Here is a 55759-nt window from a genome sequence, read left to right as displayed (position 1 = left end):
GCCAGATAGCGACTGTGAAACAGCAGGCTGCTCTGCTCGGCATCAAAGGTCAGCGGGCAGGGGAACAGCAGGTCGTATTCGCCGCCGTGTTCGGGGCGCGGATAGCTGAAGGTTGCCTGCTCGAGGCGAATGCGCTGGCCGATCAGCCAACTGCCGAGGCGATGCCAGATCACCAGCAGGCTCTCGGTGAGAAAGTGATCCGGATCCCACCACTGCGCGTCGTCCAGGCTCAAACGCACCCACTGATCTTCGCGGCGCAGAGTCAGGCGTGGGGCGTCGGGGAACAGGCTGTAAAACAACAAACCGCGCTGCAGAGCCTTCTCCAGGTTGCGGCAGTGAATCGAGGCGTGGCACATCATGGCGAAGCTGCCGGGCTTGCTCGGGGCGTTACCGAAACCCAGATATTCGTCGTCCAGCGCCAGCCACAGCCCTTGAATCAGCCGGGTGAACTGCTCAGGGGCAATCCGCGCGCGGGGCTCGTCGAGCAACTCCGGACTGATCCCCAGTTGCTGCAACAGGCCTGAATAATCCAGGCCGCGCCGGCGTGCGCCGCCAAGAGCGGCACGGGCGAAATGGCTGGCGATGGTACGTTCGCGCATAAGCGGCAATCCTTGTTCAGGCACCGATCGTAATGGCGGGCCGGCAACGCCACAAGGCGGATTTCCGCCAAATTGCAGGACGCTGGACGCTCAGTTGGCGGAAATCCGCCACGCCTCAAGTCACTGATTGGTGACAGGAAAATCCTGCAGCCCCTGATATCAAAAGGCTTGCTGCCATTCGCACCAATCTGGCACGGCGTTTGCGATACAAGCGACAGAAGCGTGCACTTCTTCCGCTCGGAAGAATGCCGTTCCAACAACAAATCCCTCCAGTGCAGGAGGGTTCGCAATTAAGGTTCGGCGCTCGACAGATGGATGTTGCCGCTGGACGCTTGAGGAAACCTGCAATGACGACTCGTCAGCCACTGTACAAATCCCTGTATTTCCAGGTGATCGTTGCGATCGCCATCGGCATCCTGCTTGGTCACTTCTATCCGCAGACCGGTGTGGCCCTCAAGCCACTGGGTGACGGCTTCATCAAGCTGATCAAAATGGTCATCGCCCCGATCATCTTCTGTACTGTTGTCAGCGGCATCGCCGGCATGCAGAACATGAAGTCGGTAGGCAAGACCGGCGGCTACGCGCTGCTGTACTTCGAAATCGTTTCCACCATTGCCCTGCTGATCGGTCTGGTCGTGGTCAACGTTGTGCAACCGGGCGCCGGCATGCACATCGACGTCACCACCCTCGACGCCTCGAAAATCGCCACCTACGTGACGGCCAGTAAAGACCAGAGCATTGTCGGTTTCCTCCTCAATGTGATCCCGAACACCATCGTCGGCGCGTTCGCCACCGGTGACATCCTGCAAGTGCTGATGTTCTCGGTGATCTTCGGCTACGCCCTGCATCGCCTCGGTTCGTACGGTCGTCCGTTGCTGGACATGATCGATCGCTTCGCCCACGTGATGTTCAACATCATCAACATGATCATGAAACTGGCGCCGCTGGGTGCGTTCGGTGCCATGGCGTTCACCATCGGTGCCTACGGTGTCGGCTCGCTGGTGCAACTGGGCCAGTTGATGATCTGCTTCTACATCACCTGCGTCCTGTTCGTCGTGCTGGTGCTGGGTGCGATCTGCCGGGCTCACGGTTTCAGCGTGTTCAAACTGGTGCGTTACATCCGTGAAGAACTGTTGATCGTACTGGGTACGTCCTCGTCGGAATCGGCACTGCCACGCATGCTGATCAAGATGGAGCGTCTGGGCGCGAAGAAATCGGTTGTTGGTCTGGTGATCCCGACCGGTTACTCGTTCAACCTCGACGGTACTTCGATCTACCTGACCATGGCCGCCGTGTTCATCGCTCAGGCGACCGACACGCACATGGACATCACCCACCAGATCACTCTGCTGCTGGTGCTGCTGCTGTCCTCCAAAGGCGCGGCGGGTGTGACCGGTTCGGGCTTCATCGTCCTGGCCGCGACGCTGTCGGCGGTAGGTCACCTGCCGGTTGCCGGTCTGGCGCTGATCCTCGGTATCGACCGTTTCATGTCCGAAGCCCGCGCACTGACCAACCTGGTCGGTAACGCTGTAGCGACCATCGTCGTGGCCAAGTGGGTCAAGGAGCTGGACACCGATCAGCTGCAGACCGAGCTGGCTTCCGGCGGTCGCGGTATCTCCGACGAGCGTGAAGAAGACGACCTGGGTGTGGCTGAAGGCCCGACCCCGAGCAATGTGAAGTAAGCATCGCTTGCACAGAAAAACCCGCTTCGGCGGGTTTTTTCTTGCCCGGAATTTGAGCGCAACGGTCACACCTGCTGACATTTGCGGTGATTGCCGCATCGACGATGGCTGCCTAGGCTGAGTGCATCGCCCAAGGAGTTTGCCCATGTCCGCACCGCTGGCCTCACTGAAGATTCTCGATTTCTCGACCTTGCTGCCGGGGCCGTTCGCCTCGTTGCTCCTGGCGGACATGGGCGCCGAGGTGCTGCGCATCGAATCGCCAACCCGCATGGATCTGCTGCGGGTGCTGCCGCCGCACGATGGCGGGGTATCGGCCAGCCACTCCTACCTGAACCGCAACAAGCGCAGTCTGGCGCTCGATCTGAAACAGCCCGAAGCGCTGCAGATCATCAAGCAACTGCTGGGCGAATACGACATCGTGCTCGAGCAGTTTCGCCCTGGGGTGATGGAACGTCTGGGCCTTGGTTATGAAGTGTTGAAGGCGATCAACCCAAAGCTGATTTATGTGTCGATCAGCGGTTACGGCCAGAGCGGGCCGTACAAGGAGCGCGCCGGGCATGACATCAACTATCTGGCCCTGGCCGGGCTGGCCAGTTACACCGGGCGCGCCGACAGCGGGCCGTTGCCGCTGGGCATGCAGGTGGCGGACGTGGCGGGCGGCTCGCTACATGGAGTGATCGGCTTGCTGGCAGCGGTGATTGCCCGCCAGCAAACCGGGCAGGGCACCCATCTGGATGTGAGCATGACCGATTGCGCGTTCAGCCTGAACGCCATGGCCGGCGCGGGGTATCTGGCCTGCGGCGTGGAACCGGGTTGGGAAGACCAGATGCTCAATGGCGGCAGCTTCTATGACTACTACCGTACGCGGGATGGGCGCTGGATGTCGGTGGGCAGTCTGGAACCGGCCTTCATGCAGCAACTGTGCACGACGCTGGGCCGGCCGGAGCTGGCGGCGCAAGGGTTATCGCCCAGACCTGAGCAGCAACAGGCCTTGAAAGAGGCGTTGCGGATCGAGTTCGAGCGCCATGATTTTGCTGAGTTGTGTGAGTTGTTTGCCGGGGTCGATGCCTGCGTCGAGCCGGTATTGAATCTGGGCGAGGCGTTGCGCCATCCGCAAATGCAGGCGCGGGAGTTGGTAACGCAAGTGCCGCGCGGTGATGGCACGACGCAGGCGCAGATGGCTTGTCCGCTGAAATTCTCAGAAGCGTTGCCTGCACCAAGGCATGTCGGCGCGGGGTTGGGGCAGCATACGGATGAGGTGTTGGCGGAGTTGGGGTTGAGTGCTGAGCGGATTGCTGAGCTGCGTTTGGCCAAGGTGATTCTTTAGTGCCTGTGCCGCCGCCTTCGCGAGCAGGCTCGCTCCCACATTGAAATGCATTCCCCTGTGGGAGAATTGCTGAGCTGCGTTTGGCCAAGGTGATTCTTTAGTGCCTGTGCCGCCGCCTTCGCGAGCAGGCTCGCTCCCACATTGAAATGCATTCCCCTGTGGGAGAATTGCTGAGCTGCGTTTGGCCAAGGTGATTCTTTAGTGCCTGTGCCGCCGCCTTCGCGAGCAGGCTCGCTCCCACAATGAAATGCATTCCCCTGTGGGAGAATTGCTGAGCTGCGTTTGGCCAAGGTGATTCTTTAGTGCCTGTGCCGCCGCCTTCGCGAGCAGGCTCGCTCCCACATTGAAATGCATTCCCCTGTGGGAGAATTGCTGAGCTGCGTTTGGCCAAGGTGATTCTTTAGTGCCTGTGCCGCCGCCTTCGCGAGCAGGCTCGCTCCCACATTGAAATGCATTCCCCTGTGGGAGCGAGCCTGCTCGCGAAGGGGCCGCCCGATGCTCTACAAATCGGTCATTCCACTCGCAGCTCACCACTGAACACCAATGTCGTGCGGCATCGTCGGCAGAAGTAGCGCCGTCCTTTCCCGACCAGGCCATGGCGCTGGGCGGTAAACGGGAAGTCACTGTCGGGGCACGGGCATTTGTAGATATAGCGGGTCACGCTGCGCCGCTTGATTTCATAGGTGTGGCAACGGTCCGGCGGCAGTTCATAGACGCCGCGCATGATCAGTTGCCACTCCTCGCCATGGGGCTGGATGCGATCGCCGAACAGTTGATGCGCGATCAGGTGGGCGACTTCGTGGGCCACGGTCTGCTTGAGGAAGTGTTCGGTGTTTTCCCGGTACAGCTGCGGGTTGAAGCGCAGCAGGTTCTCGTGCAGATGCGCGACACCGGCTTTCTGCCCGCGCAGTTTGAGGCTGACCACGGGGCGTTTGAAGGAACGTTTGAAAAAGGATTCAGCGAGTTGGTAACAATCTTCGACGCGGGTATTGAGTTGCTCGGGCATGCTTGATGGATCTCCAGAGACGCCGAGTATGCCGCAACCCCGGCGACTTGCGAATCGCCGACCTGCCGAATGGTCGTCGCCCCAACGAGAAGGCCGCCTTGCGGCGGCCTGTATTGGCAGATGTTGTTTTTCTCAGGGAGGAAACAGGTCAGTTGGTATAGACCGGGCCGACACCCAGGCCCCAGACAATCACGGTAAACGCCATGATCGCCACCAGCACCACCAGGCCGACGGCGAGTACCGAGCTGGAAAACAGGAAACCTTCATCCGAAGGAATGTTCATGAACGTCGGCAGGCCGACATACAGCAGGTATACGGTGTAGCAGATGGCCGCCGTGCCGACGATCATTCCCAGCCACATGTGCGGATACAAAGCGGCCAGTCCACCAACGAATAGCGGTGTTGCGGTGTAAGTGGCAAATGCCACGCACCGGGCCAGGCTCGGGTTGGCGTCATAAGTGCGCGCCATCCAGTGCACGAAGGCGCCCATCACCGCGACCCCGCCGAGCATCGCCAGGTACGACATGATTGTCATCCACAAGGCGCTTTCGAACGTCAGCATCACCGGCGCGCGATTGCCGATCACCCAGCCGACCTGGGTCGTGCCGATGAACGCCGAGACCGCAGGGATCGCCGCCAGAATCAGCGTGTGCGTCAGGTACATGTGGCTGATGCTTTCCTCTTGGTCGCCACGAATCTCCTTCCATTCCTGATCGGGGTGGGTAAACAGTCCCACTACGTGATGGATCATGCCATTCACTCCTCTTGTCATTGCCATCGCCCCCCAACGGAGCGCCTACGGGCCAAGGTGGCCGAGCAAATACAGGTCTAAAGACGTGTGCGACCTTAAGTCGCAGTATAGAAAGGACTCCGGCGCACCGGTATGCCGGGCTTAGAGCAAATCGCGCTGTAAACCAAGGGCGTAATCGCGGTTGCGTGTGTAGGCGCGGGCGAAGGCTGCGATCTTTTCATCGTGTTTTTACAAGCAGAAGAGCGCAGCCTTCGGCGGCTCCTACATTCAAAGCAGCATTTCAGGTTACGGACGGTCGGGATCCGTGCTTCGCGCTACTGGCGTTTTTGCGTAAAATGCCGGCCTTTCGTCACACCTCACGGATTTCGCGTCATGGGCACTCTTACGGTTAACCAGAACAAACTGCAAAAGCGCCTGCGCCGCCTGGCCGGCGAAGCGGTCGCCGATTTCAACATGATCGAAGACGGCGACAAGGTCATGGTCTGCCTGTCCGGGGGCAAGGACAGCTACACCATGCTCGACGTGCTGATGCACCTGCAGAAGGTTGCACCGATCAAGTTCGACATCGTCGCGGTGAACATGGACCAGAAACAGCCGGGCTTTCCCGAGCACGTGCTGCCGGCCTACCTGAAAGAACTGGGCATCGAGTATCACATCGTCGAGAAGGACACTTACTCGGTGGTCAAGGAACTGGTGCCGGAAGGCAAGACCACCTGTTCGCTGTGCTCGCGCCTGCGTCGCGGCACCCTGTACACCTTTGCTGACGAAATCGGCGCGACGAAAATGGCCCTCGGTCATCACCGCGACGACATCGTCGAAACCTTCTTCCTCAACATGTTCTTCAACGGCACCCTGAAAGCGATGCCACCGAAACTGCGCGCCGACGATGGCCGCAACGTGGTGATTCGTCCGCTGGCTTACTGCAACGAGAAGGACATTCAGGCTTACTCGGACCTCAAGCAATTCCCGATCATCCCGTGCAACCTCTGCGGCTCGCAGGAAAACCTGCAGCGCCAGGTGGTCAAGGAAATGCTCCAGGACTGGGACCGCAAGACCCCGGGCCGTACCGAATCGATTTTCCGCAGCCTGCAAAACGTGGTGCCATCGCAACTGGCCGACCGCAATCTGTTCGACTTCACCAGCCTGAAGATCGACGAAACCGCGGCTTCGCGTTTCGTCAATGTCGTCAATCTGTAAAACCCGATCCAGATGTGGGAGCGAGCCTGCTCGCGAAAGCGGTGTGTCATTCAGCCCCTGTGTTGACTGATCCAACCCCTTCGCGAGCAGGCTCGCTCCCACAGGGATCTGTTCGTTTCATTCAATAGGAGAGGGCATGCGCGATTACAAGTGGCTGCACGAATACTGTCTGAACCGTTTCGGTTCAGCGGCTGAACTGGAAGCCCATCTGCCCGTTCCCAAGACCCCCGCACAACTGCGCAAGATCCGCGACGACCGCTACCTCTCGACCATGGCCCTGCGGGTTTTTCGCGCCGGGCTCAAGCACAGCCTGGTCGATGCCAAGTGGCCGGCGTTCGAAGAAGTGTTCTTCAAGTTCGATCCGGAAAAAGTCGTGCTGATGAGCGCCGAACACCTGGAGCGGCTGATGCAGGACGCGCGGATCATCCGTCATCTCGGCAAGTTGAAAAGCGTGCCGCGCAATGCGCAGTTCATTCTCGATGTGGAAAAGGACAAGGGCAGCTTCGGCGCGCTGATCGCCGACTGGCCGGTGACCGATATCGTCGGCCTGTGGACCTACCTGAAAAAGCACGGCCACCAACTCGGCGGGCTGTCGGCGCCGCGCTTTTTGCGCATGGTCGGCAAGGACACGTTCGTGCCCAGCTACGACGTAGTCGCAGCGTTGAATGCACAGAAGATCGTCGACAAAGTGCCGACCAGCCAGCGTGATCTGGCAACGGTGCAGAACGCGTTCAACCAATGGCACGAACAGAGTGGCGGACGGCCAATGAGCCAGATTTCGATGATGCTCGCCTATACCGTCAACCATTAAGACTGCGTCGCTGCATTCGCGAGCAGGCTCGCTCCCACAGGGAATGCATTCCAAATGTGGAGGCCTGCTCGCGAAAGCGCTTGGTCAGGCGACGCTGATCTCGCCTTCGCCCGCCAATTTGCGATTCAACTGATAGCGCCAGCGCACATACAACAGCGCCGAGCAGAACACCGCCAGGCTCGCGGCCATTTCCAGCAGGCCGAACAGCTGCCGGTTGGGGTCGTACGCCGCCAGTGCGCCCTTGATGAAATACAGGTTCACCACAAAACACATCCACGAATGGCCACGGGCGCTGCCCATGATCATCGCCGGGGCGAGCACCAGCCACGGGATCAGCTCGACCAGCAGAATCACCCAAGGCCGTGCGCCATGCAGGTCGGCGAACAGCAGATAATAAGCGGCCAGCAAGCCGGCGAGGGCGAAAAAGCTCAGCAGGCTGAGCACGCGCATCGCCTTGACCCGTGGCTCAAGCCACGCCACCGAGGGCAGGACTTTCGGCTTCTTCGCCATCAGCCCACCAGTTTCTGCGCGGTTTTCGCCAGACGCAGACCGAGTGCGCGACACAGTGCCACTTCGTGCTGATCGAGGCCATTCTTGCCGTCGGCACCGGCGTGATGGCTGGCGCCATAAGGTGTGCCGCCACCCTCGGTTTCGAGCAGGGCCGATTCGCTGTAGGGCAGGCCGGTGATCAACATGCCGTGATGCAACAACGGCAACATCATCGACAGCAGCGTGGTTTCCTGACCGCCGTGCAGGCTGGCGGTGGAGGTGAACACGCCGGCCGGTTTGCCGACCAGCGCGCCGGTCAGCCAGAGGTTGCTGGTGCCGTCGAGAAAGTACTTGAGCGGCGCGGCCATGTTGCCGAAACGAGTCGGACTGCCCAAGGCGAGGCCGGCGCAGTTCTTCAGATCATCGAGGCTGGCATAGAGCGCGCCTTCAGCGGGAATCTCCGCCGCCACCGCTTCGCACTCGGTGGAAATCGCCGGCACTGTGCGCAGACGCGCTTCCATTCCGGCCTGCTCGATGCCACGGGCGATTTGCCGGGCCATCTCGTTGGTCGAACCGTTGCGGCTGTAATAGAGGACCAGAATGTACGGCGCGCTCATGGCAACAACTCCAGCACGTTTTCCGGCGGGCGACCGATGACGGCCTTGTCGCCGACTTCCAGAATCGGCCGCTCCATGAGTTTCGGGTGCGCGGCGATGGCGTCGATCAGTTGCTGCTCGCTGAGGCTTGCGTCGGCCAGGTCCAGGGTTTTGTATTGCTCTTCGCCGGTGCGCAGCAGCTGCCGCGCGCTGATCCCGAGTTTGCCGAGCAGGGCTTTGATCTGCGCGGCGCTGAGCGGGGTTTCCAGGTAGCGCACGACAGTCGGATGCACGCCGCGGGCTTCGAGCAGTTCCAGTGCGCCGCGGGATTTCGAGCAGCGCGGATTGTGATAAAGCGTCAGATCGGTCATGGCGGGTCGCTTCTGGCGTAAAGTGGCGGCTATTCTAACTGTGCAGCGCGCAATCCAGAACCGTCAGAGGCGATGGGTCGCAGGCGCTTTCGAATTTTCACAAGGAACACGACATGACACGGCGATTGGCAGCGGCATTGACGATTCTCGGGGCGTTGATGCTGGGGGGCTGCGGCAATGATTACGGCATCGACCAGAACGGCCAGAAGGTTGCGTCCGAACGTCTGGACAAACAATGGGTGGTGCTTAACTACTGGGCCGAGTGGTGTGGCCCGTGCCGCACGGAAATTCCCGAGCTGAATCATTTGGCTGATGAGCTCAATAGCAGGAACGTCGGTGTGTTCGGGGTCAATTTCGACAACGTGCAGGGCGCAGAGTTGAAAGAGGCGAGCGAAAAACTCGGCATCAAGTTCACCGTGCTCGCGCAGGATCCGGCCGAGCTGTTCGACCTGCCGCGCAGTGAAGCGCTGCCGGTGACGTTCATCATCGATGACAAGGGCAAAGTGCGTGAACAGTTGCTGGGCGAGCAGACGGCGGCGGGAGTGATGGCGAAGCTGGAGGCTTTACAGTCCAGCAAATAAGTCGTCGACCCAAAGAAAAGATCGCAGCCTTCGTCAGCTCCTACAGGGTGTAAGCGGTCCTTGCAGAGCTGCCGAAGGCTGCGATCTTTTTTATGGTTGAAAGATCAACCCTCTTCCAGCCACCAGCGCAATGGCTTGCCCTGAGCCGGCCAGAAGCGCACCTGCTCGATCGGCGAAATGTCCCAGCGCTCGACTTTTTCCAGCGCCTGCAGGAATCGCTGTTCCTGTTCCATCAACGCCGGGGCGCAGAGCTTGCGGGTCTTGCCGATCTTGCCAAAGCTCAGCTTGTCGCCGTCCTGCGTGTACGGCGCGAACCAATGGTTGCAGCCGCCGTTGCCGTAGGCGCGGCCGTCATCGCCGAGGGTCACGGTCAGGTGGCTGTAATCCATCAATGGCCGCTCGCCGATCCATTCCAGAATGTAGCTGCGGTTGTGCTGCAGTTGCACCGGCTCTGCGGCGCAACCGACCAGGCCGACACCGATCAGTGCGGTCAGGGCGAGGCGTTTCATCATGCAGGCTCCTGGCATTTCGGGCACAGGTGCTTGTCGCCGACGGCTTTCCAGCCCAGCTCGGCGATGCGCGCGGTGGCGGCGGGTTTCTCGGCGGTCTTGCCGAGTTTGGCATCCACGGCGAATTCGAAACTCAGCTCTTTCGCGCAGCTGTCGCAGTTGACCTGCCAGGTGTGAATGGCCAGTTCGCCGAACACCGGGCCTGTGGTCATTGCGGTCCATTGGCCCGGCGGATTGATCAGGTGGCGGACGGTGTCGACGGTCAGGCGCATGGACAAATCCTTGCTGCCTTTGAGGGTGACCAAAAGCGCATCGCCGATGCGGATCGAGCCACCGTTGCCGGTCACCTGATAGCGGCCCGGGACGAGGGCGCGGCATTCGGTGAGGGTGTGTTGCGGGTTCATCAGGGTGTAGCGGAAATCGTGTTCGACCATGGGTCCTCCAAATATGCGCGACATGCTAGCACGGGCTCGATTGCAGAATGATGCACGCGTGCGACCTTCGATCCGGTTCAATTGAGAGCACAGTCATGGCAAACTGCCGGCCCCCGAATCTGAAGGAACGGAACATGGCGCTGATCGAATGTTATGAATGCAAGCGGAGCATCAGTTCCGAAGCGCTGGTGTGCATTCACTGCGGCGCCCCGATGGCCGAACACGCCGCCATGCAGGCGCAATCGACGGCGGCCTCGGTGCAAGCTTCGACGATTTCCTTCGGCAGCCTGCCACGCAACAACGCAGTGCCAGAGGCGGTTGCGCCGCCAGTGTCCGAGCCTTTACCCAAAGTGATGCCGGCAGCAGCAGGGCGCCGACGTCGTCAGCAGGCTGCGGAACAGGCACGCCAGGAACAACAACCGCTCAACGCCGATGGCAGCCGCCCGGTGGAGGGCTGGCTGAAAATCATGGTGTTTCTGTTACCGGCGTTTTTTGTCTGGTTCCTGCTGCGCAGCGGCCATTCGAGCAAGCAGCGCCTGCTCGGTTTCGGCTGGCTGGGCTTGCTGATCCTGGCGTCTTCGCTGTCCAAGTAAAATGGTTCAACCCTCGACCTGGTTTTGCGGCGCACCTGCCGCCCAGGTCGCGATGTTGTGCAGGGTGGTCGCGGCAATCGCGCCCAGCGCCTCGCGGGTCAGAAACGCCTGATGCGCGGTGATGATCACGTTGGGAAACGTCAGCAGACGCGCCAGCACATCGTCCTGCAACGGCAGGTCGGAGCGATCCTCGAAAAACAGCTGCGCCTCTTCCTCATAAACATCCAGCCCCAGATAACCGAGTTGGCCGTCCTTCAGCGCGTCGATCAGTGCCGGCGTGTCCACCAGCCCGCCACGCCCGGTGTTGATCAGCATCGCCCCGGCCTGCATGTGCGCCAGTGAGTCGCGATTGATCAGGTGCTTGCTCTGCTCGTTGAGCGGGCAATGCAGGCTGATGATCCGCGACTGCGCGAGCAACTCCGGCAGGCTCAGATAACGTGCGCCCAGCGCCAGCACTTCGGGATTGGGATACGGATCGTAGGCCAGCAATTCACAGCCGAAGCCGTGCATGATTTTCGCGAACGTTGCGCCGATCTGCCCGGTGCCGACGATGCCGACGGTCTTGCCGACCAGATCGAAACCGGTCAGGCCATGCAGACTGAAATCGCCTTCGCGGGTGCGGTTGTAGGCACGGTGCAAACGACGATTGAGGGCGAGGATCAGTGCCACCGCATGTTCGGCCACGGCGTGCGGCGAGTAGGCCGGCACACGCACGACGGCCAGGCCGAGGCGTTTCGCCGCCGGCAGGTCGACATGGTTGTAACCGGCCGAACGCAGGGCAATCAGCCGCGTGCCACCGGCAGCGAGGCGTTCCAGCACCGGGGCGCTGAGGTCGTCATTGATGAACGCGCAGACCACTTCGTGCTGCTCGGCCAACGCCGTCGTATCGAGGCTCAGTCGCGCCGCTTGAAAGTGCAGTTCGAGCCCGGCCGGGCAGTCGGCGGCGAGGAAACTGTCGCGGTCGTAGGTCTGGCTGCTGAAAATGATCGTGCGCATGAATCCTCCTGGAACATCGACGCGGGCCGCAATGCCCGCGACAACTGTAGCGCCTTGCGCGCGCCGTGCCTTGCCGTGGATCAGGCGCTGATGCGTGCCTGCGCGGCGAGTCGATTGATCGAGCGCTCCAGTTCGTCCAGCGCGGCGGCGGCTTTCGGATCGTCCTGCTTGAGCAGGGTTTCGCTGCGCTGGCAGGCGGCGCGCAGTTGTGGCACGCCGCAATAACGGGTCGCGCCGTGCAAGCGGTGCACGCGTTCGAGCAGGGCATTCTGGTCGTGACTGTCACGCGCGGCGCGAATCGCTTCGCGGTCGGCTTCCAGCGACGCCAGCAGCATGGCGAGCATGTCCGCCGCCAGATCCGCCTTGCCCGCCGCCAGGCGCAAACCTTCTTCATGATCGAGCACCGGCAGCTCCTGCTGACTTGCCGCGCTGTCGCCGCTGCGCTCCGGCGCCTGATTGCGCAGGGCCAGTCCGGTCCACTTCAACACCACCTGCGCCAATTGCCGCTCGCTGATCGGTTTGGTCAGGTAGTCATCCATGCCGCTTTGCAGCAGCGCGCGTTTTTCGTTGGCCATGGCGTGGGCGGTGAGGGCGACGATCGGCAGCGGTGTGCAATGTCGTTCGCTTTCCCACTGGCGAATGGTTTCGGTGGTCTGGCGACCGTCCATGCCTGGCATCTGCACGTCCATCAACACCAGATCGAAGGATTCGGTTTGCACCGCTTTGACTGCCGCGTAACCGCTTTCCACTGCGAGTACGCGGGCGCCCATGTCTTCGAGCAGGGTTTGCACCAGCAGTAAATTCGCCGGGTTGTCGTCGACACACAGTACGCGCGGCGCACGACTCGACAGCGGTTCGCCCGGTTCGCTGCGGGTCTGGCGCGGATTGACCAGATCGGCCAAGGCCCGGCGCAGTTTGCGGGTACACGCCGGTTTGGCTTGAAGCTGGCTGTGCGGGTTGGGTACAGACAGGTGAAACAGCGTCTGTTCGGTGGTCGGGCACAGCACCAGCACTTTGCAGCCCAGATGTTCGAGGTCCCAGATGTGCTGGTTCAAGCGTTCCGGGAGCATGTCGTTGCTGGTGATGCCGATCACCGCCAGATCAATCGCCTGATCGGTCTGATGCGCGCCGGTAACGCCATTGCTCAGGCTTTCCAGGGTATTGAACGGGGTGACTTCGAGGCCGCAGTCTTCCAGTTGATGCTGCAAGGCCTGACGCGCCAGTTCGTGGTTCTCCAGCACCGCCACGCGGCGCCCGAGCAGCGGCGCGGCGGGCAGGTCTTCGGCGTCGTCGCGAGTCTTGGGCAGGCTCAGGCTGATCCAGAATTCCGAACCTTCGCCCGGCGTGCTGTCGACGCCGATCTCGCCGCCCATCTGTTCGATCAGACGCTTGGAAATCACCAGTCCCAGCCCGGTGCCGCCGGGTTGGCGCGACAGTGAATTGTCGGCCTGACTGAAGGCCTGGAACAGCGCGCGGACATCCTGACTCGACAGACCGATACCGGTGTCCTGAATGCTGATGCGCAGTTGCACGCTGTCTTCGTGTTCGTCTTCGAGCATCGCCCGGGCGACGATGGTGCCTTCGCGGGTGAACTTGATCGCGTTGCTGACAAGATTGGTGAGAATCTGCTTCAGGCGCAGCGGATCGCCGACCAGCGACAGCGGCGTATCGCGATAGACCAGGCTGACCAGCTCGAGCTGCTTGGCGTGCGCGGCCGGGGCGAGGATGGTCAGGGTGTCCTGCAACAGATCACGCAGGTTGAACGGAATGTGATCGAGCACCAGTTTGCCGGCCTCGATTTTCGAGAAGTCGAGAATTTCGTTGATGATTCCCAACAGGCTGTCGGCGGACTTTTCGATGGTGCCCAGATAGTCGAGCTGGCGCGGGGTCAGTTCGCTTTTCTGCAACAGGTGAGTGAAGCCGAGAATGCCGTTGAGCGGCGTGCGGATCTCGTGGCTCATGTTGGCGAGAAATTCGGATTTGATGCGGCTGGCTTCCAGCGCCTCTTTGCGCGCCAGGTCCAGTTCGATGTTCTGGATCTCGATGGTTTCCAGATTCTGCCGAACGTCCTCGGTGGCCTGATCGACGCTGTGCTGCAATTCTTCGCGAGCATTCTGCAGGGTGCCGGCCATGCGGTTGATGCCCGAGGCCAGTTCGTCCAGTTCCTGGCTGCCGAGGGGCGGCAAGCGGGTTTCCAGATGACCGTCCTTGAGCTGCGCGACCGCTTGTTTGATCTGGCTCAGCGGACGGTTGATGGTGCGGCCCATGCGCAATGCGAGGAGGGCGGCGCCGGCAAGTCCGGCGGCGATCAGCAGCAGGCTGGCGAACAGGCTGCGATAGCCGCGCAGCAACATGCCGTTGTGCGACAGCTCCAGCTCGACCCAGCCGAGCAGCCGTTCGGATTCTTCGGGAATGATTTCACCGGCGAGGTTGCGGTGCTTGCCGAACACCGGCATCAGGTAGCGCGTCGCGTCATTGCCGCTGCGTCGTTGCAGCAGCGCGCTGTCACCGCTCGGCGCCTGATTGAGCATGGTCGGGCCGGCGTGGGCCAATGGCGAGCGGTCCGCCGCGAGGAAAGTCACCGCGCGCACGTCGGGTTGTTCAAGGGATTGGGTAGCAATGCGTTCGAGCAGATCGGCGTCGCCGTGACCCATTGCCGGCGCCACCAGCGGCGCCAGTTGCTCGGCGATCATTTCGCCGCGCTGCATCAATTGGCTCTGCAGGTCGGTCTGCTGCGTCCAGGTGAAATAGCCACCCAGCACCAGCGCCATCAGGCTGGTCGGCAACAAGGTCAGCAACAGCACGCGACCTTTGATTCCCAGTTTCTTGAGCACGCCTATCTCCCGCATCCCGCTGATCTGTTGACACATGCGTGCATCCGGCACGCGACATGGGCGCAGTGTAGCGATTTGCAGGCGGGCAATCTTGCGGAAAATGCAGCGCCGCCCAGGCACTCGTTCGTCTGACAGGCCAAGCTTGTGTTGCCCGCTGTCGGACAATCTTGAATAATCCGCCAACTGAGAATTACTTGCAGATACTCATGACTCCTGTTTCCGTTGGCCAGCCACGCATCCTTTCCATTGAAGACGATCCGGTTCTCGGTGCGTATGTGCACGAGCATCTGGGCCGCAGCGGTTTTCAGGTGACCTGGTGCCAGAACGGCCAGGAAGGTCTGAACATCGCCCAGCGCCAGCCTTTCGACGTGGTGCTGATGGATATTCTGCTGCCGGGGCTCGATGGTCTGCAGTTGTTGACGCAATTGCGTCAGAGCCATTCGACGCCGGTGTTGCTGATGTCGGCGCTGGGTGCCGAGGCCGATCGCATCAGCGGTTTCCGCCTCGGCGCCGATGACTATTTGCCCAAGCCGTTCAGCATGGCCGAGTTGCATGTGCGCATCGAAGCGATCCTGCGCCGCGTGGCGCTGGATCAGCGCCCGCCTGCGGTTACCGCTGCGGTGGTCAGCGGCACCCTGCGTTTCGATGACGAACAGTGCGACGTGTTTTTCCGCGAGCAAACGGCCGGCTTGACCCGCAGCGAATTCCGTCTGCTGGAAACCCTGCACCGCAACAACGAGGAAGTGCTGAGCAAGGCCTTCCTTTATCAGCACGTCCTGCAACGCGGCTTTGCGGCGCACGACCGCAGCCTCGACATGCACATCAGCCAGATCCGCCGCAAACTCAAAGCCATCAGTTACACCGAACGTGAAGTGCGCACGGTGTGGGGCAAGGGCTATGTCTTGAGCGGCGCCGATGAAACTGTCTGAGCTGCCGGGTCGGCATTCACTGTTCTGGAAACTGGCGTGCCTGCTGGTGGCGTTCTGTCTGCTGATGATCTGGCTGAGCTGGTCGTGGGGCCGCTACATGGAGGAGCGCAATCAGTTCCTCTCCAGTGACGCGCGCAGCACGCTCAGCCGTTATGCCGCGCAAGCCGAACAGGCGTGGCAGCGCGGCGGGCGCAATGGCGTCGATGACTGGTTGCAGAGCATGGAATTGCGCGAGGCCAGTTGGGTCGGCGTGATCGGCGCTGATTTGCAGTCGCTGAGCAGCGAACCCTTGAAGGCGGCGGAGGTGCAGCACCTGACCTTCCTGCGCGGCCTCGACTGGCCGATCCACAAGAAGGGCCGACCTTGGCTGAGGGTACCGTTTCCCCAGGATCCGGCCGCCGGCATCCTCGTCATCGAGCTGCCTGAACGTTTTGTGCCAGGCAAGTACCGGGTGTTCTGGCGGGTGATCACTAACGGCGTGATTCCCGGGCTGTTCACCCTGTTGCTCTGCGTCGGCCTGTATCGCCTGTTGGTCGTGCCGCTGAACAACCTGCGCGAACAGGCCAACGCCTGGCGCGCCGATCAATTGAATGTGCGCCTGTCGAGCGGCATTACCCAGCGCCCGGATGAACTCGGTGAGCTGGCGCGGGCCTTCGATTCCATGTCCGAGCGCCTGCAAACTACGGTCGCCTTGCAGCAGCAGCTATTGCGCGACTTGTCCCACGAACTGCGCACGCCGCTGAGCCGCCTGCGCGTGGCCAGCGAAAGCGAACAGGGCTTGCTGCAACTGCGCGAACGCATCGGCCGCGAAGTCGATGGCATGCAACGTTTGGTCGAAGACACCCTGCAACTGGCCTGGCTCGACACCGACCGCTCGCCGTTGCCGGATGAAGCGATCCAGATTCAGGCGCTGTGGGAAATGCTCACCGACAACGCCTGTTATGAAAGCGGCTGGCCGAGTCTGCAACTGCAATGCTCGGTCGAAGCATCGTGCTGGGTGCGCGGTAATCTCAACACCCTCGCTCAAGCGCTGGAGAACATTTTGCGCAACGCCATTCGTCACTCGCCCGAGGGCGGGATTGTGCGGCTCGATGCACGGCGCGATGGCGAGTATTGGCATTTGTGGCTGGAGGATCAGGGCGGCGGCGTGGCTGACGAAGATCTGCAGCGGATCTTTTCGCCGTTCATTCGATTGGACGGATCGAGACCCGGGGACGGTGGCTTTGGTCTGGGCTTGAGCATTGCGCGCAACGCGGTGCAGCGCCAGGGCGGGTTGCTCTGGGCGGAAAATACCGGGGCTGGGCTGCGGTTGAATTTGCGCTTGCTGGCGGATGATGGCGTCGCCCATGCGGACGCCTTCGCGAGCAGGCTCGCTCCCACAATGGAGCTCGGTTCGCCGCAGGCTGTGTGATCTACCGTTAATAGTGTCATCACTGCTGACACTAAATCCTGTGGGAGCGAGCCTGCTCGCGAATTCCAAGCATCACCACGAGAACTGAGTGTTGCGCAAATAAAAGTCGCACCACTGGCGCGACTTTTATTTGCTTATTCCCATAAACCATAAGCACCGCACTTTGCGTGATATGGCCTGCGCGGGTTTGCCGGTATGATAGGCGCCCCCGCACGTCTGGATTGCGAATACGCCATGACCCTGCAGTACCCAACCATCGCCGATTGCGTCGGCAACACGCCGCTGGTGCGTTTGCAGCGCCTGCCCGGCGCCACCAGCAACACCCTTTTGCTCAAGCTCGAAGGGAACAACCCGGCGGGTTCGGTCAAGGACCGCCCGGCGTTGTCGATGATCACTCGCGCCGAGTTGCGCGGGCAGATCAATCCCGGCGATACGCTGATCGAGGCGACCTCCGGCAACACCGGTATCGCTCTAGCGATGGCCGCTGCGATCAAGGGTTACAAGATGATCCTGATCATGCCGGACAACTCCAGCGCCGAGCGTAAAGCGGCGATGACCGCGTATGGCGCCGAGCTGATCCTGGTGACTCAGGAAGAGGGCATGGAAGGCGCCCGCGATCTGGCCCAGCGTATGGAAGCCGAAGGCCGTGGCAAGGTGCTCGACCAGTTCGCCAATGGCGACAACCCGGAAGCGCACTACACCACCACCGGTCCGGAAATCTGGCGTCAGACCCAGGGCAGCATCACCCATTTCGTCAGTTCGATGGGCACCACCGGGACCATCATGGGCGTTTCGCGCTACCTCAAAGAGCAGAGCGACAGCGTACAGATCGTCGGCCTGCAACCGATGGAAGGCTCGGCCATTCCCGGCATCCGCCGCTGGCCGCAGGAATACCTGCCGAAGATTTATCAGGCTGACCGCGTCGACCGCATCGTCGACATGGCGCAAAGCGAAGCCGAAGACGTTACCCGGCGCCTGGCCCGCGAAGAAGGCATCTTCTGCGGCGTGTCCTCGGGCGGTGCGGTGGCAGCGATGCTGCGCTTGTCCAGAGAAGTTGAAAACGCGGTGATCGTCGCGATCATCTGCGACCGTGGCGACCGTTACCTGTCGACCGGCATTTTCGACGCGCCGAACTGATGGCCAAACACGAGAGAGGCCTGCGCTTCCAGCCTGCCGGCGGGAGCAAGGCGCCACAGATCCCGACCGGCAAGAAGCAGCGCTTGAACATCGAGCGCCTGGCCAATGACGGTCGCGGTATCGCGTTTTTCGAAGGCAAAACCTGGTTCGTCCTCGGCGCCCTTGCCGGTGAAGAGGTCGAAGCACGGGTGCTCGGCGCCCACGGCAAAGTGGTCGAAGCGCGCACCGAACGCGTGTTCACTGCCAGCCAATTGCGTCGTCCGGCAGCATGCCCGCACTTTGGCCGCTGTGGCGGTTGCAGCGTCCAGCACTTGCCCCACGCTGAACAACTCGCCCTGAAACAGCGCATGCTCGCCGAGCAATTGTCGCGCGTTGCCGGTGTCGAACCCGAAGAGTGGGCAGCGCCGCTGACCGGCCCGGAATTCGGTTACCGTCGGCGCGCGCGGATCGCCGTGCGCTGGGACATGAAGGCAAAAAAACTCGAAGTGGGTTTCCGCGCTGCCGGCAGTCAGGACATCGTCGCGATCAGCGAATGCCCGGTGCTGGTACAGCCCTTGCAGCCGATCATGACCCGCTTGCCGGAGATGCTGCGGCGCCTGAGCAAACCGCAGGCGCTGGGCCATGTCGAGCTGTTCAGCGGCTCATCACTGGCGGTATTGCTGCGGCACATGGCGCCGTTGTCCGAAGCGGATCTGAGCATCCTCAAGGATTTCTGCCAGTTCCACGAGGCGCAGTTGTGGCTGCATGGCGAGGGTGAACCGCAACCGGTCGAGGCCGGTCAGAGCCTCGGTTACCGCCTGGAACAGTGGGATCTCGAGCTGGCTTATCGGCCGGGAGATTTCGTTCAGGTCAACGCCGGGGTCAACGAAGCGATGATCGCGCAGGCACTGGACTGGCTGAAACCGACGGCTGACGAACGCGTGCTTGACCTGTTTTGTGGGTTGGGAAATTTTGCGCTGCCGCTGGCCAAAAGCGCCCGTGAAGTGGTGGCGGTGGAGGGCGTGCAGACCATGGTCGAGCGGGCCGCTGCCAACGCCGTCAGTAACAATTTGCATAACACAAAGTTTTTTCAAGCCGATTTATCCCAGCCTTTGAGCGATGCCCAGTGGATCGGAAACGGCTTTTCTGCGGTACTCTTGGACCCACCGCGTGACGGTGCTTTCGAGGTGGTGCGCAAGCTCGCGACCCTGGGTGCCAAACGGTTGGTATACGTGTCGTGCAACCCGGCCACGCTGGCGCGCGACACGCAGGAATTGATCAAGCAGGGCTACCGGTTAAAACGTGCCGGGATTCTCGATATGTTTCCTCAGACGGCACATGTCGAGGCCATGGCGTTATTTGAAGCGAGCCAGGACGGCTCGTCTGAATCCGTCTGATCTGTCCGCGCAGCGCTCGCCTGAGCCCCGCGAGCGCGAACGGACACTGAGGGTCAGCGATTTGACGCATTGAATCTGCGTCGTAGGGAAGGTAAAGCAGCATGGTACAGGTGAGAGCACACCAGCCGATCAACACCGACGGCAGTATCAATCTCGAGGCCTGGCTCGATCACGCGGTCAGTGTCGATCTGGCACTGGATCGCGAGGCCTTGAAAGAAGCCTGCGAGTTCGCTCGCGAGGCCGAACAGCAGTCCAATGCGAAGAAGAACCTGTGGGCCGAAGGCTCCGGCAGTTTCAGTACTGGCCTTGAGATCGCCGAGATTCTCGCCGACCTCAAGCTCGACCAGGACTCGCTGGTCGCCGCCGTGTTGTATCGCGGCGTGCGCGAAGGCCAGATCGAGCTGGCCGCAGTCGGCCAGCGCTTCGGTCCGGTAGTGGCCAAGCTGATCGATGGCGTGCAGCGCATGGCGGCCATCAGCGCCAGCCTCAGCCCACGGCAGTCGATGGTCATGGGCACGCAAGGGCAGGTCGAGAACCTGCGCAAGATGCTCGTGGCCATGGTCGATGATGTACGCGTTGCACTGATCAAACTGGCCGAACGCACCTGCGCCATTCGTGCGGTGAAAACCGCCGACGATGAAAAGCGCAACCGCGTCGCTCGCGAAGTCTTCGACATCTATGCGCCGCTGGCCCATCGCCTCGGCATCGGTCACATCAAATGGGAACTGGAGGACTTGTCCTTCCGTTATCTGGAACCCGATCAATACAAGCAGATTGCCAAGTTGCTCCACGAGCGGCGGCTGGACCGCGAGCGCTTCATCAGCGACGTGATGACCCAGCTCAAGGACGAACTGCAGGCCACTGGTGTCGATGCCGACATCAGCGGCCGGGCGAAACACATCTACTCGATCTGGCGCAAAATGCAGCGCAAGGGTCTGGAATTCAGCCAGATCTACGACGTTCGCGCGGTGCGCGTGCTGGTGCCGGAAATGCGCGACTGCTACACCGCGCTGGGTATCGTCCACACCCTGTGGCGGCACATCCCGAAAGAATTCGACGACTACATCGCCAACCCGAAAGAGAACGGCTACCGCTCGCTGCACACGGCGGTGATCGGCCCGGAGGGCAAGGTCCTCGAGGTGCAGATCCGCACCCATTCGATGCACGAAGAGGCCGAACTCGGCGTTTGCGCGCACTGGCGCTACAAGGGCACCGACGTCAAATCCGGCTCGAACCATTACGAAGAGAAAATCTCCTGGCTGCGTCAGGTCCTCGAATGGCACGAAGAGCTCGGTGATATCGGCGGTCTGGCCGAGCAACTGCGCGTCGACATCGAGCCCGATCGGGTTTACATCTTCACTCCCGACGGTCACGCCATCGACTTGCCAAAAGGCGCGACGCCGCTGGATTTCGCCTATCGCGTGCACACCGAAATCGGCCACAACTGCCGGGGCGCGAAGATCAACGGGCGTATCGTGCCGCTGAACTACAGCCTGCAAACCGGCGAGCAGGTCGAGATCATCACCAGCAAGCACGGCACGCCGAGCCGCGACTGGCTGAACCCGAACCTCGGTTACGTCACCACCTCGCGGGCGCGGGCGAAGATCGTCCACTGGTTCAAGTTGCAGGCTCGCGATCAGAACGTTGCGGCTGGTAAAACCCTGATCGAGCGCGAACTCAATCGCCTCGGCCTGCCGGCGGTGGATTTCGACAAGCTGGCCGAAAAGGCCAACATGAAAACCGCCGAAGACATGTTCGCCGCCCTCGGTGCCGGTGACCTGCGTCAGGCGCATCTGGTCAACCTAGCGCAGCAACTGGTCGAACCGGAGCGCGGCAACGAGCAGCTGGAACTGATCCCGCGCAAGGCCACCGGTTACAAACCAGGCAAGCGCGGCGATATCCAGATCCAGGGCGTCGGCAACCTGATGACGCAAATGGCTGGCTGCTGCCAGCCACTGCCGGGCGATGCGATTGTCGGTTACATCACACAGGGCCGTGGTGTGAGCATTCACCGCCAGGACTGCGCCTCGGTGCTGCAACTGGGCGGGCGCGAGCCGGAGCGGATCATTCAGGTTAGCTGGGGCCCGGTGCCGGTGCTCACCTATCCGGTGGACATCATCATCCGCGCCTACGACCGTTCCGGGCTGCTGCGTGACGTCTCGCAGGTGCTGCTCAACGAGCGCATCAACGTGCTGGCGGTCAACACCCGCTCGAACAAGGAAGACAACACTGCGCTGATGTCGCTGACCATCGAGATCCCCGGTCTGGATGCGCTCGGGCGGCTGTTGGGGCGGATTTCGCAATTGCCGAACATCATCGAAACGCGGCGTAACCGTACCCCGTGATGCCATTGATTGTTCCCTGTGGGAGCGAGCCTGCTCGCGAAGAGGGCGTGTCAGTCGACATCTTTGTTGCAGACACAGCGCTTTCGCGAGCAGGCTCGCTCCCACAATGGTTTTGTGGTGAGACAGAAAAATGATCTACAGCCTCGAAGACCTGCTCCACCTGATGTCCCGCCTGCGTGATCCGCAGTTCGGCTGTCCGTGGGACATCAAGCAGACCTACGCGACCATCGTCCCGCACACGCTCGAAGAAGCCTACGAAGTGGCCGATGCCATCGAGCGCGGCGATCTTGACCATTTGCAGGGCGAGTTGGGCGATCTGTTGTTTCAGGTGGTGTATTACAGCCAGTTGGCCAAGGAAGAAGGGCGATTCGAATTCGCCGGGGTGATCGACAGCATCACGCGCAAACTGATCCGTCGTCATCCCCATGTGTTCCCGACGGGCGATCTGTACGCGCCGCTCGACGTACCGCGCTTGAGCGAAGAGCAGGTCAAGCAGCGCTGGGAAGAGATCAAGGCCGAAGAGCGCGCCGAGAAAGCGTCGGCACCCGAGCAGCTGTCCTTGCTCGACGACGTGCCGGCCACGTTGCCGGCACTGTCGCGCTCAGCCAAGTTGCAGAAGCGCGCCGGGCAGGTCGGTTTCGACTGGCCGGATGCTTTGCCGGTGCTCGACAAGGTGCGCGAAGAGCTTGATGAAGTGCTCGAAGCCATGTCGGAAAATGATCCTGTGGCGGTGGCCGATGAGATCGGCGACTTGCTGTTTTCCGTAGTCAATCTGGCCCGGCATCTGAAGGTCGATCCGGAAACCGCCTTGCGCGGCGCCAACGGCAAGTTTGAAAGACGTTTCCGTTTTATCGAACAGGCATTGCGCGACACCCACCGTCCCATGGAAGATTGCACCCTCGAAGAGTTGGACGCCCTGTGGGGCGAAGCCAAACGCCAGGAAAAGAATGAGCCCAGCTGCGGCTGAGCCGTTGCCCAAGTGAGTAAGCATTGATGAGCCTTTCCCTTCGCGACCAGTTGCTCAAAGCAGGCCTGGTCAACCAAAAGCAGGCCAAGCAGGTCAGCAAAGACAAGCAGAAGCAACAGCGTCTGGCCCACAAAGGCCAGGCCGAGCTGGACGATTCGCAGCAGCGCGCCGCCCAGGAAGCCATGGCCGAGAAGGTCAAGCGCGACCAGGAGCTGAACCGTCAGCAGCAGGAGAAGGCCGAGGCCAAGGCCCGTGCTGCACAGGTCAAGCAGTTGATCGAAGTCTCGCGTCTGCCCAAGCTGACCACCGAGGACTACTACAACTTCGTCGACGACAAGAAGGTCAAGCGCATCTCGGTCAACACGCTGATGCGCAACAAGCTCAGCAGCGGTTCGCTGGCGATCGTGCACCACAACGGCGGCTATGAAGTGATCCCCCGTGAAGCGGCACTGAAGATCCAGGAGCGCGATCCGCAGCGCATCGTCCAGCTCAACGTGCAGACCGAAGAGGTCAACGCCGAGGACGATCCGTACGCGGCCTATCAGATCCCTGACGATCTGATGTGGTAAAACCACGGCTGTAACAACGACGAACCCCGCTCATGGCGGGGTTTGTCGTTTTCAATGCTGTGGTTGCCTCAGGCGGACTTCAGTTCTCGTTGCTGTTCCTGCACTTCCAGTTCGGCCTTGTAATTATGGGCATCTATTTCGTTGTGGAACATGCCGACCAGCAAATCCTGTTGATGCACATCCCAGATACGGATGCCGGCGGCCAGGCCTTCGTGGGACATGTGTGAATCGTCGCGTTCAGTTACTTTTACAGTCATCTGCTAGCTCCAGATCTCAAGTTACTGCACCAAGGCGTGTGCAGGACTCTGTTATAGATTTTGTTAGGCAGCTAAGTAAACCGTCGATTGGCGCAAGGTGTTGTTGCGAATTTCGCAACAAAGCTGCAGGCCGCGTAAACCGCGACATTCGGTCGCAGGGCCGTAAGTTTCATGACATAAGTTTCATCTCCTGACACCCCTCAAACCCACTGTGGGAGCGAGCCTGCTCGCGAATTCGGTGGGTCAGACGACGATAGGGTGACTGGAATATCGCCTTCGCGAGCAGGCTCGCTCCCACAGAGTTTTGCGGTGAACCTGCTATTTTCTGCAGACGAAAAAAAACGCCCCGAACCAGTCGGGGCGTTTTCATGTGTGGCTCAGCAGCGGGGAATTACTTGCCTTCCCAGCGCTTCAGTACCAGCGTGGCGTTGGTGCCGCCGAAGCCGAAGCTGTTGCTCATCACGGTATTGATGGTGGCGTTCTCGCGGGTCTTGGTCAGCACCGGCAGATCGGCCACTTCCGGGTCGAGCTCGTCGATGTTGGCAGAGCCGGCAATGAAGTTGCCTTCCATCATCAGCATGCAGTAGATCGCTTCGTGCACGCCGGCGGCGCCCAGGGAGTGACCGGACAGGCTCTTGGTCGAGCTGATCGCTGGAGCCTTGTCGCCGAACACTTCACGCACACCTTTCATTTCCGCGACGTCGCCGACCGGAGTCGAAGTGCCGTGGGTGTTCAGGTAGTCGATCGGGGTGTCGACAGTGGACAGCGCCTGCTGCATGCAGCGGATCGCGCCTTCGCCGCTCGGGGCAACCATGTCGTAGCCGTCGGAGGTCGCGCCGTAGCCAACGATCTCGGCGTAGATCTTCGCGCCACGGGCCAGAGCGTGTTCCAGCTCTTCGACGACAACCATGCCGCCGCCGCCAGCGATGACGAAACCGTCACGGTCCTTGTCGTACGCGCGGGAAGCTTGTTCCGGGGTATCGTTGCGCTTGCTGGACAGAGCACCCATCGCGTCGAACAGGAACGACTGGCTCCAGTGCTCTTCTTCACCGCCACCGGCGAAGACGATGTCCTGCTTGCCCATCTGGATCTGTTCCATGGCGGTACCGATGCAGTGAGCACTGGTGGCGCAGGCAGAAGCGATGGAGTAGTTCAGGCCCTTGATCTTGAACGGTGTGGCCAGGCAAGCGGAAACGGTGCTGCTCATGGTCCGCGTGACGCGGTATGGGCCGACGCGCTTCACGCCTTTCTCACGGAGGATGTCCAGCGCTTCCATCTGGTTCAGCGTGGAAGCACCGCCTGAGCCGGCGATCAGACCGGTGCGCGGGTTGGACACCTGCTCTTCGGTCAGGCCGGAGTCAGTGATGGCGTCTTTCATGGCCAGGTAGGCGTAAGCCGCTGCATGACCGACGAAGCGATAGATCTTGCGATCGATCAGCTCTTCAAGGTTGAGGTCGATGGAGCCGGAAACCTGGCTACGCAGACCCATTTCAGCATATTCCGGGTTGAACCGGATGCCAGGGCGGCTTGCACGCAGGTTAGCGGAGACGGTCTCTTTGTCATTGCCCAGGCACGAAACGATGCCCAGACCAGTGATAACGACGCGGCGCATGCGAATAACCCTTAGAAGTTGTCAGTGGAGGTGAACACGCCGACGCGCAGGCCTTCGGCGGTGTAGATTTCGCGTCCGTCGACACTGACCGAACCATCGGCGATGGCCATGTTCAGCTTGCCCTTGAGGACGCGTTTGATATGAATGTTGTAAGTGACTTTCTTGGCGGTCGGCAGCACCTGACCGAAGAATTTCACTTCGCCCGAACCCAGCGCACGGCCGCGGCCCGGCAGGCCTTGCCAGCCCAGGAAGAAACCGACCAGTTGCCACATGGCATCCAGACCCAGGCAGCCCGGCATCACCGGATCGCCTTCGAAATGGCAGGCGAAGAACCACAGGTCAGGGTTGATATCCAGCTCGGCGACCAATTCACCTTTGCCGTACTTGCCGCCTTCTTCGCTGATATGGGTGATGCGATCCACCATCAGCATGTTCGGGGCGGGCAGTTGCGCGTTACCTGGGCCGAACAGCTCACCGCGACTGCAGCGCAGCAGGTCTTCCCGAGTAAAGGCGTTTTGTTTGGTCATGCGAGCTCCTCAATAATCCCATGCGGCAGGTGGGGCAGATCTTCCCGACCGTTCAAGGCGTTCATGCCTCGAACCGGCAGCCTACTCATAGACTATTGCGTTGTGGTGAAAGTCACAGCACCAAGGACATGAATGTACACTTGTGCACTGAAATTTTTAATCAAGCCCCTTTTGGGGCTCGTTCGGGTGCCTAAGACTGCCGCACTTTCGCTTTTCACGCCAGTCGCAGATGGTCGAAAGGCCCACACTACGACACCCAGCGCTGCAAAATCTGCTGCAGGTCATTGCGTTTGAACGGCTTGGCCAGGTAATCGTTCATACCCGCCGCCAGACAGGTTTCGCGGTCGCCCTGCAAGGCGTTGGCGGTCAGCGCGATGATCGGCACATCGCGGCGGCCGGGCAGGTCGCGGATCTGCCGCGTGGCCTCGTAGCCGTCGATGATCGGCAGCCGGCAGTCCATCAGAATCACTTCGAACTCGCCGCCCTCGGCGCTGCGCACCGCTTGCGCGCCATCGGTCGCCACGCTGACGGCAAACCCGAGGCTGCGCAGCATCGCTTCGATCACGGTCTGGTTGACCGGGTTGTCTTCGACCAGCAACACATGGCGTCCTTCGCCCTGACCACTGCCGTTCGGGGCGCGCGGCGCGGCCAGCGTTGGCAGCGCTTGTTTATACAGTGCCAGCGGGATTTCCAGGGTGAATACCGAGCCACGACCTTCTTCGCTCTGCGCGCGCAAGGTGCCGCCCATGCGTTCGGCCAGGGTCCGCGCGATCGGCAGACCAAGACCGGTACCACCGTAACGGCGAGAGATCGAGCTGTCAGCTTGCTGAAAAGCGTTGAACATCAGCTCCAGACTCTCCGAGGAGATGCCGATGCCACTGTCGCGTACCGAACAGGTGAACCACAGCAGTTCATGATCCAGCGATTGCCATTGCGCCTCGATGCTGACCCGGCCCTGCTCAGTGAATTTCAAGGCATTGCCGACCAGATTGACCAGAATCTGCCGGATCCGCGTCGGATCGCCCTGAACCTGCAAACCACGCATGTCATCGGGAATGCGCAGATTAAGTGCCAGGCCGCGCTGCACCGCGCTGTGCTGGAACGACTGCGCGCAGGCGCCGATCAACTCGGCGAGGTTGAACGGGATGTGCTCAAGCTCCAGCTCCGAACGCTCGATTCGCGAGAAGTCGAGAATGTCGTCGATGACCTTGAGCAAATGCTCGGTCGACTCCGAAGCAAGAGCGGAATATTCGGTCTGCTCGTCGGTCATCTCGGTGGTTTCGAGCAACTGCAACATGCCCAGCACGCCGTTCATGGGCGTGCGCAATTCATGGCTCATCATCGCCAGAAAATCCGATTTGGCGTTGTTGGCCTTTTCCGCCTCTTCGCGGGTCTGGATCAGTTGCGCCATCGCTTGCTGCTGCTCGCGGCTGGCCTGTTCCAGCGCCTGGGCTAGGTTATTGATGTGTTGCGACAGCGCACCCAGTTCAGTGTCATCGACAATCGGCAGCGGGGTTTTGTAATCGCCTTCCTGAATCGCCTTGACCGCATCGCCAATGTCACGGATCGGCTGCGACAGACTGCCGGCCAGGCGCCGCGCCACGACAAAGGTGAAGAGCAGGGCGAACAGCGCGAGAATCCCGGCCTTGAACAGGATCTCCTGCTGGCGCTGACTGAAAGCGTCATTGGACAGTCCGACGATCACTCGCCCCAGATAATCCTCGCCGGTGGCGCTGTTGCTGACCTTGCCGTCCTGGAAAAAATCATTGTGCAAGGCGATCCGCTGCAAACGCACCGGTGCCTGAAAGACTTCGACCTGATGCGGGCGGCTGTGGCTATCGGCCGGTTGTTCGACGTACACCAGAATCCGGTTGGCGCTGTCCTGCACTTCGAGGAAACGCACATTGGGCGTGGCCAGTGTCGCCTTGAGCAGGCTTTCCAGCACTTCGTTGTTGCCGGAGATCACCCCGTATTCCGTGGCCGGGGCCAGCTGGTTGGCGATCAACTGGCCGGTGTGGTTCAGCTCCTGACGCAAATCCTGGATACGCACGAAGGTAAAGAAGCTGATCAACAGCAATGTCAGCAACAGCGCCGGCCCGAGGCTGATCAGCTGCGTGCGGGTGTTGATGTCCCAACGGCGACGAAAACTCATGGGCGGCGCTCTCCTTCGGCCAAGGCATTGGCGACAGATGCTTCATTCAGCGGTTCGATGCCTAAGGAACGAGCCACCTGCGCATTACTTGAGACTTTGAAACGAGCGGGGTAAAGCGTTCGCGGCCATGCGCTGGTCGGCTGATCAAGCAGATGGTCGAGAATCGCCAGCCAGTCGCTCTGGTCGCTATAGGTACTGGCGAGGCTGCCAGCGCGAACGAATGCAATGTTGGGGCCGATCAGCGCAACCTGACGCGAGTAGCTGCTGAGCAGGAGGTTTTTCGCCGTTTGCGAGTTGTACAGATCGGGGTCATCCAGGCCGAGCAAGACGTCGCTGCTTTTCAGCACCGCTTGCAGCGGACGGCTGTCGTGAATGTTGTCCCAGCGCTGGCTGACAATCTCCAGGTTCAATGGCCGCGCAGCCACGCGCAATTCGTCGAGCAGGAATTCGCCGTGCTCATCGAACAGCACGCCGACCCGCCGCGCCTGCGGCAAGATCCGCCGGATCAGTTGCAATTGCCGGCTCAGCGGTGGGTCGCTCCAGAGCAGACTCAGGCGCGCCGGTTGGGCATCGGCGAAACGCTGGCGCGCCTGCAAGCGGCTGATGCGCAACACCAGCGTCGACGGGCCTTGTGAGTCTTGCAGACGCCAGTCGAGGCTGGGCAGATCGAGCAGGATCAAGCGCAGACTGGCCGGCAGTTTGCCCGGAGCCGGCAAACTGGCCAGCGGCTGGAACCGCACATTGTCGGTCGGGCGCAGTTCACTCAGCGCCTGGACGAAGGCCTGCACGCCGGGGCTTTCCTCGGCGCCGGTCAACAGAATATCCGCCGCCTGCACCGCGACCCCGTGCAGCCACGCGGTCATGAACAGGCAGAGCCCGGCCAGCCAGTGGCCCAGGGTGGGCGTCTTCCGTGACGGGCCGTTGCGCATCCTAGAACTCCAGCTCGGCACTGAAATACATCACCCGGCGTTCATCGTAATTATTGTCGACGAAGGTGTTCGGCTGATGGTCGAGGCGCTGTTGCAGCACGCCGGCCAATTGCAGCTGAGCTTTGCCAATGGCGATGCGTTTGGCGATGCGCGTGTCAACGCGTTCGAAGCGATAGCCGTTGAGCGCGTTGTCACCGTAATAAAAGAGGGCGCTGTTCCAGCCATGCCCCCAGTTGCGCAGCCAACCGGCGGAACCGCTGTGGCGCGAAGTGAACTGCTGGTCCAGCGGATTGCTCGCCTCGGCATCGACGAAGGCATAAGTGAAGCGCAAGCGGTCAGCGCTGCTCACGCGCCAGTCGAGTTGCGTTTCGCTGCCGCGAAAGTGCGAGCTGTTGGCGTTGCTGGCGATGTACTGGTTATTGCGCAGCGGCTCGCTGATCATGCCGGTGATTTCGTCGTAGAACAGCTTCACGTCCACCGCCAGACCGAGTTCGGCGAAATAACCGTTGTACCCCAATTCCCGCGAGCGCATGTGCTCCTGATCGAGATCGCCGGGGCCACGGGTCTTGACGAAATAACGCGCCGACGACTGGCCGTAGGCCGAGGGCCGCAGGTTGTTGACCTGATAGCTCCAGTTGACGTTGTTCTCGAACATGTCCGGCGAGCGGATCGCCTCCGAGTACACCGCGCGCAGGCCATGACGCGGGTTGATCAGGTAGTTGACCGCGAAGCGCGGGGTCAGCGAACTGCCGATCAGTTGCGTGTCTTCGAACATCGCACCGCCCTGCACCAGCCAGTGCTCGGTAGCGCGCCATTCCAGTTGGCCGAAGGCGCGCCAGGTGGTGTCGTCGAGGGTGCCGTTGAAATAGGTCTCGGAATCGGCGCGGTCGTAGCGGTAGTTGAGGCCGCTGACCAGACGCAGGCTGTCGGACAGACTGAGGGTGTCCTGCAGTTCGAGGTCGTAGCGCGATTCGCGGGCGCTCTGGTCGATGTCGCCGCACAGGGTCTGGCTGGCGCCGTTGCGCCACTGTTCGAGCACTTGATTGGCCAGCGCCATTTCCTGCGGCGTGCCGGGCGCCGCGCCGGGGCCGGTGAACTGGGTGATGTTGCGCGCCAGCCGTTCGGTGTAATTCGGGTTGAGCTGCCACAGCTGCGCCAGCTCGGGGCTGAACGACACCTCGGCATCGCAGGCGCGCCAGACCTGCTGGCGATCCCAGTGCTGCGCCGAACCTTGCACATAAAGGCTGTGTTCGGGGTTGATATCGAGGTTCCAGCGCACCGAGCCGGCGTAATCCTTGGCCACTACGTCGGAATTGTTCCCGGCGTCGGTAATCCCCGAGAACACCGGGCGGTAGGTATAAGGCCGCTGATTGCTGCCGTCCTTGGCGTTGAGCTGCCAGTCGAGGCTTTGCCCTTCATTGAGGTCGTGGCTGACCGCCAGGCTCAGACGATTCAAGCGTCGACTGTCGCGATAATCGGCGCCGTTGCGGTCGCTGTCGAAACCGTCGTCTTCCTGGCCGGATAGCGACAGGCGCAGATCACCGCCATCCCAACCGGTGCCTTGACTGGCATAAAAGTCGTTGATGCCACGCTGACCACGGGTGATTTTCAGGCGCGTGCCGTGGCTGTCGGCCGGGTGGCGGGTGATGATGTTGATCACCGCCATCAGCGCGTTGGCGCCGTAGCTGACTGTGTTCGGGCCGCGAAACACCTCGATCCGGTCGATGTCTTCCATCGCTACCGGAATATCGCTCCAGTCCACCGTCGCCAGGCCGGCGCGATACACCGAGCGGCCATCGATCAACACCTGCATGCGCCGTGCTTCGCTGGCGTTGGTACCGTGGTAATTCACCGCCGGTTGATTGCCGTTGATGCTGCCGACCATCATCCCGGGTACCAGTCGCAGCAATTCGCTGATGTCCCGGGCACCGCTGGCGCTGATCAATTCGCTGTCGAGAACGGTCATGCTTCCCGGCACTTCCGCCGGCGTCTGCTTCAGGCGCGTGGCCGTGAGCACCGGCGGCAGCGTCTGGCTGTCGACGAACAGGTCGTCCGCCAGCACCAGCGGGCTGAACAGCAGCGCCAGTAGCACGGGCGAGCGCGGGGTAGGAGGGCCAGAAAACACGACACAGCCTGCAGAGAAAAGAATTGGCGCGCATGTTAACCGAGGGCAGCGACTTTTCCAGTGACGTTACAGGCATTTTCCTAGGTTTTATTGGTCTTCTTCCTACAAATGTCGGTAATTGTTGCTGGGGCTGGCCGCCACCGGGGCGCCCCGTATAATGCCCGGCATCGCCACTGGTATGGAATAACGGATTGCATATGACTGAACAGCGCCCGATTGCGGTCCTGGGAGGCGGAAGTTTTGGTACCGCCGTGGCCAATCTGCTGGCCGAGAACGGCCATCAAGTCCTTCAGTGGATGCGGGACCCAGAGCAGGCCGAGGCCATCCGGGTCAATCGCGAAAACCCGCGTTACCTCAAAGGCATCAAGATTCTGCCGGGCGTGACCGCCGTCACCGACCTGCAAGCCACCCTCGACGCCTGCGATCTGTGCTTCGTCGCGCTGCCATCCAGCGCCTTGCGCACGGTACTCGCCGCCCACGCCGAGCGCTTGAGCGGCAAGATGCTGGTCAGCCTGACCAAAGGCATCGAAGCGCAGACCTTCAAGCTGATGAGCCAGATTCTCGAAGAGATCGCCCCGCAGGCGCGCATCGGCGTGTTGTCCGGGCCGAACCTGGCGCGGGAAATCGCCGAGCACGCGCTGACCGCCACTGTGGTCGCCAGTGAAGACGAAGAACTGTGCAAAGCGGTGCAAGCCGCCCTGCACGGTCGTACCTTCCGCGTTTACGCCAGCGCCGACCGTTTCGGTGTCGAGCTGGGCGGGGCGTTGAAAAACGTTTACGCGATCATCGCCGGCATGGCGGTGGCGCTGGAGATGGGCGAGAACACCAAGAGCATGCTGATCACTCGCGCCTTGGCCGAGATGACCCGCTTTGCGGTGAATCAGGGCGCCAACCCGATGACCTTCCTCGGCCTGGCCGGGGTCGGTGATCTGATCGTCACCTGTTCATCGCCCAAGAGCCGCAACTACCAGGTCGGCTTCGCTCTCGGCCAGGGCTTGAGCCTCGACGAAGCGGTGTCGCGACTTGGCGAGGTCGCCGAAGGGGTCAACACCCTCAAGGTGCTCAAGGCCAAGTCCCAGGAAGTCGGTGTGTACATGCCGCTGGTCGCCGGGCTGCACGCGATCCTGTTCGAAGGACGCACGCTGGAGCAGGTGATCGGTCTACTGATGCGTGCCGAGCCGAAAACCGACGTCGACTTTATTTCCACCAGCGGTTTCAACTGATTCAGCTGTTACACGGACAGGAAGCAAGCCATGAACGATCCGAAAAGCGAAACCCAGTACGAATCCATCCTCCTGCGGGTGTTGTGGATGATCGTTTATCTGCTGGTCTGGCAAGTCGCGCAGTTCATCCTCGGCGCGGTGGTCTTGGTGCAACTGATCTACCGCCTGATCTACGGCGCACCGAGCGCCAGCCTGATGGATTTTGGCGACAGCCTCAGCCAGTTTCTCGCGCAGATCGGCCGCTTCGGCACATTCCACAGTGACCAGAAGCCCTGGCCGTTCGCCGACTGGCCGGCGCCGCGCACCCCGGAAGGGGAAGCGCCACACACCGTCGCCCCAGCCGCGCATCCGGTGCGCGATGAGGAGCCCAAGCTATGAAACTGTGGATATTGCGTCATGGTGAGGCGGTGCCTCACGGCTCGAAAATCGATTCCGAGCGCGAGTTGACCGAGCATGGTCGTAACGAAGTCCTGCGCAGCGCGGCGCATCTGATGGGCCAGCCGCTGACGGCGATCTACGCCAGCCCTTATCTGCGCGCGCAGCAGACCGCGCAGATTGTCCGCGAGGCGCTGGGGTTCGAGCCGGAGATCCGTACGGTCGACTGGCTGACGCCGGAGAGTGATCCGGACAAGGTCGCCGAGCAATTGGTGTCGGTCAGTAATGTTCTGCTGGTCAGCCATAACCCGTTGGTGGGCAATCTGCTCAGCTATCTGCAGCATGGCGCCGGGCATCCGCCGGAGCGGGTGAGTACAGCGGGGCTGGCCGAGCTTGAGCACAGCGAACTGCTGATTGGCTCGATGAAGCTCAATAGCCTCAAACACCCTTAACGCCGGTACCTTGTGGGAGCGGGCTTGCTCGCGAATGCGGTGTGTCATTCACGGTTGATGTGTCTGATACACCGCATTCGCGAGCAAGCCCGCTCCCACATTTGAGCGGCGCAATTCTTAGGAAATTATTTGTTTGAAAATTTCAACCAAGCACTTGCTTGGTTGACTACGCTTGCTCCAGACCAAAAAAACAGGAGCGAGTCGCATGTCTGCCGCCTTCCGTTTGCCGCTGGACGTGTTCTACGAACGGGAAGCCCGGCATCCGCGCCAGCGCTTTCTGGTGCAGCCGATCGGCGGCGGCCAGGTCGAGACGCTGACTTGGGCCGATGTCGGCCATCAGGCCCGCTGCGCCGCGCACTGGCTGCGGGCGCGGGAGCTGCCACCCGGCAGCCACATAGCGCTGGTCTCGAAAAACTGCGCGCACTGGATCATCGCCGACCTGGCGATCTGGATGGCCGGCCATGTGTCCGTGCCGCTGTACCCCAATCTCACCGCCGAGTCCGTGGCGCAGGTGCTGACTCACTCGGAAAGTGCGCTGGCGTTCATTGGCAAGCTCGATGACTGGGCAGGCATGTCACAAGGCGTGCCGGCGGGCCTGCCGACCATCAGCCTGCCACTGCATCCGCCTGGCGAGTTCGATTACAGCTGGGCGGACCTGCAGAGCTGTTCGCCAATCCAGGACGACCCACGTCCCGCCGCCGAACAATTGGCGACGATCATCTATACCTCCGGCACCACCGGCCTGCCCAAAGGCGTGATGCACAGTTTCGCCAATCTTGGTTTCGCCACCAGTCGTGGCACGCAGCTGTTCGGGCTTAACGAGAACGATCGGCTGTTGTCGTATCTGCCGTTGTGCCACGTTGCCGAGCGCATGTTTGTCGAATTGGCCTCGATCTATACCGGCCAGACCGTGTTTTTCGCCGAGAGCCTCGACACCTTCATCACCGATCTGCAGCGCGCGCGGCCGACCGCCATGTTCGGTGTGCCGCGTATCTGGACCAAGTTCCAGATGGGCGTGTACGGCAAGATCCCGGCGCAGCGTCTGGACTTTCTCCTCGGGCTGCCCTTCATCGGCAAGCGGGTCGGGCGCAAAGTGCTGGCCGGGCTCGGCCTGGATGCCTTGCGCGTAGCGTTGTCCGGCGCCGCGCCAGTGCCGCAGACCTTGCTCGCCTGGTATCAGAAACTCGGCCTCGATGTGCTGGAGGTCTACGGCATGACCGAGGGCTGCGGTTACTCGCATATCTGCCTGCCGGGGCAGTACAAGCAGGGTTGGATTGGTCAGCCGTGCCCGGAAGTGGAAGTGCGCATCGATGAGTCCGGCGAAGTGCAGGTGCGCAGCCAGGCCAACATGCTTGGCTATTTCAAGGAGCCGCAGAAGACTGCGGAGACGCTCACCGCAGACGGCTTTCTGCGCACGGGCGACAAGGGTGAGCAGGACAGCGAAGGGCGCCTGCGCCTGACCGGGCGACTGAAGGAAATCTTCAAGACCAGTAAAGGCAAATATGTCGCGCCGGCGCCGATCGAAAACCGCCTGGCCGTGCATTCGCGCATCGAGCAAGTGTGCGTGGTCGGCGATGGCCTGAGTGCGCCGCTGGGGTTGTGCGTGCTGTCGACGGTCAATCAGCAAGAGCCTCGTGCCAGCCTGCACGCGAGCCTGGAAAAACTCCTCGAAGAGGTTAACGCCGCTCTCGACAAACACGAGCGCCTGCGCCGGCTGGTGGTGGTCAAGGACAACTGGGCGGTCGATAACGGCTTCCTCACGCCAACCCTGAAGATCAAACGCAACGTTATCGAGGATCGCTACGGGCCGCGCTTCGAAGAATGGAGCGCGCGCAGCGAGGCGGTGCTGTGGCAGGATTGAGCGTCGATCAAAACAACAAAGGAAGTCTGCGATGAGCTTGTGGCGTACTACTCCCGACATCGAGAAGCTGAATGCGATACAGAAAAACACCATCGGCGAAGTGCTGGACATTCGCTTCGAAGCCTTCGATGAACAATCGCTGACCGCGAGCATGGTCATCGACCATCGCACTCACCAGCCCTACGGTTTGCTGCATGGCGGCGCATCGGTAGTGCTGGCGGAGACCGTCGGCTCGATGGCCAGTTACCTGTGCATCGATGCCAGCAAGTTCTATTGCGTCGGCCTGGAAATCAACGCCAACCATTTGCGCGGCTTGCGTAGCGGGCGGGTGACGGCGGTGGCCACGCCGATTCATATCGGCCGCACCACGCACGTATGGGACATCCGCCTGACCAGCGACGAAGGCAAGGCCAGTTGCGTGTCGCGCCTGACCATGGCGGTGGTGCCGCTGGGAGAACAGCCGCCGCTGCGCGGATGATGACGGCAGCTCTTGGGCACGCAAGCCCGCTCAGAAATTCAATTCCGAGCGGGAGTATTTCCTTTGGCCGGGGGCCGTCTCGCTGACGAAAGTCAATAATTCGGTGGCAGCCGGATCAAAGGCTGTATTGCTTGAAATCGGCGGGCTTTCACGACTGATGCCGGCGCCGATCTGGTTTTTTTCAAGGTCCCAGGAAGTTGTGCCCAGCTCAGCGCTCAGGCCCGGCTTGGCGATCGTGACAAACGTCGAGCGTATGTCGGCGACTGCGCTCACGACTGCACGGCTGATCGCCGTTCGGGTATGTACGTCCAGCGCGTCGTAGCCAGGGATCTGTGACACGGCCAGATTGGCGATTTGCCCCAGAGACAAGAAGAAATGACGGCTGCTGTAGCCGACCACCGCGTTCTCCTGGTTGAAGCTCGGTTCGCGATTGTTCGACGGTAGGGTCGGCGTTCCGCGCAATCCCCTTGCGGCCGAGGCACCGGCAGCACTGGCAGCCGTGACTGCCGAGACGGCAAGAACCGACTGCAACACATTACCGGTTACGTCGCTGCCGAACAGCATTGAGCCACCGAGTCCGGAGGCGCCCGCCGCCAATCCTGCCCCAACCGCGCTGGCCGCTCCCGTGAGCGGATCGACACGGCCCACAGCCGGGTTGCTCGGACCGGCATTGGCGAGATACTGCGCCGATATCTCACGAAACAGCGTACCGAAGGCGCTGCCGATCTGGCCCGCCGCTGCCGGATTGCCGCGTGGATCGAGCATGCCAAGCAGCGAAGGCGCGGCGCCCAAGGCCGCACCTATTACGGCACCGCCGATTTTCGCAGCCAAGGGCCCCCAATCGGCCGGGGAACTGATCTGCATAGAGCTTTGCGCCCAGTTGGCACCGGCATAGCCGCTTATGCCACCTGTTACGGCGCCCGCCAACGCACCTCCGATGCTTACCGCAACTTTGGCCGGCGGCAGGAAACCGACGAAAGCCGCTTGTGCGGCAGTGGCGAAGGCTGCGCTAACGAACTCTCGCGTGGCCGTCGCGCCCGCTGCCCTGGCGGTATCCCATCCTGTCAGCCCCTGGCGGTCGACAAACCTGACGGGATTGCCGCGCACCATCAAATACTGATTCATACCATCGGTGATACCCACCGGATCCGGGCTTATCCAACGCATCAACCAAGGCGCATAGAAGCGTTGGCCATAATAATAAAGGCCGGTGGCATCAAGCTCCTGGCCTGCGTAGCGGCGGGTCTTGTAGCGGGCCTGGAGCTGATCCGGGCCTGCCCACCATGAGGTACCGCCGTAGGGAAAATAGTTCTCCTCGCAAATAGTATTGCCCTGATCGTCGAGGACCAGCATGTTCGAGCCAAGCTGGTTGCTGAACTGATAGCGATATTGATCGGCGACGCTATCCTTTGTGGTCCAGTGCAGGATTTCCACAGCACAGCGTCCTGCCTGCACGGAAATGACGTGCACGGTTTCATCGGGCCGATGGCGTATTTCCAGCGATGGCAGATAGCGTGTTTCATGCAAATGCGCGCGTGCTGGCGATTGTATGAGGCGGATTTTGCGCTTGCGCTGACCCGCGCCGTCGTACACATAGCGTTCGCAGTCGTTCGTAGCATCCTTGCGCATGACCTGATCGACCTGGCGCAATCGTCCGCCAGCACTCCACAGCAAAGGCTGCCCGGGCTGGAGCATTTTCCGGTTGCCGTTGAGATCGAACCCGGCGGCAATCTCCAGCTCATCGGGCAGCGTGCCGCTGACAGTTTGTTCCAGACCGCGATTGCTGTATCTGGAAATCGCCGTGCGCTGCGTCCAGCTCTTGCTTGCGGCACTGTGGACCAGGGCGATGAGGTTGCCGGCTGCATCATACGTGTAGGTCTGGCGGTAGTTTTCGAGCTGCGCCGAATCTGGTGGAGAGCTGAAGACCGGCTCCTGAGGACCATTGACCGTGCAGCTGCGTTGCCAGCCCGTGGCACAGATCAATTGGTAGAGGCTGTCGTAGATAAACGAGGAGACAGGATTGATGGTCTGGTTGCGAAAAAAGCGCGGGGGCTGCGCCATGTCCTCGACACTGAGAATGTTGCCGACCGGATCGTAGCAATAGACCAGGTGTTGCAGGGCAGGGCGCCCGTCTTTTCCGGCAATGATCTGCAGGAGCCGGCCGCTCTGTGGATCGTAGATATTCTGGCTGATCACGCCGTTGGCGGCTGCCTGACGCAAAACCTGATCCCCCGCGCTGTACTGGATGTCGTGCAGTAACAGTCTGGGCTGCGAATCCTGGGCAGCTTTGAGACTGATCTGCTTGAGTTGCCCGCCTACGTCAAAATGGAGCTGCTTCTGATTGCCCGTGGCATCTTGCTGGCTGATGGTTTCATTCAGCGCGTTATAGCCGATATGGGTTGCTGCTCCGCTCCCGTGTTCGTGCAGCAGGTCTCTGTCTGCCAAGGCTTGCGGCCAGTCTGGCTCGTCGAGTTCGCTGAGAAAATGCCGCACCCCCCTGAGCTGTTCACCCTTGAGGGAATATTCAGGAAAAAATTCGCTGCCAGCATTATCGTCATGGCGAACAATCCGGCCGCACTGGTTGCGCGCTGCGCACGACGGCGAGCTGTCGCCGTAACTGAAAAAGCCACTGTTTCTGGCGCTCATGCCCTGTACGTGTTCGACGATACTGACCGGGCGCAGCAGCAAATCGTAGGCGGTCAACGTCTGCGTCATCAGCCCGTCCCAGGCGATGAGGCGTTGTCCTGCTGCGCCCGGCAATGTCAGGCGAAGCGCGCCATCGACGCTGTCGCTGGAAAGCGATACGCCTGTGAGGCTGGAAATCACGGTCAGGTTGGGGCGGGCGTCGGGTTCGCGCTGATGCAGCGCACCCAGGCGTGGATCGCAGGCTTCAGTCAATTGACCTGAAGCGTTGTAACGTTGGCGATAGATACGGGGGTCGATCGGCCCACCGGGCGCTTCACGACAATAGGACACCGTGGCAACGTTCAGTCCTCGTGAATCCATCACGGCGAGTGTCGGCGTATGAGTGTGCATGACGCATCCCGAGTGCTGAACCTGATTCGTTTATCGGACAGGAGCGGCCAGCGGTCAACTGTCAGAAATTACAGGTGAGCGTAGATTGCGACGACCGGTTCAACGTCTGTATGGATAAAACGTCATCGCCACTATTCGTGGCCGTTACGGTCATTGCTGTCGACGCGGGTCTTGCGGACAATCAACGTCACGTTTCCCGCTCATGGATTTGCCCGCATGTCGCAACCGATCTTTTTCGCCCACGCCAACGGCTTTCCTTCGGGGACCTATGGCAAGTTGTTTGCGGCGCTGGCGCCGGAGTATCGGGTCGCGCATCTGGAGCAGCACGCCCATGACCCGCGTTTTCCGGCGGACGACAACTGGTACAACCTCGTCGACGAACTGATCCATCACCTGGAGCAGCAGGAGCAGCCGGTATGGGGCGTCGGCCATTCCTTTGGCGGTCTGCTGCACCTGCACGCGGCGTTGCGTTGTCCCGAGTTGTATCGCGGCGTGGTCATGCTCGATTCGCCGGTGCTGACCCGCACCGATCAGTGGGTGATCCGCGCGGCCAAGCGCTTTGGTTTCATCGACCGGCTCACCCCGGCCGGGCGCACCCTCGGGCGCCGTGAAGAATTCGCCGATCTCGACAGCGCGCGCAGTTATTTTTCTGGCAAAACCCTGTTTCGCGGCTTCGATCCGGAATGCTTCGATGCTTACCTGCAACACGGTTTGCATCAGGTCGAGGACAAGCTGCGTCTGCGTTTTGACCCAGCTACCGAAATCAGCATTTATCGCGGCGTGCCGCACACCAGTCCGGGGCGCACCCGGCATTTGCAGGTGCCACTGGCCATGGTGCGCGGGCACAAGAGCCGCGTGGTCATGCGCCATCACAGCCGTTTCGTCTCGCGCCTGCCGCAGGGCGAGGCGCTGAGCATGCCGGGCGGGCACATGTTTCCGCTGGAGCGTCCGCAAGATACGGCGCGACTGCTCAAGAGCCTGTTCAGCCGCTGGGAGCAGCGGCAGAACAAGGATTGCGCATGAGCGCGACTTGCGAAGAAGTGCGCCTGAACCTGCCGCACATCGAGTTGGCCGCGCATCTGTTCGGCCCCGAGGACGGCTTGCCGGTGATCGCATTGCACGGCTGGCTCGACAACGCCAACAGCTTCGCCCGGTTGGCGCCCAAGCTTGACGGCTTGCGCATCGTTGCCCTGGACATGGCTGGCCACGGCCATTCCGGGCATCGGCCGAGCGGTGCGGGTTATGCCCTGTGGGACTACGCCCATGATGTTTTGCAAGTGGCTGAGCAACTGGGCTGGAAGCGTTTCGGTTTGCTCGGGCACTCGATGGGCGCGATTGTCTCGATGGTCCTCGCCGGTTCGCTGCCGGAGCGCATCAGCCACCTGGCGCTCATCGATGGAGTGATTCCTCCGACAGACAAAGGCGAAAACGCCGCCGAGCGCATGGGCATGGCCCTGCAGGCGCAACTCGATCTGCGGGAAAAGCGCAAGCCGGTCTACACCAATCTCGAGCGTGCCATCGAGGCGCGGATGAAAGGCCTGGTGGCGGTCAGTCGCGAAGCCGCTGAACTGTTGGCCCAGCGCGGGTTGATGCCGGTGCCTGGGGGTTACACTTGGCGCACCGATAATCGCCTGACCCTGCCATCGCCGCTGCGCCTGACGGAAGAACAGGCGATGGCATTTGCCTCGCGCGTGAGTTGCCCGGCTCATCTGGTGGTCGCGGCGGATGGCATGTTGGCGAGGCATTCTGAGCTGCTGGAGCGTCTGCCCTTCAGCCACGAACAGTTGCCGGGCGGGCATCATCTGCACCTGAATGATGAGGCTGGCGCAGGTCTTGTAGCAGACTGTTTCAATCGCTTCTTCGCCATGCCTTGACTTGCTGCGGGCAACTGCCGAGGCTGGGCGGGTTGAAACAGGAGACAAACTTGATGGATTTCTATACCGCTGCGACCCCGACCCGCCCAGCCATGACCGTCCGGTGAGGCTGACTATGCGGTCACTCAGTCTCTTCGCGCTGTGCTGCTTCAGCTCCTTGTCCTTTGCTGCCGATGTGCCGGGCGGCCAGGATCTGCAAATTGTGCCGCGTCTGGCCGACGCGCAGATCGTCGACTATCGCCCGGCCGCCGAGCTGGAGCGCATCTACCCGCTGGGCTCGATCCGCAAGATCAGCGGCCAGTTGCGCTTCGACGGTCAGGTCACCGCGCGCGGCCAGACCACCTCGGTAACCTACGAGTTGCCGCCGGAACATTCCGCCACCGAAGCCTTTACCGCCGCCCGCGAAGCCCTGCAACAGCAGGATGCCGAATTGCTGTTCTGGTGCCAGGCCCGCGATTGCGGCGAAAGCAGCCTGTGGGCCAACGAGGTCTTCGGAAACGCCAAGCTGTATGGCTCTGACGAGCAACAGGCCTATCTGTTGCTCAGGCTGGCGGCGCCGAAGGACAACACGCTGGTGGCGCTCTACAGCATCACTCGCGGCAATCGCAAAGCCTATCTGCATGTCGAGCAATTCGAGGCGGCTGCGCCGTTGGGCGAGTTGCTGCCGACCTCGGCGACCCTGCTGCGCCAATTGAAAAGCACCGGCGAGCTGGATTTTCCGAAACTGGTCGATGAGCCGGATGCGATCTGGCTGCGCCTGATTTCCCGTGGCCTGAATCTCGACACGACCTTGCGGGTCACGGTTTCCGGGCCCAAGGCCGAAGCCTGGCGCCAGGCATTGATCACTCAGGGTGTGCGGGCGGCACGGTTGGAAACCGGCAATCCTGACGGCTCTGGTCTGCGCATCGATTTGTTGCGATAAGCTGTGCCGGGCGAGCACGAACACAGTGTTCGCCTACTCTTTCGCTCACTGACTTTGCCGGGACTTTCCATGCTCAATAACGATCGCCTGCTGGTGCAGATTCTGCTGCTGGTGTTGTTTGGTGCCAGCCTGTGGGTGATGGCGCCGTTCTGGTCGGCGCTGTTCTGGGGCGCGGTACTGGCGTTCGCCAGTTGGCCGCTGATGCGTTTGCTGACCCGCGCGCTCAATGGCCGCGAATCGCTGGCCGCGTTGATCCTGACACTGGGCTGGATGTTGCTGGTGGCGGCGCCGCTGGTGTGGCTGGGTTTCAACCTTGCCGATCATGTGCGCGATGCCACGGCATTCATCAAGGACGTGCAGGTCGACGGTCTGCCGGAAGCGCCGACCTGGCTCGGCAGCGTGCCTCTGGTCGGTGAGCGGCTGGTGGCAATGTGGGACAGCATCGATCAGCAGGGTGCGGCGTTGATGGTCTCGATCAAGCCGTATCTGGGCCAGGTCGGCAACTGGCTGCTGGCACGCAGTGCGCAGATCGGCGGGGGGATTCTCGAGCTGACGCTGAGCCTGGTCTTCGTATTCTTTTTCTACCGTGACGGGCCGCGACTGGCGGCGTTTGTGCACAGTCTGCTGGAGCGCCTGATTGGTGATCGTGCCGGCTATTACATCGAGCTGGTGGCGGGTACTGTGCAGCGGGTGGTCAACGGTGTGATTGGTACAGCGGCAGCCCAGGCGGTGCTGGCGTTGATCGGCTTCCTGATTGCCGGGGTTCCGGGGGCGCTGGTGCTGGGGATCGTTACGTTTCTGCTCAGTCTGATTCCGATGGGGCCACCGCTGGTGTGGGTGCCGGCCACGGCTTGGCTGGCGTGGAAGGGCGAATACGGGATGGCGGTGTTTCTCGGGATCTGGGGGACGTTCATCATCAGTGGCGTGGACAACGTGCTCAAGCCGTATCTGATCAGCCGTGGCGGCAATCTGCCGTTGGTGATTGTGCTGCTCGGGGTGTTTGGCGGGTTGATTGCGTTTGGCTTTATCGGGTTGTTTATTGGGCCTACGTTGTTGGCGGTGGCTTATAGTCTGTTGACGGATTGGAGTAAGAGTCAGGCTCGGGTCTAGGGGGGGGCTTGGCGGCCTTTGGGCCGACCAGGCTCTTGGGGTTTTGGGTGTATATCCGTTTCTGCGGGTGTTGCGGATTACGGTTCCGCCCTTACGGCGGGTCACTTTTGCAGACGCCCAAAAGTAACCAAAACGCTTTGCTCCTGCGTTCGGCCCTCGCAGGCTCGGGTTCCTTCGCTCCGGGATCGATCCGGGCGCAGCGGCTACGGTTTGCTTCGCTGCACCTCCTTCCGCTGTGTCTGGCTACGCCAGACGGTCGCTGCGCTCCCACGCCCGGATCAATCCCTCCACTCAGCCTTCCGACGTCGCCCGTGGATCAAAAGCACTCGAGCTAACGCTCATTGTTGAGTGGGGCGGCTTCGCCGCGGGCAGCTGCGCTGCTTTGCTTTTGTGGGAGCTGGCTTGCCAGCGATAGCGCCCTCACATCCAACCAATATCTAGCGAATAAACTCAGTTTCATTGTGGGAGCGAGCCTGCTCGCGAAGAGGCCGCTACATTCAACCAAGACATTGAATCAACAGATGCTTTCGCGAGCAGGCTCGCTCCCACTGAGAGTCGGCTGAGGCTCAGCCCAGTGGCAACCGGACAATGGCGGTCAGCCCGCCCCCCGGCGTTTCTTCCAGATCCAACCGCCCACCCAATCGTTGCGCGGCTTCGCGGGCAATGGTCATGCCCAGCCCCACGCCGCCGGAGTTGCGGTTGCGCGAGCCTTCCAGTCGGTAAAACGGCTCAAACACCGCTTCACGTTGGTCTTCCGCAATACCGGGTCCGTGGTCAATTACCCGAATCAGCAGTTCTTCGCGCTGTTCCAGCAGCTCAATCCGCGCCTGTCCGGCGTATCGCAGGGCGTTGTCCAGCAGGTTGTTGATGCACGAACGCAGCGCCATCGGTTGCACTGGCAAAGGCGAGCAGTGGCCGCTGACCTGTACATCGGCGCCCTGGTCCTGGGCGTTTTCGCACAGCGATTCGACCAGCGCTTGCACGTCGAGCAGTTGCAAGGCTTCGCTGGTGCGTTGTTCGTGCAGATAGGTGAGGGTGGCGTCGAGCATGCCGATCATGTCGTCCAGATCCTGGCGCATCTGGCTTTGCAGCTTGTCGTCGCTGATGTTTTCCAGGCGTAGTTTCAGCCGTGACAATGGCGTGCGCAGGTCGTGGGAGACGGCGCCGAGCATGCGCGCGCGTTGCTGGACCTGTTCGCGGATGCGCCGTTGCATGAGGTTGAAGGTGTACGCCGCTTGCCGGGCTTCGCGCGGGCCGGATTCGTCGAGGGGATCGCTGTCGAGGTTTTCGCTCAGGCGCTCGGCGGCGTCGCTCAGGCGCTGGATCGGCCGGCTGAGCAGCTTGGCGCCGTACCATGCGGCGATCATCAGCGTGATGAATTGAAAGGTCAGCGGCACGACCGGGCCACCGAACCAGGGGCGTGCCTGCCTCGGTGGGTAAGCGGCGTCGTGCATCGGTGGATGGCCGTCGGTGTTCGTTGAGAACTCGGGCGGCGGTGGGGGCGGAGGAGGGCCGTAGAGCCTGAACCAGGCGAAAGCCAGCAGATGTGCCAGGACAATCGCCACGAACAGCACGCCAAACAGACGACCGAACAGGGTGTCGAAGCGCGCCTTCATCAGCCGATGTCCCGCGCGTCGAACAGGTAACCCTCGCCGCGGACGGTCTTGATCAGTTGTGGGGCTTTCGGGTCGTCGCCGAGTTTTTGCCGCAGGCGCGAGACCAGCAGGTCGATGCTGCGGTCGAAGGCTTCGATCGACCGACCGCGAGCGGCGTCGAGCAATTGCTCGCGGCTGAGCACGCGGCGCGGGCGCTCGATGAAGACCCAGAGCAGGCGGAATTCGGCGTTGGACAACGGCACTACCAGGCCATTGTCGGCGACCACTTGGCGCAACACGCTGTTCAGCCGCCAGTTGTCGAAGCGAATGTTCGCGCGCTGGTCAGTGCGGTCGTCGCGCACGCGGCGCAGGATGGTCTGGATGCGGGCGACCAGTTCGCGCGGTTCGAACGGTTTGGCCATGTAATCGTCGGCGCCCAGTTCCAGGCCGATGATGCGGTCGGTGGGTTCGCAGCGGGCGGTGAGCATCAGGATCGGGATGTCCGATTCGGCACGCAGCCAGCGGCACAGCGACAGGCCGTCTTCGCCGGGCAGCATCAGGTCGAGGACGATGACGTCGAAATGTTCGCCCTGCAGCGCCTGGCGCATCGCCGCACCGTCGGTGACACCGCTGGCGTGAATGTTGAAACGGGCGAGGTAATCGATCATCAGCTCGCGGATCGGCACGTCGTCGTCGACAATCAAAGCGCGGATGCTCCAGCGCTTGTCGTCTTTGCTTTCATCCGTCACGGTTGTCGGGGCGTTGGGCATGGGGCTGTTCACTACCAGGGGTGGTTTCAGCATAGGCGTCCGGCCGGGAGGCGGGAAGTGCTGTTGTAAGGACGTGTTGCGCCGGCGAGGCTAACCCGGGTGCGTGTTGCGGGCGTGTCGGTTGTGTATCGGAGTCGACACAATGGCCGCGCCGGCTAAGCTGATCACGGTCGGCGCGACGATTTACCGATCATCGGGTGCCGCGCCGCCGCCGGTTCCGCTACAATGCGCGCCGTTTTCGACCAGCCTGAGAGCCCATCCATGTCCGCCTGCCAGACTCCTATCATCGTCGCCCTGGATTTCCCCACCCGTGACGCCGCACTGAAGCTGGCCGACCAGTTGGACCCGAAACTGTGCCGGGTAAAAGTGGGCAAGGAACTGTTCACCAGTTGCGCGGCGGAAATCGTCGGCACCCTGCGTGACAAGGGTTTTGAAGTGTTTCTGGATCTGAAATTCCACGACATCCCCAACACCACCGCGATGGCCGTGAAAGCCGCTGCCGAGATGGGCGTGTGGATGGTCAACGTGCACTGCTCCGGTGGCCTGCGCATGATGGCGGCCTGCCGTGAAGAGCTCGACAAGCGCAGCGGCCCGCAGCCGTTGTTGATCGGCGTGACCGTGCTGACCAGTATGGAGCGCGAGGATCTGGCCGGTATCGGTCTGGATATCGAGCCGCAGGAACAAGTGCTGCGTCTGGCGGCACTGGCCGAGAAAGCCGGGATGGACGGTCTGGTGTGTTCGGCGCTGGAGGCATCGGCGCTGAAAACCGCGCACCCGTCGCTGCAACTGGTGACCCCGGGAATCCGCCCGGCGGGCAGCGCGCAGGACGATCAACGCCGCATTCTGACCCCGCGTCAGGCGCTGGATGCCGGTTCCGATTATCTGGTGATCGGCCGCCCGATCAGCCAGGCGGCGGACCCGGCGCAGGCGCTGGCGGCGGTCGTAGCCGAGATCGCCTAAAGCTTATTGAAGATCCAACTGTGGGAGCGAGCCTGCTCGCGAAGAGGGAGTGTCAGTCGGCATCATTACCGACTGATCCAGCGCTTTCGCGAGCAGGCTCTCTCCCACATTGGTCTCAGGCTTGCCTTAAACCTTCAATACCAACTTGCCAAAGTTCTCGCCGTTGAAGAGTTTCATCAGCGTCTCCGGGAACGTCTCCAGCCCTTCAACCACATCTTCCTTGCTCTTGAGTTGCCCGTTGGCCATCCAGCCGGCCATCTCCTGCGCGGCGTTGGCGAACTGCGCGGCGTAGTCCATCACCACAAAGCCTTCCATCCGCGCGCGATTGACCAGCAGTGACAGGTAATTGGCCGGGCCTTTGACCGCCTCTTTATTGTTGTACTGGCTGATCGCGCCGCAGATCACCACGCGCGCCTTCATGTTCAAGCGGCTCAGCACCGCGTCGAGAATGTCGCCGCCGACGTTGTCGAAGTACACGTCCACACCTTTCGGGCATTCGCGTTTGAGTCCTGCCACAACGTCTTCGGCCTTGTAGTCGATGGCGCCGTCAAAGCCCAGTTCGTCGATGAGGAATTTACATTTGTCGGCACCGCCGGCGATTCCGACGACGCGGCAGCCTTTGATTTTGGCAATCTGCCCGGCAACGCTGCCCACCGCGCCTGCCGCCCCGGACAGCACCACAGTGTCACCGGCTTTCGGTGCGCCGACATCGAGCAGGGCAAAGTAGGCGGTCATGCCGGTCATGCCCAATGCGGACAGATAACGCGGCAAAGGCGCGAGTTTCGGGTCGACCTTGTAGAAACCGCGCGGCTCGCCGAGGAAATAATCCTGCACACCGAGGGCGCCATTGACGTAATCGCCGACGGCAAAGCCGGGATTGTTCGAGGCGATGACTTTTCCTACACCCAGTGCGCGCATGACCTCACCGAGACCGACCGGCGGGATGTAGGACTTGCCTTCGTTCATCCAGCCGCGCATGGCCGGGTCGAGGGACAGGTATTCGTTTTTCACCAGGATCTGTCCCGCCTGTGGCTCGCCGACCGGTACTTCCTGATAAGTGAAGGTCTCGCGGGTTGCGGCACCTACCGGGCGTTTGGCGAGCAGGAACTGGCGATTGGTCTGGTTGGTCATGACGGGCACTCGAACGGAATGAAGCTTTGTTGATAGCCGTTCAACGTCGATGTCGCAAGGTTGGCTGATGCGGCGAATGCAGGTCGATCCAGTGCAGTGATGGTCATGGGGCGGGGTTTATCACTGCGGCGCATGCGCCGGTAAACAGCGATTGCATAGTGCTGACGCGATTTCGCTGCCCTTGGCTATGCTGCGACGCCAACATCTCCCAGTTTTTTGCATTCGAGGACATACCCATGAGCATGACGTTTTCCGGGCAGGTGGTTGTAATCACGGGAGCCGCCCATGGCATCGGCCGCGCGACAGCCCTGGCGTTTGCCGCCGAGGGTCTGAAAGTGGTGGTGGCTGACCTGGATGCGGCCGGCGGCGAAGGCACGGTGGCGCTGATTCGTACAGCGGGCGGCGAAGCGTCCTTCGTGCGTTGCGACGTGACGCTGGAAAGCGATGTGAAAAATCTGATGGACGAGGTGATCAATACCTACGGTCGTCTCGACTATGCCTTCAACAACGCCGGGATCGAGATCGAGAAAGGCAAACTCGCCGACGGCTCGCTGGACGAGTTCGACGCGATCATGGGCGTCAATGTCAAAGGCGTCTGGCTGTGCATGAAGTATCAGTTGCCGCTGCTGCTGGCGCAGGGCGGCGGGGCGATCGTCAACACAGCGTCGGTGGCCGGATTGGGCGCGGCGCCGAAAATGAGTATCTACGCAGCGTCGAAACACGCGGTGATCGGCCTGACCAAATCGGCGGCGATCGAATACGCGAAGAAGAAAATCCGCGTCAACGCAGTGTGCCCGGCGGTGATCGATACGGACATGTTCCGTCGTGCCTATGAAGCCGATCCGAAGAAAGGCGAATTCGCCAACGCCATGCACCCGGTGGGACGCATCGGCAAGGTCGAAGAAATCGCCAGCGCGGTGCTGTATCTGTGCAGCGATGGCGCAGCGTTCACCACTGGGCATTCGTTGGCGGTGGATGGCGGCGTGACAGCGTTCTGAAAGTCGCCTTTATACAAAGAACCCGCCTGCGTGCGGGTTTTTTGTGCCTCGCGGTCGGTCCGTGTGAATACCGTTAAACAATGTGTATCAAACCGTTAGAACTGCCGCATTTGGCGGCGTTGTCGCACAGCCTCGGCGGCGCGGCTGTGATTTACTGCTGCCAGCAAAACTGACAGGAGTTTGCGAGCTCATGGAACTGAGAATTGACCGACAGGCAATGGTGCCGGTCGTGCAGCAGGTTGTCGACGGTCTGACGGACTGGATTGTGCAAAGTGGCGTCCCGCCTGCAACGCGGTTGCCCTCTGTGCGGCAAATCGCCCGGGGTAATCTGCTCAGCCAGTCGTGCGTTGTCGAGGCCTGCGAGCGCCTGGTGTCGCAGGGTGTCCTGACCACGCGTCAGGGCTCCGGCTTTATCGTTGCGGCGCCACCGACGCTGCACGGTGCAGATCCGGAACTCGCCGGGTTCGAGGGGCGCCACGCCTGGTGCGGTGAGATCAGTGCTATGAGCGGTCGCTTGAACCTGGGGCAGGGCAGCTTGCCGCCGAGCTGGCGCGAGCCCGACGACCTCAGCTACGCGTTGCGTGAGGTCGCGCGCAGCGATATGGACAGCCTGTTCAATTACAGCTCGCCGCTGGGCCTGCCAGCGCTGCGCGAGCAAATTGTCAGGCGCCTCAAAGTGCTGAATATTGCTGCCTGCAGCAGCCGGCTGATGAGTACCAGCGGTGCCAGCCATGCGCTGGATCTGATTGTCCGCACCCTGTTCAAGGCCGGCGATTGTGTGGTGGTGGAAACGCCCGGTCATGCACCGTTGTTTGACCTCTTGCGCATGCACGGCATACGTATGCTCGAAGTGCGCCGTACATCGAACGGGCCGGATATCGAAATGCTTGAATCGGTACTGCGTCAGTTTCGTCCCGGCGCCCTGTTCATCGGCAGTCATCATCACAATCCCACCGGCAGTTGCCTGACGCCTGCCGTGGCCCAGCGCATCGTGCAGTTGAGCAAGCGCTACGATCTGCAGGTGATTGAGGATGATGTCTACGCTGATCTGCACACCGGCAACGGTACGCGGCTGGCGGCGCTGGATCATGAGGGCCGGGTCATTTACGTGGGCAGCTTTTCCAAAACACTGAGCAGTTCGTTGCGGGTCGGGTTTGTTCTGGCAGACAGCAAACTGCTGGCGCGCCTGGCCGAGGTCAAGATGATCAGCAGCATGGGCTGTTCGAGACTGGCTGAAGCGGTGCTGGCGAGGCTGATGGCGACCGGCGCCTATCGCAAACTGGTGCAACGTCAGCGCCAGCGCTTGAATGCCGATCGCGCGGCGGCCTTGCAGGCCCTGGAAGATGCCGAGTGGGAAGTGTTCGGCAAGCCGGTTGGCGGACTGTTCATCTGGGCGCGGGCACGATTGAAGGATCAAACATTGGTGCGCAGCCAGGCGCAGCGTTGCGGGCTGGAGTTATCGGCAGCGGATGCCTTCAGTCCCAGCGGCGAGGTGGGCGATTGGCATCGCATCAATGTGGCTTGTGCCTGCGACCCACGGGCCCGGCAGTTTCTTCGCAATACCTGCGCGGATCGACCTTCAGCATTCTGAAAACGACGCGGGCGTAGCTTTTTGCCATTATTCCGACGCCAGAGTCTTGTGCTGGTTCGAGCCCGTTGCGAATCTTCGGCAACAGACTTTGGCAGGGGGCTACGCGCAATGATTTCCGCCGTGCAAGGACGTTTTGCCAACCTCGGTATGGCGAAAAAACTGGGTATCGGATTTGTGCTGGTCTTGCTGCTGACGGCATTGGTCGCGGCGATCGGCGTTTGGTCCCTGCAAACCATCAGCCTGCGCTTCGACGGCTTGAAGCAGATGTCCGCACTCAATAGCGGTTTGCTCAAAGTGCGCCTTCTGGAGCAGGAATACGCTTTGCGTGGCAATCCGAAAACCGCCGATGCGGTGCGTGAAGGCGTCGATGGGCTGGTTGTCCTGGCTGGCGAGCTGAAGGCACATTCCCCGGCCAATGTGCCGGTGATGAGCGATGTCGAGCAAGCGCTGGGCGCGTATCGCAAGGCCTTCGATGAGTTCGTCTCGCTGAGCCAGGCCAAGGACCTCGCGCTGGAGATGGCCAGTTGGTCGGTGTCCAGCGTGGCCAATAACCTCGACGTGTTGCAGAGCGGGCTGGCCGATGATGGCGCCTACGCGCTCAAAGACACCGAGGGTAAGGACGGCGCCCAGTTCATCGAACAGGCCAATCAGGTCAGTCAGGTCTCGCGGCTGATGCTGCAGGCGATGAACGAAGCGCGCGTGCGTCTGGATCAGAGTCGCAAGGGCGATGCCGACAATGCCGGTCAAGGCAACATCGAGCAGGCGGCGCAGGCACAGGAGCAGGCCGAGGCGCTGAAAACCACAGTCAAGGACGAGGGCTATTTGACCGTGCTCAATGAAGTCTCGGGACACATCGTCGGGTTCAACGAAAAACTCGCCGAATACACTGGCCTGCTGGCGCAGGAAAAAACTGTTTACGAGCAACTGCATCAGCGCGCCGCGCAAGTGGTGGATCGGGTCAATCAAGCCTCTGTCGCCGAAGATGCTTCGATGCAGGCGGAGCTGAAAAAGAACACGGTGTTGATCATTGGCTCTTCGGCCCTGGCCTTGTTGGTCGGATTACTCGCCGCATGGGTTATCACGCGCCTGATCGTTGCACCGCTGCGTAGTGTGATTCGCGTGGCGCAGCAGATTGCTGCGGGTGATCTGACGGCGAAGGTCGAGGTGACGCGCCGAGATGAAATGGGGCAACTGATGTTGGCGATGCAGCAGATGGCCGCTGGTCTGGGCACCATTGTCAGTGGCTTGCAGGCGGGGATCGAGCGCTTGGCCGGTTCCGCGCAATCGCTGTCGGCGGTGACCGAGCAAACCAATCTGGAGGTCAACAGCCAGAAGGAGGAAACCGAGCAGGTCGCCACCGCCATGAACCAGATGACCGCCACTGTGCATGACGTCGCGCGCAATGCCGAAGAGGCAGCGCTGGCTGCGCAGACGGCGGATGACAAGGTCGAGAGCGGCCAGCAAGTGGTGCGCCAGAGCATGGCGCGGATCGAGCAGTTGGCGGACTCGGCGACATCCGCCAGTTCCAGCATCGAGAGCCTCAGCGCCGAGATTCAGAATATCGGCACGGTGCTGGAGGTGATCAAGAGCGTGGCCGAGCAGACCAATTTGCTGGCGCTGAACGCGGCGATCGAAGCGGCGCGGGCGGGCGAGCAGGGCAGGGGATTCGCGGTGGTCGCCGATGAAGTGCGTGCACTGGCGCGACGCACGCAGCAATCGACCGAGGAGATCGAGCGCTTGGTCAGCGCCTTGCGAGCGGCGGCGCAGTCGTCGGTGCAGCAGATTCGCAGCAGTGGCGAGTTAGTGAAGCTGGCGGTCAGCGATGCGTTGCAGACCGAGAGTGCGCTGGGGAGTATTGCGGCGGCGGTGTCGTTGATTCAGCAGATGAATCAACAGATCGCGGCGGCGGCGGAGGAGCAGAGTTCGGTGGCAGAGGAGATCAATCGCAGTGTTACGCAGATTCGTGCGAGCGCGGATCACTCTTCCGTGGCCATGCGCGGGAATGCGGCTTCGAGTGTTGAGCTGGCGCAGTTGGGCGGCGAGTTGCGCTCGATGGTTGGGCATTTTCGGCTTTGAGTCTTGGCGGCCTTTGGGCCGGCCAGGCTCTCGGCTTCGCCGCGTGGGGATGGCCCTGTTTTGCTTTTGCTTTTCTGTGAGAGCTGGCTTGCCAGCAAAGGCGGCCTGACAGCCGACCGATTTTTACCTGAGAACACGGCTTCCCAATGTGGGAGCGAGCCTGCTCGCGAACGCGGTCTTCAATTCACATCGTCTTTCAAGTCGGCCACAAAAAAGCCACCCATGAAGGTGGCTTCTTTACCAGCATTCGCGCCTCAGTCGTAAATCACTTTCTTCTTCCAGTCCGCATCGGCTTCGACATCCTTCAAACCGGCAGTCAGTTGGTTTTCTTCACCTTCCACCGGGGCAATCTTGTCCATGACCTGAGCATTGGCTCGGGCGAGGAGTTTTTCCAGGTATTGCAGTTGCTCGGCATACATCTGCGGGTCCTGCTGTTTGCGTAGATATTGCACGCCGCGTTCGAAGGCGAGGCGGGCCTGGCCGGGTTGGTTTTGTTGCAGGGACTGTTGGCCGAGGTTGTTGAAGAATTCGATGTGCAGCAGCACAAGGATGTGGCGCACTTCGCGAATCCATTGTTTGGCTTCGTTCGGTGGCAGGAAGCCGTCGTGGGCGGCGCGGGTGATCTGGCCGTGCAGGGCTTCGAGGAGGAAGCGCACGTCTTTGGCTTTGGCCTCGGTCAGGATCGGCGCGGGCGGGTTGTTCACCGGGATCGATTCGCCTTGGGCAACGAGGGCGCTGAGCTCGGTGATGCGGGCCTTGGTGGTTGCACTGGTCTTTTCCAGATTGAGCAGGCGCTGGCAGACGTTGAGTTCCAGGCGGGTCAGCAGCAGCTTGAGCGCCGGGGTCATGAACTGGCCGGGGAAGGTTTCGGTCAGTTCGCCGCAGCGGCGCAAGCGGTCGTTGAGTTCGACTTTAGTGCGGGCCTTCTCCAGTTTGTTGTTTTCCACCACATGGTTCATGTAGCCAATGGCGATCAGAATTGCGATCCCGGCTACGACTAGCAGGGTGATCATGAGTGGTGTCACCGGTAAGACCTCTTTATAGGGTTCGCATGCGAGTGTAGTGGCTGGGCATTTAGGCGCCTAGCGCCGCTCGACGGGTTTGATCGGCTGCTGCAATCTGTATCGGCCGCCGGCTGCATAGATGAATGCTGGCGCTTGATGTGCAGATTGCCATCACTGTGCGGTGACTATAACGTCTTGGCGAGTGGCGGAATATAGGCGTCAGGTTTCGGACGACGGAAAAGCCTTACATGGCTCGTAATCCGGGTCGAAGTCATTGATTTAAATAAATTTATATCAGGGGGTTGACGACCCCTCAATCCATCCATAGAATGCGCGCCACTTGCAGCGTAAAGCACACAGCGAAACGCGGCAGGGAGTGAATGTTGTAGTGTGTCCCCTTCGTCTAGTGGCCTAGGACACCGCCCTTTCACGGCGGTAACAGGGGTTCGAGTCCCCTAGGGGACGCCAATGCGGGAATAGCTCAGTTGGTAGAGCACGACCTTGCCAAGGTCGGGGTCGCGAGTTCGAGTCTCGTTTCCCGCTCCAATTTTAAACAGCAGTGCTTTAGGGCGGTGCTGAGTGAAACCAGAACCAAGTCTTCGGATACGGATCTGGACACCGAAACACACACCATGTGTTCCGGGTAGCGTGTCCCCTTCGTCTAGTGGCCTAGGACACCGCCCTTTCACGGCGGTAACAGGGGTTCGAGTCCCCTAGGGGACGCCATTTGCGGGAATAGCTCAGTTGGTAGAGCACGACCTTGCCAAGGTCGGGGTCGCGAGTTCGAGTCTCGTTTCCCGCTCCAATTTCACAAAAACGCCGATCAGTGATGATCGGCGTTTTTGTTTGTGCGCGTTTTGTGGCGGAAATAAAAAAGGACCTTTTCTCAGGTCCTTTTTATGGTGAGCCCGGTCATCGGTAACCGGGCTCGGGCCGTGCTTACAGCTTCGGCAACTGCCCGACACGCCCCATCATTTCCGTGACGATCTGCAGATCCAGCAGGAATTGGTCGACGGTCTTGAATTCACCATCGGTGTGGCCGGTGTATTTGGCTTCCGGTCGCGCCAGGCCGAATTGCACGCCGTTCGGCAATTCGTGAACCGACGTTGCGCCAGCGGAAGTACCGAATTCCGACTTCATGCCGAGGTTTTCGCTGGCCACGGCGAGCAGCGCCTTGACCCACTCACCTTCGGGGTTGCGATACATCGGTTCTGCCACCGAGTAATCGAACGCCACGGCAACGTGAGTCTTCTTGCTCCAGGCGTCCAGCTTTTCGGCGATCTCAGCCTTGAGCTTCTCCGGAGATTTGCCCTTCGGCACTCGCAGGTTCACCGCCAGTTTGAAGGTTTTGTCATCCTCACCGACGTAGGTCAGCGAAGTGGTCAGCGGCCCCATGAACGAGTCGGAGAAGCCCACGCCGAGTTTTTTGCCCAGGTAGTCCAGGCCCCAGTTGTCATCGGCATAACGCGCGGCGTCGGTGAACTGGTTGTGCTTGAGTGCGACTTTGCCGTCCAGGCTGTTGATGAAACTCAGCATTCGTGCGACCGGGTTGACGCCGGACTCGGGTTCCGAGGAGTGCGCAGAAACACCGGTGACGGTCAGTTTGACGTCCTTGCCATCAACCTTTGCCGCGACTTCGAAATCGCCGCCATTGGCTTTGGCATAGGCGTCGCCAGCTTTTTGCAGACTGGTGGCGAGCTCGGCAGGCTTGGCGGTTACCAGCGTGACCACCGAAGCCGATGGGATCTGGTTGGTCGCTTTGCCGCCGGTCATCGAAACGATTTCCGCGCCGTTGCCTTCGCCTTTGCGTTTGGCAAAGTTGGCCATGACGGTGCCATAACCTTTCTCGGCAATCACCACCGGATAACCGCCGTCCAGCGCCATGTTGTAGTTCGGCGTCGGGTTGCGCTCGAAGTAATAAGGAATAGCGTCGCCGCTGGTTTCCTCGGTGGTGTCGACCAGCAGTTTGAAGTTGCGCGCCAGTGGCAGTTTCTCGTGCTTGATCACTTTCATTGCGTATAGCGCGACGACAATGGCGTTCTTGTCATCCTCGGTGCCGCGGCCGTACATGCGATCACCGATCAGCGTAACTTTGAACGGGTCGAGTTTGGTGCCGTCCTTCAGCACCCAGTTTTCCGGCGTCACTGGCACCACATCGGCGTGCGCGTGGATACCGACGACTTCGTTGCCTTTGCCGTCCAGAGAAATTTCGTAGACACGGTTATCGATGTTGCGAAATTTCAAACCGAAGGATTCAGCGAGCTTTTGGATCTCGCCGGCGATCTTGATGAATTCCGGGTTGTCGTGTTGCTCCACGCCATCCTTACGGAAGGTCGGGATCTCGACGAGTTGGCGCAGGGTTTCGAGTGCAGCCTTGCCGTATTTCACCCGGGTATAAATGCCCAGCAGACGATGAATTTCGTTTTGCTGTTCGGCGTTCAGGGTCTTGTTGTCGAGGAAGGCGCTGATGGACGGGTTGAGATTATCCGTCTTGGCCAGATCACTTTTTGCCAGGCTGCCCAGGAAGCTGCGGAAATCCGTCAAGCTCTTGCCGTCGAAGGATTTCAGGATTGCCGCGCTTTGCTCGGCAGTGATGTTGGCTTGTGCGGCACTGGTAAACGCGGTGAGGCTGGCCATGACGAGCGTGGCAGCGGCCAGTTTTTTCAGGGAAAAGACCATGGAACAGGCATTCCTTTGCAAAGGATTGGGAAATTATTTCTGACGCTTGCGACAGAAACATTTTGTAAACCTAACACTGCAAGCGCTGGGAGAGGGAGTCGTAAACATGATCTGTCGCACAGAAATGCAAAAGAGGCGCACTAATGAAAAAGTCCCGGCAGCTGCCGCCGGGACTTTTTTGGTGTGGCTTACATCGACAGCATCAGGCGTCCGGCAAACAGAATCAGGATGACGCCCATGCTGCGCTCGAACCAGTGTCCGAGGCGCATGAACAGCAGGCGCACTTTGTTGCTGGAGAAAAACAGCGCGACGATGACGAACCACAGCGCGTTGACGAAGCACATCCACAATCCGTAGAACGCCTGGATCTGCAGCGGCGTGCTGGCGCTGATGATCGTGGTGAAAATTGCCAGGAAAAACAGCGTGGCCTTGGGGTTGGTGGCGTTGGTCAGAAAACCGGTGCTGAATGCCTTGAACAATGACTGTTCAACCAGCGGCTCATCGGCGGTTTT

At 61.1% G+C, this 55759-nt stretch carries 49 protein-coding genes, 4 tRNA genes and 1 pseudogene (2 of these 54 cut by a window edge); 31 read left to right on the top strand and 23 right to left on the bottom strand.

Translation table 11 applies throughout. The features are described from left to right. Positions 1 to 599, bottom strand: the 5' portion of a protein-coding gene (locus AB4N53_RS12530; protein WP_460120826.1) for an AraC family transcriptional regulator. It extends 400 nt beyond the left edge of the window; the window shows 599 of its 999 coding nt (coding positions 1–599); the start codon lies at positions 597 to 599; the stop codon falls past the left edge of the window. A 347-nt stretch (positions 600 to 946) separates the two neighbouring features. Here AB4N53_RS12530 and AB4N53_RS12525 point away from each other — a divergent pair, with 347 nt between their 5' ends. After that, complete coding sequence (locus AB4N53_RS12525; RefSeq protein WP_024013978.1) at positions 947 to 2281, top strand: dicarboxylate/amino acid:cation symporter; 1335 nt, start codon at positions 947 to 949, stop codon at positions 2279 to 2281. A 145-nt stretch (positions 2282 to 2426) separates the two neighbouring features. Then, positions 2427 to 3608: a CaiB/BaiF CoA transferase family protein gene (locus AB4N53_RS12520; RefSeq protein WP_460120824.1), complete on the top strand. Its 1182-nt coding sequence runs from the start codon at positions 2427 to 2429 to the stop codon at positions 3606 to 3608. A 511-nt stretch (positions 3609 to 4119) separates the two neighbouring features. Here the strand turns inward: AB4N53_RS12520 and AB4N53_RS12515 are convergent. Together AB4N53_RS12515 and AB4N53_RS12510 are read right to left on the bottom strand one after the other, a co-directional pair. Next, positions 4120 to 4614, bottom strand: coding sequence for a SprT family zinc-dependent metalloprotease (locus AB4N53_RS12515; protein ID WP_460120822.1), 495 nt, complete (start codon positions 4612 to 4614; stop codon positions 4120 to 4122). Between the two features lie 148 nt (positions 4615 to 4762). Beyond that, positions 4763 to 5365 (bottom strand): Yip1 family protein, encoded by a 603-nt coding sequence (locus AB4N53_RS12510; RefSeq protein WP_016773629.1) that lies wholly within the window; start codon positions 5363 to 5365, stop codon positions 4763 to 4765. A 372-nt stretch (positions 5366 to 5737) separates the two neighbouring features. On the opposite strand from AB4N53_RS12510, the gene ttcA reads away from it, so the two are divergent. Both ttcA and AB4N53_RS12500 read left to right on the top strand, forming a co-directional pair. Continuing rightward, the gene (gene ttcA, locus AB4N53_RS12505; RefSeq protein WP_024013975.1) at positions 5738 to 6562 is read left to right on the top strand and encodes a tRNA 2-thiocytidine(32) synthetase TtcA; all 825 of its coding nucleotides are present in this window, start codon (positions 5738 to 5740) and stop codon (positions 6560 to 6562) included. A 136-nt stretch (positions 6563 to 6698) separates the two neighbouring features. Beyond that, the gene (locus AB4N53_RS12500) at positions 6699 to 7373 is read left to right on the top strand and encodes a DNA-3-methyladenine glycosylase I (protein WP_016773632.1); all 675 of its coding nucleotides are present in this window, start codon (positions 6699 to 6701) and stop codon (positions 7371 to 7373) included. 84 nt (positions 7374 to 7457) lie between these two features. On the opposite strand, the gene AB4N53_RS12495 is transcribed toward AB4N53_RS12500, so the two are convergent. The 3 genes from AB4N53_RS12495 to arsC are packed head-to-tail and all read right to left on the bottom strand — an operon-like array spanning position 7458 to position 8829. Then, positions 7458 to 7883, bottom strand: a complete 426-nt coding sequence (locus AB4N53_RS12495; RefSeq protein ID WP_310405466.1) for a DUF2069 domain-containing protein — start codon at positions 7881 to 7883, stop codon at positions 7458 to 7460. Further along, positions 7883 to 8479 carry an NAD(P)H:quinone oxidoreductase gene (gene wrbA / locus AB4N53_RS12490; RefSeq protein WP_423523401.1) on the bottom strand — a complete coding sequence of 199 codons (597 nt, stop codon included), beginning with the start codon at positions 8477 to 8479 and terminating at the stop codon, positions 7883 to 7885. Before wrbA ends, AB4N53_RS12495 begins: the two co-directional genes overlap by 1 nt. Continuing rightward, positions 8476 to 8829: an arsenate reductase (glutaredoxin) gene (arsC, locus tag AB4N53_RS12485; RefSeq protein ID WP_460120818.1), complete on the bottom strand. Its 354-nt coding sequence runs from the start codon at positions 8827 to 8829 to the stop codon at positions 8476 to 8478. The genes wrbA and arsC overlap by 4 nt, the downstream gene beginning before the upstream one ends. A 113-nt stretch (positions 8830 to 8942) precedes the next feature. On the opposite strand from arsC, the gene AB4N53_RS12480 reads away from it, so the two are divergent. After that, on the top strand, positions 8943 to 9410 hold the full coding sequence (locus AB4N53_RS12480; RefSeq protein WP_460120815.1) for a TlpA disulfide reductase family protein: 468 nt from the start codon (positions 8943 to 8945) through the stop codon (positions 9408 to 9410). Between the two features lie 104 nt (positions 9411 to 9514). Here AB4N53_RS12480 and AB4N53_RS12475 read toward each other — a convergent pair whose 3' ends face one another. Then, a complete protein-coding gene (locus tag AB4N53_RS12475) occupies positions 9515 to 9919 on the bottom strand; it encodes an META domain-containing protein (RefSeq protein WP_123443634.1) in 405 nt (134 codons plus the stop codon). Beyond that, positions 9919 to 10353: a hypothetical protein gene (locus AB4N53_RS12470; protein WP_039757838.1), complete on the bottom strand. Its 435-nt coding sequence runs from the start codon at positions 10351 to 10353 to the stop codon at positions 9919 to 9921. The genes AB4N53_RS12475 and AB4N53_RS12470 overlap by 1 nt, the downstream gene beginning before the upstream one ends. A 134-nt stretch (positions 10354 to 10487) precedes the next feature. On the opposite strand from AB4N53_RS12470, the gene AB4N53_RS12465 reads away from it, so the two are divergent. Continuing rightward, positions 10488 to 10946, top strand: coding sequence for a hypothetical protein (locus AB4N53_RS12465; RefSeq protein ID WP_460120813.1), 459 nt, complete (start codon positions 10488 to 10490; stop codon positions 10944 to 10946). Positions 10947 to 10952: 6 nt separating this feature from the next. On the opposite strand, the gene AB4N53_RS12460 is transcribed toward AB4N53_RS12465, so the two are convergent. Both AB4N53_RS12460 and AB4N53_RS12455 read right to left on the bottom strand, forming a co-directional pair. Beyond that, on the bottom strand, positions 10953 to 11942 hold the full coding sequence (locus tag AB4N53_RS12460) for a 2-hydroxyacid dehydrogenase (RefSeq protein WP_460120811.1): 990 nt from the start codon (positions 11940 to 11942) through the stop codon (positions 10953 to 10955). An 80-nt stretch (positions 11943 to 12022) separates the two neighbouring features. Continuing rightward, entirely contained in the window at positions 12023 to 14776 is a 2754-nt protein-coding gene (locus tag AB4N53_RS12455) for a response regulator (protein WP_460125439.1), read from the bottom strand. A gap of 206 nt (positions 14777 to 14982) precedes the next feature. On the opposite strand from AB4N53_RS12455, the gene AB4N53_RS12450 reads away from it, so the two are divergent. The 7 genes from AB4N53_RS12450 (at position 14983) to AB4N53_RS12420 (ending at position 23510) form a co-directional block, all read left to right on the top strand. Beyond that, positions 14983 to 15705 carry a response regulator transcription factor gene (locus AB4N53_RS12450; protein ID WP_460120809.1) on the top strand — a complete coding sequence of 241 codons (723 nt, stop codon included), beginning with the start codon at positions 14983 to 14985 and terminating at the stop codon, positions 15703 to 15705. Further along, positions 15692 to 17116 carry a histidine kinase sensor domain-containing protein gene (locus tag AB4N53_RS12445; protein ID WP_460120807.1) on the top strand — a complete coding sequence of 475 codons (1425 nt, stop codon included), beginning with the start codon at positions 15692 to 15694 and terminating at the stop codon, positions 17114 to 17116. The genes AB4N53_RS12450 and AB4N53_RS12445 overlap by 14 nt, the downstream gene beginning before the upstream one ends. 234 nt (positions 17117 to 17350) lie before the next feature. Then, positions 17351 to 18253, top strand: a complete 903-nt coding sequence (cysM, locus tag AB4N53_RS12440; protein WP_041479583.1) for a cysteine synthase CysM — start codon at positions 17351 to 17353, stop codon at positions 18251 to 18253. Beyond that, on the top strand, positions 18253 to 19629 hold the full coding sequence (rlmD, locus tag AB4N53_RS12435) for a 23S rRNA (uracil(1939)-C(5))-methyltransferase RlmD (protein ID WP_460120805.1): 1377 nt from the start codon (positions 18253 to 18255) through the stop codon (positions 19627 to 19629). Before cysM ends, rlmD begins: the two co-directional genes overlap by 1 nt. A 101-nt stretch (positions 19630 to 19730) precedes the next feature. Further along, positions 19731 to 21974, top strand: a complete 2244-nt coding sequence (relA, locus tag AB4N53_RS12430) for a GTP diphosphokinase (protein WP_039757831.1) — start codon at positions 19731 to 19733, stop codon at positions 21972 to 21974. A 133-nt stretch (positions 21975 to 22107) separates the two neighbouring features. Next, positions 22108 to 22941, top strand: a complete 834-nt coding sequence (mazG, locus tag AB4N53_RS12425; protein ID WP_024013963.1) for a nucleoside triphosphate pyrophosphohydrolase — start codon at positions 22108 to 22110, stop codon at positions 22939 to 22941. A 26-nt stretch (positions 22942 to 22967) separates the two neighbouring features. Further along, a complete protein-coding gene (locus AB4N53_RS12420) occupies positions 22968 to 23510 on the top strand; it encodes a DUF2058 domain-containing protein (protein ID WP_016773645.1) in 543 nt (180 codons plus the stop codon). A gap of 68 nt (positions 23511 to 23578) precedes the next feature. Here the strand turns inward: AB4N53_RS12420 and AB4N53_RS12415 are convergent, their stop codons facing one another. From AB4N53_RS12415 to AB4N53_RS12390, 6 genes are all read right to left on the bottom strand, one after another. Then, the gene (locus AB4N53_RS12415; RefSeq protein ID WP_016773646.1) at positions 23579 to 23767 is read right to left on the bottom strand and encodes a hypothetical protein; all 189 of its coding nucleotides are present in this window, start codon (positions 23765 to 23767) and stop codon (positions 23579 to 23581) included. A 391-nt stretch (positions 23768 to 24158) separates the two neighbouring features. Continuing rightward, a complete protein-coding gene (gene fabB, locus AB4N53_RS12410) occupies positions 24159 to 25379 on the bottom strand; it encodes a beta-ketoacyl-ACP synthase I (protein WP_016773647.1) in 1221 nt (406 codons plus the stop codon). Between the two features lie 11 nt (positions 25380 to 25390). Further along, complete coding sequence (fabA, locus tag AB4N53_RS12405) at positions 25391 to 25906, bottom strand: 3-hydroxyacyl-[acyl-carrier-protein] dehydratase FabA (protein WP_024013962.1); 516 nt, start codon at positions 25904 to 25906, stop codon at positions 25391 to 25393. Between the two features lie 247 nt (positions 25907 to 26153). Then, on the bottom strand, positions 26154 to 28058 hold the full coding sequence (locus AB4N53_RS12400; RefSeq protein WP_460120803.1) for an ATP-binding protein: 1905 nt from the start codon (positions 28056 to 28058) through the stop codon (positions 26154 to 26156). Further along, positions 28055 to 28987: an ABC transporter substrate-binding protein gene (locus AB4N53_RS12395; protein WP_460120801.1), complete on the bottom strand. Its 933-nt coding sequence runs from the start codon at positions 28985 to 28987 to the stop codon at positions 28055 to 28057. The genes AB4N53_RS12400 and AB4N53_RS12395 overlap by 4 nt, the downstream gene beginning before the upstream one ends. A gap of 1 nt (position 28988) precedes the next feature. Next, on the bottom strand, positions 28989 to 31112 hold the full coding sequence (locus AB4N53_RS12390; protein WP_460120799.1) for a TonB-dependent receptor plug domain-containing protein: 2124 nt from the start codon (positions 31110 to 31112) through the stop codon (positions 28989 to 28991). Between the two features lie 197 nt (positions 31113 to 31309). Between AB4N53_RS12390 and AB4N53_RS12385 the strand changes: the two genes are divergently transcribed. From AB4N53_RS12385 to AB4N53_RS12365, 5 genes are all read left to right on the top strand, one after another. Further along, positions 31310 to 32335, top strand: coding sequence for an NAD(P)H-dependent glycerol-3-phosphate dehydrogenase (locus AB4N53_RS12385; RefSeq protein ID WP_024013958.1), 1026 nt, complete (start codon positions 31310 to 31312; stop codon positions 32333 to 32335). 30 nt (positions 32336 to 32365) lie between these two features. Beyond that, positions 32366 to 32713, top strand: coding sequence for a DUF4389 domain-containing protein (locus AB4N53_RS12380; RefSeq protein WP_460120797.1), 348 nt, complete (start codon positions 32366 to 32368; stop codon positions 32711 to 32713). Then, the gene (gene sixA, locus AB4N53_RS12375; RefSeq protein ID WP_460120795.1) at positions 32710 to 33162 is read left to right on the top strand and encodes a phosphohistidine phosphatase SixA; all 453 of its coding nucleotides are present in this window, start codon (positions 32710 to 32712) and stop codon (positions 33160 to 33162) included. The genes AB4N53_RS12380 and sixA overlap by 4 nt, the downstream gene beginning before the upstream one ends. 205 nt (positions 33163 to 33367) lie before the next feature. Continuing rightward, complete coding sequence (locus tag AB4N53_RS12370) at positions 33368 to 35023, top strand: AMP-binding protein (protein ID WP_460120793.1); 1656 nt, start codon at positions 33368 to 33370, stop codon at positions 35021 to 35023. A 31-nt stretch (positions 35024 to 35054) separates the two neighbouring features. Then, positions 35055 to 35501 (top strand): hotdog fold thioesterase, encoded by a 447-nt coding sequence (locus AB4N53_RS12365; RefSeq protein ID WP_460120791.1) that lies wholly within the window; start codon positions 35055 to 35057, stop codon positions 35499 to 35501. A gap of 30 nt (positions 35502 to 35531) precedes the next feature. On the opposite strand, the gene AB4N53_RS12360 is transcribed toward AB4N53_RS12365, so the two are convergent. Next, positions 35532 to 38537 (bottom strand): RHS repeat domain-containing protein, encoded by a 3006-nt coding sequence (locus tag AB4N53_RS12360; protein ID WP_460120789.1) that lies wholly within the window; start codon positions 38535 to 38537, stop codon positions 35532 to 35534. 216 nt (positions 38538 to 38753) lie between these two features. Between AB4N53_RS12360 and AB4N53_RS12355 the strand changes: the two genes are divergently transcribed. The 4 genes from AB4N53_RS12355 to AB4N53_RS12340 all read left to right on the top strand — a co-directional run bounded on the left by AB4N53_RS12355 (position 38754) and on the right by AB4N53_RS12340 (position 42443). After that, a complete protein-coding gene (locus tag AB4N53_RS12355; protein WP_460120786.1) occupies positions 38754 to 39560 on the top strand; it encodes an alpha/beta fold hydrolase in 807 nt (268 codons plus the stop codon). Continuing rightward, positions 39557 to 40411 (top strand): alpha/beta hydrolase, encoded by an 855-nt coding sequence (locus AB4N53_RS12350; protein WP_460120782.1) that lies wholly within the window; start codon positions 39557 to 39559, stop codon positions 40409 to 40411. Before AB4N53_RS12355 ends, AB4N53_RS12350 begins: the two co-directional genes overlap by 4 nt. Before the next feature lie 115 nt (positions 40412 to 40526). Beyond that, positions 40527 to 41333 (top strand): DUF4892 domain-containing protein, encoded by an 807-nt coding sequence (locus tag AB4N53_RS12345; RefSeq protein ID WP_460120780.1) that lies wholly within the window; start codon positions 40527 to 40529, stop codon positions 41331 to 41333. A gap of 69 nt (positions 41334 to 41402) precedes the next feature. Further along, entirely contained in the window at positions 41403 to 42443 is a 1041-nt protein-coding gene (locus tag AB4N53_RS12340) for an AI-2E family transporter (RefSeq protein ID WP_460120778.1), read from the top strand. 566 nt (positions 42444 to 43009) lie between these two features. Here AB4N53_RS12340 and AB4N53_RS12335 read toward each other — a convergent pair. Both AB4N53_RS12335 and AB4N53_RS12330 read right to left on the bottom strand, forming a co-directional pair. Further along, entirely contained in the window at positions 43010 to 44059 is a 1050-nt protein-coding gene (locus AB4N53_RS12335; RefSeq protein WP_460120776.1) for an ATP-binding protein, read from the bottom strand. Continuing rightward, positions 44059 to 44808 (bottom strand): response regulator, encoded by a 750-nt coding sequence (locus AB4N53_RS12330; protein WP_095181601.1) that lies wholly within the window; start codon positions 44806 to 44808, stop codon positions 44059 to 44061. Before AB4N53_RS12330 ends, AB4N53_RS12335 begins: the two co-directional genes overlap by 1 nt. 261 nt (positions 44809 to 45069) lie before the next feature. Between AB4N53_RS12330 and pyrF the strand changes: the two genes are divergently transcribed. Continuing rightward, entirely contained in the window at positions 45070 to 45768 is a 699-nt protein-coding gene (gene pyrF / locus AB4N53_RS12325; RefSeq protein ID WP_071173241.1) for an orotidine-5'-phosphate decarboxylase, read from the top strand. Positions 45769 to 45894: 126 nt separating this feature from the next. Here the strand turns inward: pyrF and AB4N53_RS12320 are convergent, their stop codons facing one another. After that, complete coding sequence (locus tag AB4N53_RS12320) at positions 45895 to 46899, bottom strand: NADP-dependent oxidoreductase (RefSeq protein ID WP_073472221.1); 1005 nt, start codon at positions 46897 to 46899, stop codon at positions 45895 to 45897. A 236-nt stretch (positions 46900 to 47135) separates the two neighbouring features. On the opposite strand from AB4N53_RS12320, the gene AB4N53_RS12315 reads away from it, so the two are divergent. From AB4N53_RS12315 to AB4N53_RS12300, 4 genes and pseudogenes are all read left to right on the top strand, one after another. Then, positions 47136 to 47897: an SDR family oxidoreductase gene (locus AB4N53_RS12315; protein WP_137213905.1), complete on the top strand. Its 762-nt coding sequence runs from the start codon at positions 47136 to 47138 to the stop codon at positions 47895 to 47897. A gap of 190 nt (positions 47898 to 48087) precedes the next feature. Then, entirely contained in the window at positions 48088 to 49488 is a 1401-nt protein-coding gene (locus AB4N53_RS12310; protein WP_460120772.1) for an aminotransferase-like domain-containing protein, read from the top strand. A gap of 108 nt (positions 49489 to 49596) precedes the next feature. After that, a pseudogene (locus AB4N53_RS12305) lies at positions 49597 to 50655 on the top strand (HAMP domain-containing protein); the annotation flags it as partial. Positions 50656 to 50670: 15 nt separating this feature from the next. Continuing rightward, positions 50671 to 51564, top strand: coding sequence for a methyl-accepting chemotaxis protein (locus tag AB4N53_RS12300; RefSeq protein ID WP_370695148.1), 894 nt, complete (start codon positions 50671 to 50673; stop codon positions 51562 to 51564). 254 nt (positions 51565 to 51818) lie between these two features. Here AB4N53_RS12300 and AB4N53_RS12295 read toward each other — a convergent pair whose 3' ends face one another. After that, on the bottom strand, positions 51819 to 52577 hold the full coding sequence (locus tag AB4N53_RS12295; RefSeq protein WP_039764159.1) for a hypothetical protein: 759 nt from the start codon (positions 52575 to 52577) through the stop codon (positions 51819 to 51821). A gap of 383 nt (positions 52578 to 52960) precedes the next feature. Here AB4N53_RS12295 and AB4N53_RS12290 point away from each other — a divergent pair. The 4 genes from AB4N53_RS12290 (at position 52961) to AB4N53_RS12275 (ending at position 53373) form a co-directional block, all read left to right on the top strand. Next, positions 52961 to 53036 (top strand) — tRNA-Glu (locus AB4N53_RS12290). 2 nt (positions 53037 to 53038) lie between these two features. Further along, positions 53039 to 53114 (top strand) — tRNA-Gly (locus AB4N53_RS12285). A gap of 104 nt (positions 53115 to 53218) precedes the next feature. Beyond that, positions 53219 to 53294 (top strand) — tRNA-Glu (locus AB4N53_RS12280). A gap of 3 nt (positions 53295 to 53297) precedes the next feature. After that, positions 53298 to 53373 (top strand) — tRNA-Gly (locus tag AB4N53_RS12275). 134 nt (positions 53374 to 53507) lie between these two features. On the opposite strand, the gene AB4N53_RS12270 is transcribed toward AB4N53_RS12275, so the two are convergent. Then, positions 53508 to 55247: a dipeptidase gene (locus AB4N53_RS12270; RefSeq protein ID WP_460120770.1), complete on the bottom strand. Its 1740-nt coding sequence runs from the start codon at positions 55245 to 55247 to the stop codon at positions 53508 to 53510. A 188-nt stretch (positions 55248 to 55435) separates the two neighbouring features. Further along, a protein-coding gene (locus AB4N53_RS12265) for a LysE family translocator (RefSeq protein ID WP_016773667.1) crosses the window boundary here: on the bottom strand, positions 55436 to 55759 show its 3' portion. 315 nt of this gene lie beyond the right edge of the window; only the last 324 of its 639 coding nucleotides appear in the window; its start codon lies off the right edge, out of view — the gene reads right to left on this strand; it ends in the stop codon at positions 55436 to 55438.

The organism is Pseudomonas sp. H3_E04 (assembly GCF_054668915.1).
The sequence above is the reverse complement of the archived record's forward strand: the minus strand, read 5'-3'. Positions and strand labels throughout refer to the sequence as shown.

What these genes read in the sequence shown, in the direction of transcription:
- AB4N53_RS12515 (WP_460120822.1), bottom strand. Translation starts at nt 4,614, where the DNA reads ATGCCCGAGCAACTCAATACCCGCGTCGAAGATTGTTACCAACTCGCT.
- AB4N53_RS12300 (WP_370695148.1), top strand. Translation starts at nt 50,671, where the DNA reads ATGGGGCAACTGATGTTGGCGATGCAGCAGATGGCCGCTGGTCTGGGC.
- cysM (WP_041479583.1), top strand. Translation starts at nt 17,351, where the DNA reads ATGACCCTGCAGTACCCAACCATCGCCGATTGCGTCGGCAACACGCCG.
- AB4N53_RS12370 (WP_460120793.1), top strand. Translation starts at nt 33,368, where the DNA reads ATGTCTGCCGCCTTCCGTTTGCCGCTGGACGTGTTCTACGAACGGGAA.
- AB4N53_RS12320 (WP_073472221.1), bottom strand. Translation starts at nt 46,899, where the DNA reads ATGACCAACCAGACCAATCGCCAGTTCCTGCTCGCCAAACGCCCGGTA.
- AB4N53_RS12445 (WP_460120807.1), top strand. Translation starts at nt 15,692, where the DNA reads ATGAAACTGTCTGAGCTGCCGGGTCGGCATTCACTGTTCTGGAAACTG.
- AB4N53_RS12520 (WP_460120824.1), top strand. Translation starts at nt 2,427, where the DNA reads ATGTCCGCACCGCTGGCCTCACTGAAGATTCTCGATTTCTCGACCTTG.
- arsC (WP_460120818.1), bottom strand. Translation starts at nt 8,829, where the DNA reads ATGACCGATCTGACGCTTTATCACAATCCGCGCTGCTCGAAATCCCGC.
- AB4N53_RS12315 (WP_137213905.1), top strand. Translation starts at nt 47,136, where the DNA reads ATGAGCATGACGTTTTCCGGGCAGGTGGTTGTAATCACGGGAGCCGCC.
- relA (WP_039757831.1), top strand. Translation starts at nt 19,731, where the DNA reads ATGGTACAGGTGAGAGCACACCAGCCGATCAACACCGACGGCAGTATC.
- AB4N53_RS12335 (WP_460120776.1), bottom strand. Translation starts at nt 44,059, where the DNA reads ATGAAGGCGCGCTTCGACACCCTGTTCGGTCGTCTGTTTGGCGTGCTG.
- AB4N53_RS12340 (WP_460120778.1), top strand. Translation starts at nt 41,403, where the DNA reads ATGCTCAATAACGATCGCCTGCTGGTGCAGATTCTGCTGCTGGTGTTG.
- AB4N53_RS12495 (WP_310405466.1), bottom strand. Translation starts at nt 7,883, where the DNA reads ATGGCGAAGAAGCCGAAAGTCCTGCCCTCGGTGGCGTGGCTTGAGCCA.
- sixA (WP_460120795.1), top strand. Translation starts at nt 32,710, where the DNA reads ATGAAACTGTGGATATTGCGTCATGGTGAGGCGGTGCCTCACGGCTCG.
- AB4N53_RS12355 (WP_460120786.1), top strand. Translation starts at nt 38,754, where the DNA reads ATGTCGCAACCGATCTTTTTCGCCCACGCCAACGGCTTTCCTTCGGGG.
- AB4N53_RS12345 (WP_460120780.1), top strand. Translation starts at nt 40,527, where the DNA reads ATGCGGTCACTCAGTCTCTTCGCGCTGTGCTGCTTCAGCTCCTTGTCC.
- fabB (WP_016773647.1), bottom strand. Translation starts at nt 25,379, where the DNA reads ATGCGCCGCGTCGTTATCACTGGTCTGGGCATCGTTTCGTGCCTGGGC.
- AB4N53_RS12525 (WP_024013978.1), top strand. Translation starts at nt 947, where the DNA reads ATGACGACTCGTCAGCCACTGTACAAATCCCTGTATTTCCAGGTGATC.
- ttcA (WP_024013975.1), top strand. Translation starts at nt 5,738, where the DNA reads ATGGGCACTCTTACGGTTAACCAGAACAAACTGCAAAAGCGCCTGCGC.
- AB4N53_RS12400 (WP_460120803.1), bottom strand. Translation starts at nt 28,058, where the DNA reads ATGAGTTTTCGTCGCCGTTGGGACATCAACACCCGCACGCAGCTGATC.
- AB4N53_RS12465 (WP_460120813.1), top strand. Translation starts at nt 10,488, where the DNA reads ATGGCGCTGATCGAATGTTATGAATGCAAGCGGAGCATCAGTTCCGAA.
- AB4N53_RS12475 (WP_123443634.1), bottom strand. Translation starts at nt 9,919, where the DNA reads ATGAAACGCCTCGCCCTGACCGCACTGATCGGTGTCGGCCTGGTCGGT.
- AB4N53_RS12500 (WP_016773632.1), top strand. Translation starts at nt 6,699, where the DNA reads ATGCGCGATTACAAGTGGCTGCACGAATACTGTCTGAACCGTTTCGGT.
- AB4N53_RS12330 (WP_095181601.1), bottom strand. Translation starts at nt 44,808, where the DNA reads ATGCCCAACGCCCCGACAACCGTGACGGATGAAAGCAAAGACGACAAG.
- AB4N53_RS12420 (WP_016773645.1), top strand. Translation starts at nt 22,968, where the DNA reads ATGAGCCTTTCCCTTCGCGACCAGTTGCTCAAAGCAGGCCTGGTCAAC.
- pyrF (WP_071173241.1), top strand. Translation starts at nt 45,070, where the DNA reads ATGTCCGCCTGCCAGACTCCTATCATCGTCGCCCTGGATTTCCCCACC.
- AB4N53_RS12350 (WP_460120782.1), top strand. Translation starts at nt 39,557, where the DNA reads ATGAGCGCGACTTGCGAAGAAGTGCGCCTGAACCTGCCGCACATCGAG.
- AB4N53_RS12510 (WP_016773629.1), bottom strand. Translation starts at nt 5,365, where the DNA reads ATGATCCATCACGTAGTGGGACTGTTTACCCACCCCGATCAGGAATGG.
- AB4N53_RS12270 (WP_460120770.1), bottom strand. Translation starts at nt 55,247, where the DNA reads ATGGTCTTTTCCCTGAAAAAACTGGCCGCTGCCACGCTCGTCATGGCC.
- AB4N53_RS12310 (WP_460120772.1), top strand. Translation starts at nt 48,088, where the DNA reads ATGGAACTGAGAATTGACCGACAGGCAATGGTGCCGGTCGTGCAGCAG.
- AB4N53_RS12460 (WP_460120811.1), bottom strand. Translation starts at nt 11,942, where the DNA reads ATGCGCACGATCATTTTCAGCAGCCAGACCTACGACCGCGACAGTTTC.
- AB4N53_RS12450 (WP_460120809.1), top strand. Translation starts at nt 14,983, where the DNA reads ATGACTCCTGTTTCCGTTGGCCAGCCACGCATCCTTTCCATTGAAGAC.
- AB4N53_RS12480 (WP_460120815.1), top strand. Translation starts at nt 8,943, where the DNA reads ATGACACGGCGATTGGCAGCGGCATTGACGATTCTCGGGGCGTTGATG.
- AB4N53_RS12415 (WP_016773646.1), bottom strand. Translation starts at nt 23,767, where the DNA reads ATGACTGTAAAAGTAACTGAACGCGACGATTCACACATGTCCCACGAA.
- AB4N53_RS12380 (WP_460120797.1), top strand. Translation starts at nt 32,366, where the DNA reads ATGAACGATCCGAAAAGCGAAACCCAGTACGAATCCATCCTCCTGCGG.
- wrbA (WP_423523401.1), bottom strand. Translation starts at nt 8,479, where the DNA reads ATGAGCGCGCCGTACATTCTGGTCCTCTATTACAGCCGCAACGGTTCG.
- AB4N53_RS12385 (WP_024013958.1), top strand. Translation starts at nt 31,310, where the DNA reads ATGACTGAACAGCGCCCGATTGCGGTCCTGGGAGGCGGAAGTTTTGGT.
- AB4N53_RS12395 (WP_460120801.1), bottom strand. Translation starts at nt 28,987, where the DNA reads ATGCGCAACGGCCCGTCACGGAAGACGCCCACCCTGGGCCACTGGCTG.
- AB4N53_RS12470 (WP_039757838.1), bottom strand. Translation starts at nt 10,353, where the DNA reads ATGGTCGAACACGATTTCCGCTACACCCTGATGAACCCGCAACACACC.
- AB4N53_RS12295 (WP_039764159.1), bottom strand. Translation starts at nt 52,577, where the DNA reads ATGATCACCCTGCTAGTCGTAGCCGGGATCGCAATTCTGATCGCCATT.
- fabA (WP_024013962.1), bottom strand. Translation starts at nt 25,906, where the DNA reads ATGACCAAACAAAACGCCTTTACTCGGGAAGACCTGCTGCGCTGCAGT.
- AB4N53_RS12360 (WP_460120789.1), bottom strand. Translation starts at nt 38,537, where the DNA reads ATGCACACTCATACGCCGACACTCGCCGTGATGGATTCACGAGGACTG.
- rlmD (WP_460120805.1), top strand. Translation starts at nt 18,253, where the DNA reads ATGGCCAAACACGAGAGAGGCCTGCGCTTCCAGCCTGCCGGCGGGAGC.
- AB4N53_RS12365 (WP_460120791.1), top strand. Translation starts at nt 35,055, where the DNA reads ATGAGCTTGTGGCGTACTACTCCCGACATCGAGAAGCTGAATGCGATA.